Here is a 57,671-nt window from a genome sequence, read left to right as displayed (position 1 = left end):
TATTACTATATGCGTGGCGAAATCGTCGCTGCAAAAACTGACTTTTAACAAATCCTCGCTAAGGTGAGGGATTCTACTGACGATAATCTATTGATAAAAGTAATCAGCAGTTGTTTACTATACTTGATTAAAACACTAGGGTATTAGATAATCGCGCCATTAGAGTAATTGAGGGGTTGGGTATGTCAGAAGAATTACCGATTAAATTTAGCGATGCTGCGGCTGTTCGTGTTAAACAATTAATTGATGAAGAAGAAAATCCTGAGCTTAAGCTGCGTGTATACGTTACAGGTGGTGGGTGTTCTGGATTTCAATATGGTTTTACTTTTGACGAAAAAGCTAACCCGGGCGATTTAGAAATCGTAAAAAATGGCGTAACACTCGTAGTTGATCCTATGAGTATTCAATATTTAGTCGATGGTGTTGTTGACTACACTGAAGGCTTAGAAGGTGCTCGGTTCTTTGTCTCAAACCCTAACGCAACCACTACCTGCGGGTGTGGCGCTAGTTTTAGCGTTTAACAAATCATAAGAAAGCCGCTGTAGAGCGGCTTTTTTGTATCTGCATTATTTTATATTGCTCTAAGACTCCCCCTTACCTATTATTAAACCAGTTTGCGCATCGATAAATTAAGATCTAATAAGGAAGCACTGCGTTGAAAAAGCTCGCCAAGCAACTCGAACAAAAACCCTACATTTTAGCTTTATCTATTATCGTTTTTATTGTTATCTGGATGAGCTCAGGAAGCTCTCAGGCAAATGACGAAGAAACAATTAAAGCTGTGGAAAAGGTTGCCAAAGTACAAGTTGTTAAACTTGTTGCGCAGGATATTAAAAAAACATTGTCGTTTTATGGTAAATCACAACCGGATAAATTAGCCAAAGTGAGCGCCCGCCAAGCAGGTGAAGTTGAGAAAATCTATGTTGAAGAAGGTCAGTTTGTCGAGCAAGGTCAGCTAATCTTAGAATTGGATAAATCAGATTTGGCAGCGCAAATAAGCTCTGCAACAGCACTTTTAAAGCAATATACCGCAGAGTACGAAGGGGCGCTGTCACTTCGTGATCAAGGGCTGCAAGATCGCGTGCAAACTATGCGCAGCGAAGCGATACTTGCACAAGGAAAGGCGCGCTTAGCTGGGCTCAAATTACAACTTCAGCGGACAGAAATTCGTGCCCCATTTAGTGGCATAATTAATAAACGCGTTGTGCAAATAGGTGACTATGTTGGCATTGGTGATCCAATTTTAGAATTAGCGGATCTCGACCCATTAGTTGTTAGAGCAAACGCAACACAAAAAGAAATGCTCGGTTTAGAAGTTGGCCAAGTTGTGCATGCCCATGTGTTAAATGATAAAACTTACCCTGGCAAAATTCGCTATATTGCTTCAGTCGCTGACGAAAGTACCAATACGTTTAGAGTTGAAGCTGCATTTTCAAACCCCAATATGAGCTTCAAAGCCGGCTTTTCAACTCAGCTTGATATTGAATTGCAATCAGCACCGGCCATGTTACTTAGTCCTGCTTATATGGCGCTCGATGATGAGGGAAACATTGGCGTAAAAATCATTGATGATAAAAAGAAAGTGGTATTTAAAAGTGTTGAACTCGCCAAATCGACCGCAGAAGGGGTTTGGCTTTGGGGGTTAGGTGAAACAGCGAATGTGATAACCCTTGGTCAAGGCTTTGTTCGAGAGGGTGATATTGTTGAGCCTGTATATATGAACGTAGACGATAAAGCTGGCGAGTAACCGATGAAGAACTTAATCGAAGCATCGCTCAATCATACTCGCACAGTACTATCTATATTCATACTGTTATTAATTTCAGGCTGGGTAACGTATCAAAATATTCCTAAAGAAGCGAACCCTGATGTAACCATTCCGTTTATCTATGTCTCTATTATTCATGATGGAATCTCCCCCGAAGATGCTGAGCGTTTACTTGTTAGGCCAATGGAAATTGAATTACGCTCAATTGAAGGCGTAAAAGAAATGACGGCCGTGGCCAGTGAAGGGCATGCCTCTGTCACATTGGAATTTATAGCCGGTATGGACCCCAAAGAGGCGCTCGCCGATGTGCGTGATAAAGTAAGCTTAGCCAAAGCTAAATTGCCTTCTGAATCAGAAGAACCTGAAGTTCATGAAATTCTGATGGAAGATGAGCAGCCGACAATTACTCTGACACTCTCTGGCGATTCACCTGAACGAGGTTTATTGACGCTTGCGCGAAACTTAAAAGATGAACTTGAAAGTATCTCGAGTGTATTAGAGGTTGATGTGGGAGGCGATCGTGAAGATATGGTCGAAATTGAAGTTGATCCACTTGCGATGATCTCCTATGGACTAGAACCAAACGATATTATTCAGTTGTTATCTAATAATAATCGTTTGGTTGCTGCGGGAACATTGGATACAGGTAAAGGGCGTTTTGCAGTAAAAATACCCTCAGTATTTGAGACTATTCAAGATGTAATGGAGCAACCAGTTAAAGTTGTTGGCGATAGAGTTGTTCGCTTTATGGATGTCGCGAAAATTCGTCGCGCATATAAAGATCCTAGCTCCATGGCACGCATCAATGGCCGCCAAGCTGTGTCGTTAGAAGTGAAAAAGCGTGCTGGTGAAAACATTATCGACACAGTCGCAAAAGTCAAACAGGTCGTTACTCAAGCTCAAAAAATATGGCCAGATCATATCCGTGTGGATTACACCGGTGATATGTCAAAAGATGTTGAAATGATGCTTTCTGATTTACAAAACAATGTGTTATCAGCAGTTCTGTTGGTGGTTATTGTGATTGTGGCTGTACTGGGGGCGCGTACTGCATTCTTAGTTGGAATTGCGATACCTGGCTCTTTTTTAACGGGCATTTTAGTCATATCCCTATTTGGTTTAACTGTTAACATCGTCGTATTATTCGCACTTATTATGGCGGTTGGTATGTTGGTTGATGGTGCCATCGTTGTTACTGAATTCGCTGATCGAGCTATGAGTGAAGGAAAGTCCCGCAAGCAAGCTTATAAAATAGCCGCAGAGCGTATGGCATGGCCTATTATCGCTTCAACGGCAACCACCTTAGCTGCCTTTGCACCGCTGATATTCTGGCCTGGCATGATGGGTGAGTTTATGAAGTACTTGCCAATTACATTAATCGCGACATTAACTGCCTCACTATTAATGGCTTTAGTGTTTGTGCCTACCATTGGTGGCTTAATAGGTAAAACACGACCATTAACGGCGCAGCAAAAAAGGGATTTAACATTAGCTGAATCAGGCGACTTAACTCAATTATCAGGGTTTTCTGGGCGCTATGTCCGATTACTTAATCGAGCGATAAATAGCCCTTGGTGGACATTGTTGGCAGCTATTGCGTTCTCTATTGTAGTGTTTTTTGCCTTTGGTGCTTCTAAGTTAGGTGTTGAGTTTTTCCCTGATGTTGAACCAAATGGCGTGAACATAAAAGTGCGCTCTTACAGTGATTTGTCTATTTATGAAAAAGACGTGATTATGAAAGAGATCGAAACGCGTATTTTGGATGTGCAAGGAATTAAAACGCTCTATGCCCGTACTGGTGGTAAAGACCAGATTGGTACATTCAGAATGAACCTAAAAGATTGGGATGAGCGTGCTCCTGCCGAAGACATTATTAGTCAGGTAAATGAGATCACCGCAAGCTTTGCTGGCGTTGAGATTGAACTGCGCAAAGATGAAAATGGCCCCGGTGGTGGTAAGGCGCTGAGTATTGAGTTAAGTTCGAAATTTCCTGAAGTGTTAAATCAACAAGCTAAAGTTATCCGTCAAGCAATTGAAAATGATGGGGCTTTTAGAAATGTTGACGACACCGCATCAAAGCCAGGCATTGAGTGGCAACTAAAGCTTAATCGTGCTGATGCTGCACGCTTTGGTGCCGATGCGGCGATGCTCGGGGCAAATGTACAATTGATCACAAATGGCTTAAAACTTGGTGAGTACCGCCCAGATGATGTAGATGATGAAATTGATATTCGAGTGCGTTTTCCTCATGATAAACGTGATTTAGGGCGTTTAGAAACATTACGTGTTAAAACAATGCACGGGCAAGTACCCATAACTCATTTTGTTGAGCGTAATGCTGCGCCAAAAGTTGATACTATTCGTCGGGTAGATGCCCATCGCGTAGTCACTATTAACGCTGATATGAAGGTTGGTGAGCAGTTAGCAAAGGCATTACCAAGATTACAAACACAGTTAAAAGAGCAGGGATTAGATCCAAGAGTTAAAATAAAGGTACGCGGCGAAACTGAAGATCAAGATGAGTCTGAAGCTTTCTTAAAAAATGCATTCTTAGTGGCACTGTTTGTAATGGGGATTATCCTAGTCACGCAATTTAATAGCTTTTATCAAGCATTTTTAATCCTCAGTGCTGTGTTATTTTCAACAGTAGGGGTATTTCTTGGTTTATTAGTATTGCAGCAGCCATTTGGTATTGTTATGTCAGGCATTGGGGTGATTTCATTAGCGGGTATTGTTGTTAATAATAATATTGTATTAATAGATACTTATAATGTTTTACGTAAGCAGGGGCTGGCAATAGAAGATGCAATTTTAAGAACTGGAGCACAACGTTTAAGACCTGTATTGCTGACGACAGTTACAACGATTTTAGGATTAATGCCGATGGTGTTACAAATCAATATCGATTTATTTAATCGCACTATCGATTTTGGTGCACCGTCGACTCAATGGTGGGTGCAGCTTGCTACGGCTGTTGCAGGAGGACTCACCTTTGCAACGGTACTGACTCTTGTTTTAACCCCATGTTTATTAATGTTACGTGAGCGAAAAAACAACAATTAGTTAAATTCAAGTCATTTATGACTGATGAGTGACTTGAATCATTAGAACAAAAAAACCTAACACTAGGGCTGAAAAGCTTAAAATGTATATAAAGCCTTTTTTACCTTGTTTAATTGGGACTCTATTTTTCTTAAGAAAAAAGTACCAAATTAAACAAAGTATAATGGGTAATAAAAAAAGTAATCGGAACATATTTCTTTATCCTCGCTTTATTTCTGCATATTTATATCATAACCTACTAATTTTTAAAGTAAAAATAATTTATTGTAAAACAGGTTTATTTAGATAAATTATTTGATACATTAAAGAGGAACGAATAATTGAGTGTTTACTTTATTGTTGGTTTAACAATAACCAAAGTTAGAAAACTTGGAGCCTTCAAAAGGTAAGGTTTTAAGTTTTTACTCTATAACTGTTATTATAGTATATAATGTATCCAAGAGTGAGACGGGCAAATTTCACTCTTATATTAGTTTAATTTTAAATCATCTAGTAGGAGATGTTTTTTATGATGGGTAAAACTGTTTCTTCGGAAGAGAATTCGAAGTTGACCAAATGGCTTAAAGTTAAGCGCCATGAAAAGGGTCACACAATGCGCAGCCTTGCACAAGTTCTTGGTACGCCGCACTCTTTTATCGGTAAAATTGAAAATCAAGAACGTCGTTTAGACGTAATTGAGTTTTTACGTTATTGCGATGCGTTAGAAGTTGACCCATATGAAGGGTTAGGATTATTAAAAGAAGATTGATTTTTAGTCTCTTTTATTAGTTTTTCATGTAAGTGCAAGGAAGCGCTTTCACACACTACTTATTTAATATTGTTGTGATAATTATTTTCAAGCTCGTACAATTTATGCCGAATTAAATATAAAAAGACTAACGACGGCAACACCATTAATGCTGTTAAAATAAAGAATAACGACCAGTTCCCACCCAACCAATCATCAATTACTACGCCACTGTAACTCGAAAGCAAAGTTCTCCCTAAGTTGCCTAAAGACGCTAAAAGCGCATAGTGTGTCGCACTAAAAGCTCGGTCGCAGAGCATAGATATAAATGCCACCATCGCCACGAGTGACCATGCTTGAGTAAAACCATCAACAACAATAGCCATAGCATATAAATGCTCTTGCGGACCTGCAACGGCTATCCAGGAAAACATTAGATTTGATGCAGCCATAGCCACACCACTTATAAATAGGCCCTTAACTATGCCGTATTTATGGTTAAAAATACTGCCTAAAAAGGCAAACACAATGGTAATTAATCCTGTGCCAAGTTTTGAGTAATTCGCTATTTGGGTGTTGCTAAAACCGACCTCTTTATAAAATACGATCGACATACGGGCTAAAAATGCTTCACCAATTTTAAATAAGAATATAAAGGCAAGTAGCGCCAAAGCTGTTTTAACCCCGTTACGGGCAAAAAAAGTTCTAAATGGATCTAGCACCGTCACGGCTAACCATGCCACAATTTTGGTCGACTGCGAATGTTGGCTGTTACTTACAAGCTTTGCTTGGTAAATACGCTCAAGTTCTGCATGGACTGCTTCACGATTTGATTTAGGCTCTTTTGCCCAAAATACACAACTCATCAGTAGAAGCATTAAAGTAGCTAAAAAATAATATACTTGCGGCCAACCAATACTGGGAATATCCGCCATATAAAAAGGGATTGCGCCCAGTAATGCATAACCGCTCCACCAACCTGAAGTTGCCATTGCAGCAGCGGCTGTGGCTTTATGGCTTTCGTTTTCCTCGAGAGTATCAATTCTGAAGGCATCAATAGCGATATCTTGGGTGGCCGATGCGATTGCTATGAGCAAGCATAATGCAGCTGCGACTGCTAAGTGGTCGGTTATATTTAGCCCTGCTAATAACAGTACACCAATTAAAATAAAGCTTTGGCAAAAGAGGATCCAGCTACGGCGCTGACCGAGCCAATTATATAATAGAGGGAGTTTGATGCGATCAACCAAGGGTGACCATAAAAAGTTAATACTATAAGCGCCAAAGACGATACCGAATAAGCCTATCATACTGCGACTCAAACCTTCATCTTTTAGCCATGCAGACATTACAGAGCCAATTAATACCCATGGAAAACCGCTACTCATACCAAATATGAAAACGTTAATTAATCGCTTGTCTTTAAAGTAAGAAAAATATTCAGTAATAGATAAGTTGTTTTTCATAGCGCCTTCATGGCAAAGAGGGATACAAGGGGCTTGAATTTGTCAGCCCCATTAATTTTATAAAGGAGTTGGTTCTAATACAGCCATATTTAAAATCACCACCGGGGTTTTTGGCACAAAATCATAACCAATTTTATCGTTGAAACCGGTTTCAACCTGCATTATTTTATCAAGTGTTTCATAGCCATCCATCACAGTGCCAAATACTGCGAAGCCCCATTCACGGCCAGGGTTTAAATGGTCGTTATCATCCATGTTAAAAAAGAACTGGCGGGTGCCTGAGTGAGGTTGTCTATCTTGGTAAGCCATTGCAATACTATACATATCGTTTTTAGAGCCATTACCACTTTCGTTAAAAATAGGGTCACCTTCGTAAACACCTTCATAGTCTTTATCGTAGCCACCGCCTTGAATTACAAAGTCACGATCGTTTTCCATATCACGTTCAACGCGATGAAATACAGTGCCTTTGTAGCTGCCATCCATCACATAGGTCAAAAAGTTATTAACCGTGATAGGGGCTTTAGAGCGGTCCATTTCAATGACGATTTTTCCCATTGTCGTTGTTATTTCAACGCGTGGAAACATATTGTTCTTTTGTACAAAGCGGCCTTCTGTGGCTGCCATTAAGTTTTGGCTAATTAATAAAAATGCGCAGAATATAAAAAGACGTTTCATGTTTAACCTTCTAAAAATGCCAGTAATTCAGGGTCTGATACCATGCGGGTAATTAATTGTTCAGTCAACTTATTCAGCTGACCTTCTATTTTTGCTCTATCGTGACCAAGCGGGCCTTCAAGATTAGCATTACCACGGTAAATTTTACTAAAGTTGCTTGAGCTTCGAATGACTCGCACTCCTAGCTCTATTTTGGCATTACTAGTATGAGTCAGCATTTGTTCGCTAACAACGGCTTGTAAAGTATGTATGTCTACTTCAAAACGTGTGGTCGCTAAATTAGAAATACTGGCACCATTACGACTTAAAGCGCTATCTAAAATGCTTTTAATGGATTCAGTTATACCTTGGCTGGCAATGGTTTTTGTTTTATCTGAAGTAATTAATTTGAGTGTTGCAGGATCACCACGTAAATCAATAACACTGGTACTAAGGCTTTGGCTAATAGCACTGATCTTACCGCCTTGGTATACAGGATTTAAGATCATTTGATTTGGTTGGTGACTACTGCAGCCACCAAGGGCTAATAAAATACAACAAGGTAAAATGTAGTTTTTCATTTCTATAGCATTCCATTATTTTTAGTTGCACTTAAAACGACGAACTTCTTATTTGAGCCAAGTAGTTGGCAATTGCCAAACATGCGCTTTAGCTTGTCATGATAATCGAGATGACGGTTGCCAATAATACGTAATTCGCCGCCATTTTTTAAGGTATCTTTTGCTTGTTTAAACATTTGCCATGCAATATGGTCTGTGACAGCTTGTGCCTGATGAAAAGGCGGGTTGCATAACACAATGTCAACACTCTCTCGTTCAAAACCAGTTAAACAGTCGTTTTCGATAAATGAACATTGTTCGAACTTATCTTCCATATTGAGTTCAACGTTTAGTCGTGCTGACTCAACCGCCATGTAAGACTCATCAACAAAGCTCACTTCAGCATTAGGGCAGCGTGACAATGTCATTAACCCAACTACACCATTACCACAGCCTAGATCAATAATGCGCTTTGTTTTGCTGGTTTGTGGTAAATAATTAAAAAAGAACCGCGCACCGATGTCTAGTGAGTCACGTGAAAAAACATTCGCATGGTTGCTGATGCTAAAGTCAGTGCCTTCAAGTTGCCAGTTTACAGGGAAGTCAGCTGCTTTATAGCCTCCGGTAGCTTGGCTTATAATTAAGCGTGATTTTTTAACCGCTAAACTTGTTTTGGTCTCACCAATATAATGCTCAAACGCTTTGATGGTCGAATTGTGAATATCTTTTGTTTTACCTGCGCCAATAACGGGAGTGCTCGGTGCAAGCACTTCGCTGAGTTCTGATAACTGATATTGCATAAATCCGAGCGTGCGTGGCACTTTCATAAGCACTAAATCTACGTTTTCGGGTAGTGCAGATAAACTGTCCAACTGGCTAAAGTTTGATGTGGCAATTTTGTTTTCAGCTAAGTTATAAGCGGCTGCTTGATGGCTAATATAAGAATCATTGACTGAACAAACTGTTAATCCTTGTTTACTAAAGTAACAAGATAAAGCACCGAAGCTGTCATTAAAAATCAGCAATGAGCGACAATCAGGGTAATGTTCAGTAACATAGTCAACAAGGTACTGATCAGCAGAGTCCCAAGCTTGTAAGCTACGGTTTTTTTGATCTAGCGGAAAACGTTCAAGAGTAAAGGATGTATCGCCGAGCTGTGCTTGCGTGGTCATAATAGTTTAGTGATCAGTAATCAAATGATAGGTAAATTCTAACATGCAACGGCCAAACGCCAACCCCCAACAGTTACCAAATGGCTTTTCTTATCAAAGAAGGGCGCTTAGTGCGCAAAAAAGCCTCGATTTATTTTATCATTTACAGCAAAACTTACCTTGGCAACAACCCATCACAACTGTGTATGGTCGAACAGGACCTATTCCACGACTGCAATGTTTTATCAGTGATAATGACATTGAGTATGGGTATTCGCAGAGTAAATTAATTGTTGAACCTTGGCCGACTGTATTATTGGCGATGCGAAAACGGTTAGAGCGCCATTTACAACAGCCTTTTAACTCTTTGTTGGTTAATTATTACCGAGATGGGAACGATACCATGGGCTGGCACAGCGATGATGAAATAGAGCTTGGCTCTGAGCCCACCATAGTGTGTGTATCACTTGGCGCAGAGCGCGCATTAAAGTTAAAGCATAAAACCAGCCATAAAGTGAGTGAGCTAAAATTACACAGTGGTAGTTGTTTAGTCATGCATGGTCACAGCCAGCGTGATTACCAGCATGCAATAGCTAAGCAAACTACCTTGGCTCACCCGCGTATTAGTTTAACCTATAGATATATAAAGCAAACTCACTAATTTTGTTAGCCAAGGCGCTTGGCAACTTGTTATAGTAGATTAATAAATTAGATATGAATCGGCCTTTTTATGTCAATGCAACAACAAATACAAAATAAAATTGCAGATGCAATTGCGTGTAAACACCTTAACGTAGTTAACGAAAGCCATATGCACAGCCGTGGTGAAGATTCTCACTTTAAAGTTATTGTCGTTAGTGAAGAGTTTAGCGGTAAACGTTTATTGCAACGTCACCGTCAAATTAACGAAGTATTAAAAGATGAGTTGGCGAATCATATTCATGCGTTGGCCATTCATACTTTTACCCCCGATGAGTTTAGTGAGCAAGAAGGCAATGTTGCAGATTCGCCAACGTGTTTGGGTGGTTCTAAATTAGATTAACGGCCAGGTCTGAGAGTAGAGAATACTGATCAGACCTGTATTTTTACAATTAGCCTTTAAACTAGCGCTAATTTTTATTGAGATAGATATAGGATGATCAATGGTCATTAAGCCTAAAATTCGCGGATTTATCTGTACTAACGCCCACCCAGTAGGCTGTGCAGAGCACGTACAAGAACAAATTAACTATGTAAAACAACAAGGCGAGCTAAAAGATGCGCCTAAAAATGTACTAGTTATTGGTGCGTCTACAGGCTATGGCCTTGCATCGCGTATTACTGCCGCATTTGGTGGAGGTGCTAAAACCTTAGGTATTTTCTTTGAAAAAGAAGGTACTGAGCGTAAAACAGGATCTGCGGGTTGGTATAATACTGCGGCATTTCAAAATGCGGCTGATGAAGCAGGCCTTTGGTCTAAAAATATCAACGGTGATGCGTTCTCAAACGAAATCAAACAAAAAGCGATTGAGACAATTAAGGCAGATTTAGGTAAGGTTGATTTAGTTATCTACAGCCTTGCATCTCCTCGTCGTACTGATCCAAACACCGGTGAAACGTACTCTTCTACTCTTAAGCCAATTGGCGATGCGGTGACGACTAAAAACCTTAATACGTCAAAGCGTGAAATTGATGAAATAACAGTAGAAGCAGCAAGCCAAGAAGATATCGATAACACCATTAAAGTAATGGGTGGTGAAGATTGGGAAATGTGGATTGATGCACTTAAAGAAGCCGACGTTCTGGCTGACAACTTCAAAACCAGTGCTTATACATACATTGGTAAAGAGTTAACTTGGCCAATATACGGCCACGCAACGATCGGTAAAGCAAAAGAAGACTTAGATCGCGCCACGGTTGCTATTAAAGAGTCGACTAAATCATTAAATGGTGAAGCGTATGTTTCATCACTTAATGCAGTAGTAACACAAGCAAGTTCTGCAATTCCGATTATGCCGCTTTATATTTCTGCACTATTTAAAGTAATGAAAGCAGATGGCACCTATGAAGGCACGATTGAGCAAATTCATAGTTTATTTACCGAGAATCTATATGGCGATTCACCACGCTTTGATGACGGTGGCCATTTATTCCAAAACTACAAAGAGTTGGAAGATGATGTGCAAGCACGTATTCAAACGGTGTGGGATAGCGTAACGACAGAAACAATTGATGAGCTAACCGATTATGTGGGTTATCACAATGAGTTTTTACGCTTGTTTGGTTTTGGTATCGACAGCGTTGATTACGAGCAAGACGTAGAACCTGTCGCACACATTGCAAACATGATTGACTAATTCTGTTCGTGAATTAAAAAAAGTCGCTTCGGCGACTTTTTTATTGCCTGGAATATATTGTTAGAGTTATTTACGGATATTTTCTGTTTAATTTTCATCCTTACTCGCGGGCAATTACACTTTGGTCTATATTGAATTTTATTCAAATGTAGCTATTGAGCTAAATTACTGCTCCTGTCGTATAAATTTCATATTTACACTCGCATAGTGACCCTGATTGGTGTTAAAATTCGGGCAATATATGTGAGGAGTTTTACTGCGTTGCTTGTTTTGTATCTTAAACAGGCAGTTCTTTGATATCTTGAATTTGCTTGAATAGTCAAAAAGCGACGTGGTTGGTACGATTTTTCAGTTTCTTTCCGTTAATGTAGTGCAAGTGCGTATGATCAACATAAAAAAAGGTCTGGACTTACCCATAGAGGGCGCACCTCAGCAAGTTATTCATGATGGCTCAGCCGTCAAACGTGTAGCTGTGCTAGGTGAAGAGTTTATTGGTATGCGTCCAACCATGCATGTTCGTGTGGATGACCAAGTTAAAAAAGGCCAGGTACTTTTTGAAGACAAAAAGAACCCAGGTGTATTATTTACTGCCCCAGCTGCTGGTACAGTAAAAGAAATTAATCGTGGTGCAAAACGTGTGCTGCAATCTGTCGTTATTGAAGTAAATGGCAGTGAGCAAATCACCTTTGACTCTTTCAAGGCCGATGAGCTTTCAAGCTTAGACCGTGAAAAAGCCAAAGAAGTACTAATTCAGTCAGGTCAATGGACAGCACTTCGTGTTCGCCCATTCAGCAAAGTAGCAGCAGTGGATGCAAATCCTAGCTCTATTTTTGTGACGGCTATCGACACTAACCCATTAGCTGCAGATCCTGCGGTTATTATTGCCGAAAATGCGCAAGCATTCGAAGCGGGTTTAGCTGTGGTATCTCGTTTAACTGACGGTAAAGTATTTGTTTGTAAACAAGCTGGTAGCCAAGTACCTAGTTCATCAATCCCTCAAGTAGAAGTACATGAGTTTGGTGGCGTACATCCGGCTGGCCTTGTTGGCACACATATCCATCACTTAGACCCAGTATCTGCAAGTAAGCAAGTTTGGCATATTGGTTACCAAGACGTTATTGCGTTTGGTCACTTATTCCTTACTGGTGAAATCAACACAGATCGTGTTATTTCTCTTGCCGGTCCACGTGTTAAAAATCCTCGTTTAGTGAAAACTCAACTAGGCGCTGCACTGGATGATTTAGTTGCGGGCGAATTAGAAGACGGTGATAACCGTGTCATTTCTGGTTCTGTTCTAGCAGGTGCTATTTCTGCAGGTCCTCAAGCTTTCTTAGGTCGTTACCATGTTCAAGTATCAGTATTACTTGAAGGTCGCGAAAAAGAATTGTTTGGTTGGATCCGTCCAGGTAGCGATAAATTCTCAGTGACACGTACTTTCTTATCTCACCTTGCGCCAAGTCGTTTATTTAAAATGACAACGTCAACAGGTGGTTCAAAACGTGCGATGGTTCCAATTGGTAACTATGAGCGTGTTATGCCGTTAGATATCTTACCAACGCTTTTATTACGTGACTTAATCTCACGTGATTTAGATGGTGCTATCTCATTAGGCGCACTTGAACTTGATGAAGAAGATTTAGCGTTATGTACCTTCGTTTGTCCAGGTAAATACGAGTATGGTTCAATCCTACGCGATTGCTTGACTACGATCGAGAAGGAAGGCTAGAGAGATGGGTTTAAAGAAATTTCTAGAAGATATCGAGCCGCATTTTGAAGCCGGTGGTAAACATGAAAAGTGGTATGCCCTGTATGAAGCAGCAGCAACTATTTTTTATACACCAGGCTATGTAAATAAAGGCGCGACACACGTTCGTGACAACATCGACCTAAAACGTATGATGATTTTAGTGTGGATGGCGACGTTCCCAGCCATGTTTTTTGGTATGTTCAATATTGGTCATCAGGCCGCCGGTGCATTAGCACAAGGTTTTGAACTAGCAAACTCTTGGCAAGTTGGTTTGTTCCAGTTATTTGGTGGTGAATTAACCGCTAACTCAGGCTGGGGCGCTAAAATGTTTTACGGGGCATGCTTCTTCTTGCCAATCTACGCAGTAACCTTTGCTGTGGGTGGTTTTTGGGAAGTATTATTTGCTTCAGTGCGTAAGCATGAAGTTAACGAAGGTTTCTTCGTAACGTCAGTGTTATTCGCTTTGATCCTTCCTGCAACGATTCCTTTATGGCAAGTAGCGTTAGGTATCACGTTTGGTGTAGTAATCGCTAAAGAAATCTTTGGTGGTACTGGCCGTAACTTCTTAAACCCTGCATTAGCGGGCCGTGCATTTTTATTCTTTGCATACCCCGCGCAAATTTCAGGTGACACAGTATGGACAGCAGTAGATTCATTCTCTGGTGCAACTATGCTAGGTCAAGCGTTTGTTGGTTCACTAGACTTTAGCAACATGGAGCTATGGTGGAATGCGTTTTACGGTTTCATTCAAGGTTCAGTAGGTGAAACATCTACACTTGCATTGTTAGTGGGTGGTTTATTCCTTATCTATGTTCGTATCGCTTCTTGGCGTATCGTGCTAGGTGTGTTCTTGGGTATGGTTGCAACTGCATTCTTATTAAATGCAATTGGTTCTGATACTAACCCAGTATTTGCAATGCCTTGGCATTGGCACTTAGTATTAGGTGGTTTTGCTTTTGGTATGTTCTTTATGGCGACAGACCCAGTGTCTGCTGCATTTACCGATAAAGCAAAATTCGCATACGGCGCACTTATTGGTGTGATGGTAGTAATGATCCGTGTAATCAACCCTGCATTCCCTGAGGGTATGATGCTAGCAATCTTATTTGCTAACTTATTTGCACCATTATTCGATCACTTTGTAGTGCAGGCTAATATCAAGCGGAGGTTGGCACGTAATGTCTAGTAATAACGAATCAATCGGCAAAACGCTAACCGTTGTTGTTGCACTATGTTTAGTGTGTGCAATCATCGTATCGTTTGCTTCAGTTCAGCTTCGCCCATTACAGCAAGCTAACAAAACGCAAGATATTCAAAAAAATATCTTAGCCGCAGCGGGTATCGATGCAGTTGAAAATATCTCTGATACATTTAACTCAAAAATCGAAGCACGTGTTGTTAATATGGAAACTGGTGAGTTTGTGGATGTTGATCCTAACTCATTTGATTTCGAAAAAAGCAAGTTCGACCAGAACATCAGTAAGTCTTTAAAAGAGAAAGGTGTTAAAGATATAGCTGGTATCCAGCGTATGACTGATAACTCACCTGTATATATCTCGAAGAAAGCAGACGGTTCTACAGATGCAATTATTTTGCCAATCCAAGGTTACGGCCTTTGGGGTGTAATGTATGGCTTCTTAGCACTTGAAAGCGATGGCGAAACTGTTAAAGATATTAACTTTTATAAGCACAACGAAACACCAGGCTTGGGTGGCGAAATCCAAAACCCACAGTGGACTGCAAGTTGGAATGGTAAAGAGTTACCAATCAACATTGTAAAAAGTGGCGCTAAAAATGAGCATCAAATCGATGGCTTATCTGGTGCAACTTTAACGTCTAACGGTGTTGATCACGCAGTTGATTTTTGGACTGGCGAAAACGGCTTTGGTCCTTTCCTTGCGAGAGTACGTGAAGGAGCGTTGAAATAATGGCTGATACTAAAGAAATGAAGTCGGTTCTATTTGGACCGGTATTCGCAAATAACCCAATCGCATTACAAGTACTTGGTGTTTGTTCTGCGCTTGCGGTAACGTCAAGCTTAAAAAATGCGTTAATCATGTCAATCGCATTGACATTGGTAACGGCGTTTTCAAGTTTGTTTATCTCTATGATCCGTAACCAGATCCCGTCATCTGTTCGTATCATCGTGCAAATGACTATCATTGCATCACTAGTAATCGTGGTTGACCAAGTGCTACAGGCCTTCTCTTATGCTACGGCAAAAGAGCTGTCGGTATTCGTTGGTCTAATTATTACTAACTGTATCGTAATGGGTCGTGCAGAAGCATACGCAATGAAATCACCACCTATCATGTCATTCCTTGATGGCATCGGTAATGGTCTTGGTTACTCTGTAGTGTTACTGACTGTTGGCTTTATTCGTGAGCTATTTGGTAAAGGTACTTTGTTTGGCGCTGACATCATCCCTCTTGTACAAGATGGTGGTTGGTACCAACCTATGGGTCTATTGATTTTACCACCTAGTGCTTTCTTCATCATTGGTTTATTCATTTGGGTACTTCGTACTTATAAGAAAGACCAAGTAGAAGCGAAAGGGTAAGGGGCAGACAATGGAACATTATATTAGTTTATTCGTAAAAGCGGTTTTCATTGAAAACTTAGCGCTAGCCTTCTTCCTAGGTATGTGTACTTTCCTTGCAGTATCAAAGAAAGTAACCACGTCTATCGGCCTAGGTGTGGCAGTTATCGTGGTATTGGGTATCTCAGTACCAGTTAACAACTTGGTTTATCATGCGGTTCTTGCACCTGGTGCACTTGAGTGGCTTGGCTACCCTGAAGCAGACCTTAGCTTCTTACGTTTCTTGACTTTCATCGGTGTTATTGCAGCACTGGTACAAATTCTTGAAATGGCATTAGATAAGTTCTTCCCTGCACTATATAACGCGTTAGGTATCTTCCTACCATTGATCACAGTTAACTGTGCAATCTTTGGTGCGGTATCTTTCATGGTAGAGCGTAACTATAACTTCGGCGAGTCTGTGGTTTATGGTATCGGTTCTGGTGTAGGTTGGGCGCTAGCAATTACATTACTTGCTGGTATTCGTGAAAAAATGAAATATTCAGACGTGCCAGACGGCCTACGTGGTTTAGGTATTACCTTCATCACAGTTGGTTTGATGGGTCTTGGCTTTATGTCATTCTCTGGTATTTCACTTTAATAGGTAGCGAGGATAAATCATGAGTTATGAGATTTTCTTAGGCGTTGGTGTTTTCATCGCTATCGTTGTACTACTAGTTTTAGTCATCATTGGTGCTAAATCTAAGTTAGTTGCAAGCGGTGACATCATCATCGGCGTAAATGGCGATCCAGATAAAGCCATTAAAACATCAGCAGGTAGTAAGCTATTAGGTGCGCTATCTGAGTCAGGTATTTTCGTATCATCTGCATGTGGTGGCGGTGGCTCTTGTGGTCAGTGTCGTGTTCACATCAAAGAAGGTGGCGGCGATATCTTACCAACAGAACTTGATCACATCTCTAAAGGTGAAGCCCGTGAAGGCTGTCGTTTAGCGTGTCAGGTAAATGTTAAAAACGACATGGAAATTGAACTTGAAGAGTCAATTTTCGGTGTTAAAAAGTGGGATTGTGAAGTTATTTCTAACGATAACAAAGCAACCTTCATCAAAGAGCTTAAGCTACAAATTCCTGATGGCGAGTCAGTACCGTTCCGTGCCGGTGGTTATATTCAAATTGAAGCCCCAGCGCACCACGTTAAATACGCTGATTTCGATGTACCAGAGGAATACCGTGGCGACTGGAACCATTTTGGTTTCTTCAAACTGGAGTCAAAAGTAGACGAAGAAACAATTCGTGCTTACTCAATGGCTAACTACCCAGAAGAAGAAGGCATCATCATGCTTAACGTGCGTATTGCTACGCCGCCGCCAAGAGATTTAAGCTTGCCTTGTGGTAAAATGTCATCGTACATTTGGTCACTTAAAGAAGGTGATAAAGTAACTATCTCTGGTCCATTTGGTGAATTCTTCGCGAAAGAAACTGACGCTGAAATGGTATTCGTAGGTGGTGGTGCTGGTATGGCGCCAATGCGTTCACATATCTTTGACCAACTTAAACGCTTAAACTCTAAGCGTAAGATGAGTTTCTGGTATGGTGCACGTTCTAAACGTGAAATGTTCTACGTAGAAGATTTTGACGGCTTAGCGGCTGAAAATGATAACTTCGTATGGCATACAGCACTTTCAGATCCACAACCTGAAGATAACTGGGAAGGCTACACTGGCTTTATCCATAACGTGTTATTTGAGAACTATCTTAAAGATCACGAAGCGCCAGAAGATTGTGAGTTCTACATGTGTGGTCCTCCAATGATGAACGCAGCTGTTATCACAATGTTGAAAGACTTAGGTGTTGAAGACGAAAATATCTTACTAGATGATTTCGGTGGCTAACACTGATACCAAAACAGTTTAGTTTTGGTTAGAATATCAGCCTCGTAGCAATACTTGTTACGAGGCTTTTTTATTTCAAAATTTAAAGTAGGCTGCCATGATTAGAGTTTTTCACCCGCAGGCATTAATTGCCTTATTTTTTCTTACCTTCACTTTACTTATATCTGGCTGTGGCCAAAGTGATGAACCTAAAGAGCTTTACCTTGAAGGTAAAACCATGGGCACTACTTATCACATTAAAGTATTTGCTAAGCAAGAAAAGCTCGATACATTGAATTTACTACCTGAAATTACCGAGCTGTTAAAAGATATTAACCTATCAATGTCGACTTATATTAAAGAGTCAGAAATCAACCAATTTAACCGTTTAGCTGCCGGTGAAGTCATGCCAATTAGCAGTGACTTTAGAGCGGTGGTGAGCGAATCAATTCGCTTAGGGGAGTCAACTAAAACGCTTGATGTGACAATGGGACCCTTGATTGACTTATGGGGATTTGGTCCAGATAAAAAACCAACTAAACGCCCAACGGACGAAGCATTAGCTAGCATGATTGCTAAAATTGGCGTTGATAAATTAAAACTAACTGAGCAGGGGTTAGCGAAAACGATTGACGGCTTAGAGCTTTCGTTTTCATCAACTGCAAAAGGCTATGGTATTGATAAAGTTGCCGAGCTACTAGAAAGCCATGGTTTAACTAACTATATGGTAGAAATTGGTGGTGAGCTGCGCATTGCAGGTAAAAAGCCTAACGAACAGGATTGGCGCATAGCGATTGAACAACCAGACGCGGAGCCTGGCACACGCAAGGTGCACCATATTTTAGCGCCAGGTAATAATGGTATGGCGACATCGGGTGATTATCGTATATTTTATGAAATGGATGGTGTGACTTACAGCCACTTAATTGATCCAGTTACCGGTATGCCAAGTCGTCATGATCTAGTATCAGTTACCGTATTGCACCCTTCAGCAATGACAGCTGATGGCCTTGCTACTGCATTAACTATTATGGGGATGGATAAAGCTCAAGCCTATGCAGAAAAAAATGACTTAGCGGTCTATCTAATAGCTAAATCGAAGGATGGTTTAGTGACTTATTCAAGCCCAGCATTTAAACCCTATTTGTAGCATGGTTTAAATACGTTTATAATGCACTCAACTTGATGGTTAGCATCAAGCACTTTTTAATTGCTGAACAATAGGGGCTAAGCAATGTCACTTTTTCTTCTTACTTTTGGTTTACTTATTTTAATTGTCGCAGCAATGGCCATTGGCATGATAATGCAGAAAAAATCTATGGCTAGTAGCTGTGGTGGCCTAGGTTCAGTAGGCATTGATAAAGCCTGCGATTGTGATGACCCATGTGACAAACGTAAAAAGCGCATGGCAAAAGAGCAAGTTTGGAAAGAAAACCAAATTTTATAAGCTCGATAGACGTGAGTAAAAAGCGCCCTTCACCTTGGCGCTTTTTTTGTGGCTTTAAAAGATTAACTATTCACCATGTAGGTCAGCTATGCAGCCATTTTCAACTAAAGTGTACTTTTTACGTCACGGTGAGCTTGAGCAGCAAAATGTATTAGCTGGGCGTAGCGACTTTGAGTTGAGCAAAAAAGGTGTTCAGCAGTTAGAAGATGCAGTTGCTGGGCTTTGTGATATCACCTCTGTAACAAGCTCTCCTTTAAAGCGTTGTAAATTATTTGCTCAACAGCTTGCCAATACTCGCCAACTCCCGCTCAACATTGACAGTGCAATCGCAGAGTATGATTTTGGCGATTGGGATGGGCAAAGTTATGAAGTGCTTTGGCAACAAAGTAGCTCACCGACAATCGGAGACTTTTGGCAAAACCCTTGGCAAATTACGCCCCCCAATGGCGAATCCATGAACGCGTTTTATAGCCGAGTTGAAACTTGGTGGCAGGGGTTATTGGCGATGATCAGCACACCCAATACAGGAGCGCATTTAGTCATAACGCATGCTGGTGTTATTAAGCAGTTGTTGGCGATAGTATGTCAGCTCCCTCGTGAGTCACTCATTAGCCAAAATGTATTTTCAATCCCTTATGCCGGACTTATTTGTGTTGATGTTTACATTGATGAACAAGGTGAAGCTTGGCCTAAAATTGTTTTCTAGGCTGTTTTTAGCCATCTAGAAAGATATTAATTGAAATATAAACTCACCTGCTCATAATAGAGGGGTATTTAGGAATGAGGTGCAAGTCCTCAGCTGTTCCCGCAACTGTAAGTCACATTAGTGATAAGTCAGATACTAAATACGTTAAATCAACTTAAATAACTGAGCGGGTAAACTCATCTTTTTCATAAGCATTTGCTTGTGTTTACTGCATTGGGTTTTCGCGTGCTAGCAGAGATAAACATTGCAGACACCAACAGCGCTTCTTACCGTCGACGATTTATCGTGGACTGTTGCTAATACAGCTATTCTAAAAAAAATAAACATCAGCATTGAGCAAGGCCAGTTTATTGGCTTGCTTGGGCCTAATGGTGCGGGTAAGTCGAGTTTATTGCGTTGTCTTTATCGGTTTAATAAACCTACATGTGGTCAAGTACTGCTTGGTTCACATGATATTTGGCAATTAAGCGCGGATAATTTTGCTAAGCAAGTTGCCGTGGTTCTGCAAGAAACACCCTCACAATTTAATCTATCTTTGTATGATGTGGTCAGTCTTGGGCTTACTCCGCATAAGCGTCTTTTTAGTGGCACCACACAAAGTGATAAGCAGCTAATTCACCAAGCGATAAAACAAGTAGGCTTAATAGAGCATGCTAACCAAGCGTTTGATTCGCTCTCCGGTGGTGAAAAGCAACGTGCTTTAATTGCCCGTGCCATAGTGCAAAAGCCACAGCTTTTGATTATGGATGAGCCTACCAGCCACCTTGACGTAAAATATCAAATTCAATTAATGGAATTAGCCAAATCACTCGGTGTAACAGTGTTGGCATCGTTTCATGATTTAAATTTAGCAGCCAGCCTGTGTGATGAGTTATTCGTTATCGACCATGGTGAAATCGTTTCATCGGGCACACCAGAGCAGGTTATAACAGAGAAAATGCTAAGCGATGTATTTGGCGTGTGTGCTCAAGTATCCAGCCACCCGCAAAGTACAGCGCAATCCATTCCGCATATAACGTATTTTTATGGTTATCAATCAGGAGCGCTTCATGCAACTGAAAAATAACCTATTACTACCGCTAACTATGGTATTAAGTGTACTGAGCATCTTCGTCGCATTGAGCTTTGGTGCTGCCCCTAGTAAGTTTATTGATGTTTACCACAGCGTAATTGGACAGTGGTTTGGCCAAGGTAGTGATTCGTTTATTGAGCGGATAATTTGGCAGCTACGTTTGCCGCGTACGTTATTGGCATTTTTAGCAGGCTCAGGACTTGCAATTGCAGGGCTAATTTTGCAAACCGTGACCCGTAATCCACTGGCTGACCCCTATTTATTTGGTATTTCATCTGGTGCTTCATTTGGTGTGGTGTGTTTTATTACCTTCACTGGTATCAGTGCTGGGTTTTCAATGTCGCTGGCTGCATTTGTAGGCAGTATGCTGACCATGTGCCTATTGGTATTTATTGCAGGGCGTAGAGCGTCAGCTCAGGTTGAAACAATGCTACTGGCAGGGGTTGCACTGTCGTTTTTATTCAGCGCATTTACCAGCTTACTGCTTTATTTTAGTGACCCTCAAGCGATTACCGCAATATTATTTTGGACCTTAGGTAGCTTTGCAAGAGCGCAGTGGCAAGCACTTTGGTTACCCGCTTTAGCCATCTTCAGTTGTATCATTTTATTAATGAGTTTTAGACGTCAACTCAATGCCATGTTATTGGGTGATGAGAGTGCCGCGACCTTAGGTATTCCTGTGCAACGCTTTCGTTTGCTAATGCTGGTGTTAAGTTCGTTAATTACAGCGCTCTTGGTGGCGTTATGTGGCGGGATTGGTTTTGTGGGTTTGATGATACCCCATATAGTGCGTTTTTTCGTATCCCAGGGAACCTTAACAGGTCTTACTATGACAGCACTCGTTGGTGGTACATTTATGGTCTGGGTGGATGTGCTCTCGCGTATTGTGATGAGCAACCAAGAGCTACCAATTGGGGTGATCACCTCGGCCATTGGTAGTGTGTTCTTTTTATCTTTGCTGTGTTTTCGTAAAAAGGCGTATCAATAATGCATTCTGTTAAACCGTTGAACACGCAATTTGATACGCTGATAAGCGATAAAATTAATCACAAAACTAAGCCGCTTGGTGCACTGGGTCTACTTGAACCACTAGCACTGCAATTGGTGACTATTTTCAGTCAATATATTGATACTCAAAGTGCATTTTTAGATTTTCAGCCAGCTATAAAACAGCCTACATTAATCGTGTTTGCTGGCGATCATGGTGTTGCAGCGCAAGGAGTGTCAATTGCCCCCAGCGACGTTACAGCGCAAATGGTGGCTAATTTTGCTGCTGGCGGCGCGGCAATTAATGTGTTTTGCAATCAGCTAGGCTGGCAGCTTGAAATAGCAGATTGCGGTACTTTAACGAAAGTACCTAACACGGACATTCGTGATTGTCGTTTAGGGGATATCACCGAGCCGTTGAATCAACACATGGCTATGAGTACCGAGCAGGTACAACAAGGGTTTAGCAATGCAAAAAAACTTGTATTAGAGCTTAAAAAGAGTGGCTGTAATACTCTAGCCTTGGGGGAGATGGGCATAGGTAATACCACCAGTGCAGCCGCTATTATGGCGGCAATGCTTAAACTCCCTGCCAGTGAATGCGTGGGTAAAGGTACTGGGGTAAGTGATGAGGTGGTTGCGCGTAAAGTAAAGGTTGTGGAGCAAGCACTGTTGTTACATAAAACTCACCTAGATGATCCAATCAGCTTGCTTGCAGCGCTTGGTGGCTTTGAAGTTGTGCATATTGTGGGCGCTATGCTTAGCGCTGCTGAACAGCAAATGGTGGTACTGGTTGATGGTTTTATTTGTACCGCCGCAGCTTTAGTCGCGATTGCAATTAATCCCAATGTAAAAGCGTATTTTATTTTTACGCACAACTCAAATGAGCAAGGCCATAGTAAAATGTTAGCCCATTTAGAGGTTAAACCATTATTGCAATTAGCTTTGCGCTTGGGCGAAGGGACTGGCGCTGCATTAAGTTTGCCTTTACTGCAAAGTGCGATCGGTTTTTATAATCAAATGGCAAGTTTTGCCGACGCCGCTGTAGATGATGTGGTGTAAGTGATGACCCAAGCACGTATCACGCAATGGCAGTTGCTACAATTGGCTGTTAGTTTTTTAACCCGCATCCCGGTAACACTTCGTTTTGAGGTAACATCGCAGCACTTAAATCAAGCCAGCCGCTACTTTGCGTTAGTAGGATTAGGGCTTGGTTTAGTACATGCTTTGGTGTTTTACTGCCTGCAATTTATATTACCTGTTTCAATGTGTGTGTTGTTAGTGTTAGCGCTGAGCCTACTAATGACGGGTGCTTTTCATGAAGATGGCTGGGCCGATGTATGGGATGGCTTTGGTGGTGGCTGGCAGGTATCACAAAAGTTAAACATCATGAAAGACAGCCGCTTAGGTACATACGGCGCTGCGTCACTCATTATTATATTGATGCTGAAATATCAAAGTTTAGTGATATTAAGTGAACACAGTGGTGTGTTGTTATTTGCTATCATTGCAGGGCAATGCTTGAGCCGTGTTGTTGCGACCAGTCTCATTTTTAGTATGGATTATGTGAGCGAAGATGCCAGCGCAAAAGTAAAGCCACTGGCTATGCACTTATCTAAAACCGGATTAGTCACTTTATTATTAACAGCTGCGCTTTTATTTGCCGCTACGTTGATTTTACAGCTTGTCACTTGGCAGGCATTAGTAATCATAACCCTGACTTTAGTATTCGTACGTTTGATGGTTATGCATTGGTTTAAACGCCAATTAGGCGGTTATACAGGGGATTGCTTAGGGGCCGCGCAGCAACTTAGTGAGGTGAGTATTTATATAACTCTCATCGTTATAATGACGAGTAGCGCACAATGAAACCACAACATACTTTAATTCTTGGTGGTGCCCGTAGTGGCAAAAGCCGCTTTGCAGAGCAATTAGCAGCAAGCACTGAAAAACCCGTAATATACATCGCTACCGCACAAGGCCATGATGATGAAATGCAAGCACGTATTCATCGTCATCAACAGCAGCGCCCAGCACATTGGCAGCTAATTGAAGAGCCAATAGCGCTTGCAAACACGCTACTTAAACATAGCAAAGCTGGTAACTGCATTTTAGTTGATTGCCTCACACTGTGGTTAAGTAACTGCTTATGTCATGATGATAACTGCTGGGCGCAGCAAAAACAGGCATTGCTTAGGGTGCTAAGTGAGCTCCCTGGTCCCGTTATTTTTGTCAGTAACGAAGTTGGACATGGGATTGTGCCACTTGGACAATTAAGCCGAGACTTTGTTGATGAGTCTGGCTGGCTACATCAAGCTATTGCTGCAGAGGTTGCTCGGGTTGAATTTATAATGGCAGGCTTGCCGCTCACTTTAAAAAGTAGTGAATGATGAAAACAATAATGATCCAAGGCACCACATCCGATGCCGGTAAAAGTACATTGGTTGCAGCTTTATGCCGGGTGTTTGCAGAGCAAGGCGTAAGCGTTGCGCCTTTTAAGCCACAAAACATGGCACTTAATAGCGCAGTAACTGAAGATGGCGGCGAAATAGGCCGAGCTCAGGCGTTACAAGCAATCGCGGCAAAGGTTGCCCCAAGAATAGACTTTAATCCGGTATTACTTAAGCCTAATAGTGATACTGGCGCCCAAGTGATCATTCACGGAAAAGCGATAAGCAATATGGAAGCGGGCGCTTACCACGACTATAAAAAAGTCGCGATGGATGCTGTGCTCACCTCACAAGAAAGATTAAGTAAAGAATTTGAGTTATTGGTTGTAGAAGGCGCTGGGAGCCCCGCAGAAATCAATCTGCGTGCCGGCGATATTGCCAATATGGGTTACGCTGAAGCGGTGGATTGCCCTGTCATTATTATTGCTGATATTGATAAAGGTGGGGTATTTGCGCACTTAGTGGGCACCTTGGCATTGCTGAGCGAGTCAGAGCAAGCGCGAGTAAAAGGTTTTGTGATCAATCGCTTTCGTGGTGATATTGCATTACTTCAAGGTGGCCTTGATTGGCTCGAAGAGTATACTGGCAAACCAGTACTTGGCGTATTACCTTATTTGCATGATCTAGCCTTAGATGCCGAAGACGCCGTTGCAATTGATAACACATTAAAGCAGGCCAGAGTGAGGATTGCGGTGTTATTGTTGCCGCATATTAGTAATCATACAGATTTTGATGCGCTGCGGTTAAACCCACAAATAGATATAAACTACGTGCGTTACACCCAGTCTATTCCCAATGTTGATCTAATTATTATTCCTGGCAGTAAAAATGTGACCAGTGATTTAGTCTTTTTAAAAAATGAAGGGTGGGAGGATCAAATTAAGCGCCACCTTCGCTATGGCGGTAAAGTGCTAGGCATTTGCGGCGGCTTGCAAATGTTAGGTACTGATATTTACGACCAGGTAGGGGTTGAGTCAAGCACTCAGCATTGTAAAGGATTAGCACTTGGTGACTTTACTACTCAATTAGGCGTTGAAAAAGTACTGACGCAAGCATCGGCTATTATTCATTTAAATGGCAGCGAGGCCCAAGTAACGGGGTATGAAATTCACGCAGGTCAAAGCCGTGGCCCTGCACTTGAACAACCCTTGTTAAAATTTACTACACATCCACAAAATGTGACTCATGATGGTTTTATATCAGATGATAATAATGTAGCGGGTACTTACTTACATGGCCTGTTTGATAGCAGTGCAGCAAGCCAACTGATACTCGACTGGGTGTTACCAAGCAGCGGTATTGAACAGCATATAGATATAAACACACATCGCGAACAGCAACTAACGCGTTTGGCCCAGATGTGTAAACAGCATTTAGATATTCCACAAATTACTAAAATTTACCAAAACTGGTAAGGAGCACGTAGATGAGCGACACAAATAACGACAAACACCAACAGCGCCAACAAAAAGTAAAAGACAAAGTGGATGAGCGCATTGCTGCAGCGCAAACAGAAAAGGGTATTTTTCAGGTGATCACCGGCAACGGCAAAGGTAAATCTACCTCAGGATTTGGCACAGTAACTCGCTGTGTCGGCCACGGTATGAAAGCCGCTGTGTGTCAATTTATAAAAGGCACATGGCCTTGTGGTGAGCGTAACTTATTACAAGGTGCGGGCGTTGAATTTGCTATTATGAATACAGGTTTTACGTGGGAAACACAAAATAAAGAGTCAGATACCGCCGCCGCGCAAGCGACATGGCAAGATGCAAAGCGTATGTTAAATGACGAATCAATTAACCTTGTATTACTTGATGAAATTACTTACATGATCACTTATGGCTATATTGATTTAGAAGAAGCGTTAGAAGTCATTGCTAATCGTCCGCCGATGCAGTCAGTAATTGTAACAGGGCGTGGCGCGCACCGTAAGTTAACAGACCTTGCTGATACAGTAAGCGAAGTGCGTAATGTTAAACACGCATTTGATGCGGGTGTAAAAGCGCAAATAGGGTTTGATTACTAATGTGGGTATTAAGGCTCGCATTATTTGTTTGTTTCGCCTTGGGCAGTGCTAATCTACTGGCTGACGCTAATAAGCAACAACTGAGAATTGTAGCCCTTGCTCCGCATATAGTCGAAAACCTTTACACCATTGGTGCCGGCGAGCAAATAGTGGGGACCGTTGAGTACGCTGACTTTCCAAAGGCAGCAAATAAGATCCCGCGTTTAGGTGGTCATCAAGGTATTCAAATAGAAAAGCTGTTAGCGCTTAAACCTGACTTGGTACTGGCGTGGAAAACAGGCAGTAAATCAGACGACTTAGCCTTGATAGAGCGTATGGGCGTTAAGGTTTTATACAGTGAGGCAAATGAAGTCGAAAAAGTGTCACAGGAGCTGCGTCGTTTAGGTAAGTTGACTGGGCGAGAAGATGCGGCAAAGCTTGCAGCGACTGAGTTTCAGCAAAAACTAGACGCTATAAAAGCCAAACAACAGGGTAAAGCCAGTGTTGCTGTGTTTTATCAATTATGGCCAGAGCCGATGATGACGGTCAGTAAAAATACCTGGATCAATCAACTTATTGAGATTTGCCATGGTAGCAATGTGTTTGCCAATAGCCGAACCGACTATCCGCTTATAAGTATTGAAAACGTGATCGTTGCTAAGCCTGAGGTGATTATTCTTCCAGAAGAAAAATCAAAAACCAAACAACCGATTATCGATTGGCAGCAATGGCCTGAAGTCCCCGCAGTTAAGCATAATCAGTTTATCCAAGTTAATGCCGACTTACTGCACAGGTTCACTACCCGTATGCTTGATGGGCTAGATGAACTATGTGATAAAATAGACCAAACAAGAGCCGTTTTGAAGGATGTACAATGAGTCAGTGGCAAACATTTTTACAAGCCGAATGTGCCAAACCCTATATGCAAGATACGCTTGCTTATGTTGCCCAAAGGCGCAGTGAAGGGGTTGCGGTTTACCCACCAGAGCAGCAGGTATTTAGTGCTTTTGAGGCTACAGAGCTTAGCAGTATTAAAGTGGTTATTTTAGGGCAAGACCCATACCACGGCGAAGGGCAGGCTCATGGTTTGTGTTTTTCAGTACTGCCTGAAGTGACTAAATTGCCGCCATCACTTAAAAATATGTATAAAGAACTCGCCACTGATATTTCAGGGTTCGTAGTACCGCAACATGGTCACTTGCAAAGCTGGGCTGAGCAGGGGATATTTTTATTAAATACAGTATTGACCGTTGAGCAAGGGCAACCGCACTCTCATAAGCACTTAGGATGGGAGCAATTTACCGATAAAGTGATTAATCATATTAATGATCACACAACTGGCGTGGTGTTCATTTTATGGGGCGCACATGCGCAAAAGAAAGGTAAAGGTATCGATGCTACTAAGCACTTTGTTTTAAATGGCCCGCATCCATCACCGCTTTCAGCGCACCGTGGCTTTTTCGGCTGTCGACACTTTTCTAAAGCAAATGAGATACTTCAGCAACAAGGCAAGGCCGCTATAAATTGGCAGGTGTAAGTAACCTGAGGTTAAAAATTAAAAAGGCCGTTAGCTGTTAAGCATGCGGCCTTTTTAATTACTTGTTAAGTTAAAAATCTAACTCATCAATTGCAATGTTGTCTGCAAAATAGTCTAACTCCTGTAGTTCTTTGCGTAAACGTTGCTTATCTTTTAAAGCTTCGATTTCGCGCCATTTTCTCTTTTTATTCTTCTGAGAGGTCTTTTTTATTGTGCTAGGACCTTCTAATATTTCTAAAATATCGTCTAGGCTATCCATGAACTTCTCCTATTGAATTTTGAACCTCGGAAATACCTATATCACAGGCCAAACTAAAATAGAATAAAAAAGTGACACTAATGTTACATAAATGTGATGGCTAGATTAAATTATATACGCGGAAAAAATAAAAAACGCCACATGAGTGGCGTTTTATAGAGTAAGTGTTTATTTACTTATCTTAAATTTATCTTTAAATAGTTACATCGCTTTAAAGCGTGCCTCTAATTGCTCCTGGGCATCGGCAAATGAGCGAATACCTTCAGCCAGTTTTTCGGTCGCCATAGCATCTTGGTTATGTAACCAACGGAACTGAGACTCTGTAAGTGGCTCTGGTTTTGGCTCTTTAGGAATATCACTTTCTAGTAAATATTCTTGCGCGCCTTCAAGGTTGCCTAAGTCTTCTAAAAGGTTAGGGCTAATAGTTAGCTTATCACAGCCTGTTAGCGCGATAATTTCGCCAGTGTTACGGAAGCTTGCGCCCATAACCACGGTTTTATAATCATGGCGTTTGTAAAACTCAAAAATGCTACGTACAGATTGAACACCTGGATCTTGTAGCGGATCAGTTGGTTTTTCCATACCGTTTGCAACGTGCCAATCTAAAATACGGCCCACGAAAGGCGAGATTAAAAATACGTTTGCATCGGCACAGGCACGTGCTTGGGCATCGCTAAACAATAAAGTAAGATTACATTTAGTACCTTCTTTTTCTAGTTGCTCAGCGGCTTTAATACCTTCCCATGTAGAAGCTATTTTAATTAAGATTTTATCTTTGCTCACGCCTTCTTTTTCATACAGACTAAGTAAAGTATGGGCTTTATCGATAGTTGCTTGGGTGTCAAATGATAAGCGCGCATCGACTTCGGTAGAGATGTAACCCGGTACAATCTCGCTGATTTCTTTACCTAGTAATACGGCAAAGTAATCGCAAGCGAGTTCAAGTTGTTTGGCGGCATCTTGCTCGGTTTCTTTAGCATAGCTAAATGCTTTATCTAAATAAGGCTTATACGCTTCGATTTCGCTGGCTTTAAGAAGTAAAGATGGGTTTGTCGTCGCATCTTCTGGTTGGTGTTTTTTAATCGCCTCAATATCGCCGGTGTCGGCTACGATAGAAGAATGTTGTTTGAGCCTTTGTAGAGCTGAAGTCATTTGCTTTCCTCATTCCAAGCAAGTTAAAAGAAAATCCACTGTAACTACCTTATACTGCAACACTGTGACAGCGCTTGATAGGTCATATGTCCGTATCAGTAAAGAACGAAGGCGCAATGCAAATTTTGCCGCGCAAAAGTAAGGTAGGACTAAACAAAACGTGCATTTCGTTTCATTTAATGTTGAAATTGACATTAAATAATTTACAAGTCAATAGCTAACTATGATCACTGTTATTTCACCTGCAAAAAATTTAGATTTTGAAAGCAAATCAACCACAGATAAATTCAGCCAACCTGAGCTACTAGAGCACAGCGAAGAGTTGATGAGCGTGTGCCGTGAGCTTACACCTGCACAAATTAGTAGCTTAATGAAAATCAGCGATAAGCTAGCGGGGCTCAATGCTGCCCGTTTTAGTGAATGGGCGCAGCCGTTTACTGAAGAAAATGCTAAACAAGCAGTACTCGCTTTTAACGGTGATGTATACGGCGGTTTAGCGGCAGACACACTAACAGCTGAGCAACTTGACTACGCACAAAACCACTTACGTATTTTGTCGGGCCTTTATGGGCTGTTAAAGCCGCTAGATTTAATGCAAGCATACCGTCTTGAAATGGGTACTAAGCTTGATAATAGCCGTGGTAAAAACTTATATGAATTTTGGGGCTGTATTATTGCCAAGAAGTTAAATACAGTTTTAGCTCAGCAAGATAGTCAATACTTAGTCAACCTTGCATCTAATGAGTATTTTAAAGCGGTTGATAAAAAAACCTTATCTGCGCAAATCATCACACCACATTTCAAAGACTGTAAAAATGGTCAATATAAAATTATTAGCTTTTACGCCAAAAAAGCACGCGGCTTAATGGCTCGTTATATAATTGAAAATAAAGTAACCCAATTAAGTCAGCTCAAAGAGTTTACTGTTGATGGTTATTACTTTAGTGAAGAAGCCACAACTAAAGAACTTGAGCCTGTATTTTTACGCGACGAGCAAAATTAGTTTTAATTACGAAATATATTAAAACCACGCAAATGCGTGGTTTTTTATTTTTGGCGTTTATTTTGCAATGACCTGATTATTAAATAATAGTTTTCAGGATCAATCATGATAAATATCCCTTCAATTAGTGAGGCCGAAAAGCTTATCGAAGAAAAGCTCGGAGGCTGGTTTGATATTGTTATAAGCCATATCCCTAACTTTATCGTTGCAGTGCTAATTGCTATTGTATTTTCAATTCTCGCACGCTTTTTAGGTTCCATGGTGCGTAAGGTTTTACGCAGATCATTAGATTCCAAGCAAATAGCCGATTTAATGGCTTCTATCTTCAAGATGGTGGTCTTGTGTGTTGGGGTCTTTATTGCCTTGGATTTTATGGGGCTCAAAGGCACTGTCACTTCATTACTAGCAGGTGCTGGTATCGTAGGTTTAGCAATTGGTTTTGCATTTCAAGATATGACTGAAAACCTCATTGCAGGTATCGCAATGGGTATTCGAAAACCCTTTAAAACTGGTGATGTGATTAAAACTGATGATGCCTTTGGTACGGTTAAGTCTATAAACTTACGTAATACATTGATTGAAAATTTTTATGGTCAACTAATCTTAGTACCTAACAAGATCCTATTTCGTAATGTTTTACGTAATTACAGTACCTTAGGTATTCGCCGTATTGAAGTACCGGTAGGTATTTCGTATGGCGACGACCCAGAACTAGCAGCTGAAGTGATTGTGAAGAGAATCAATGAGTTTGATTTTGTTATTAAGCAGGACGAAACAGCCGTATACGCTGAAGGGTTTGGTGATAGCAGCGTGAATTTATTGGTTTGGTTTTGGATAAAGTACCCTGGCGAAGCGGATTTTATGACTGTAAGGCATAAAGCGATTGTTGCAGTTAAACAAGCATTAGCTGAAGCTGATATCAGTATTCCATTCCCAATTCGCACGCTTGATTTTGGTATAAAAGGGGGTGAAAAACTCGATGCCATGATCAGTGAAAAACGAAATGATGAAGATTAAATAATACCATGTACATAAAGTGCACTTGTATGCGCTTTATGTACTTTTTACTCAGCGGCCATACATATTTACATACCACGGCAATCAATTTGTCGCTGATAGAGTGAATTTCTTAGTAAAATAGACTAGGTTTATTGCAGCTATTAAACGTTAGAAGTTTAATTATGGATAACCTTCAAAACCTACCGCCTGACAATCCATGTATAAGATGCTGCTGTTTAGATGATAAAGACACGTGTATAGGATGTTTTAGAACGCTTGATGAAATACTGAACTGGCATAACGCATCAACAGAGCAGAAAATACAAATAATAGCGGCATGTAAAGTGCGTAAAACGCGCTGTAAAAATAAAGGTTTGAGCTAAGTTTAAACCTTTATTTATGCTTTTTAGAATAACGAACTGTTTTTCCTCGGGGAGCGCCTGCAAGTTATAAACTGCATTTTTTAACTCTTCTAATTAAATTTTATCGCTTTGTATTATAAACCTGATTTTTCTATCGTTTATTTATCAAGCTGAAAAATGATAGCGCTGTCATTTTTGTTGGTGTATGATTAATTTTATGTAATAAATATGGTTTTAGTATTGCTATACCTTAGGTTTACAAAGTTTTTAAGGTGTACGGCTAAAATAATTAATTAAAATAAACTGGTGAGATAAAACTATGGAAGCAACCGTCGAGTGTGAAGCAAATACGAAGCATAGTATTTGGCTACCAATGACATTGGCAGGATCAATGTTCTTTATATTAGGGTGTATAACCTGGCTTAATGGTGCAATTACTCCATTTTTACAACAAATGTTGGTGTTATCTCCGCTGCAAGCATCGTTTATTATCTCTTCATTTTACATTGCAGTAACGGTTGCGGGCATCCCGTCAGCGATGCTTATTAAGCGAGTGGGTTATAAAAGTGGGATGGCGATAGGTTGTGCGGTAATGGCAGCCTCTGCTTTGATGTATATACCTGCTGCGAAGCTGCAAATGATTGAAATATTCTTATTTGCTCAGCTAATGATCGGTGTTGGGCAGACCATTTTACAAACAGCGATAAATCCATATGTGGTAAAAATGGGTTCGGAAAAATCAGCGGCAGTACGCGTATGTATTATGGGCCTATTAAACAAATTTGCAGGGGTTATTGTACCTGTTATTTTTGCAGCTGTAGTCGTGAGTGGTGTTGTGGCTGATGGCGAACAATTATCGCAAGCGCAAAAAGATGCTATGGCTAACAGTTTAATTTTACCTTATTTAGCTATTGCCGGGTTTATCTTATTGTTTGCTTTATTTGCTAAGTTTGCGCCATTACCTGATTTAGTATTCGAAGAGTCAGAAGGTTCAGGTAAAGGTGAAGTAAAACAAGCTCTGCAACATCCTCACTTAGTATTTGGTGTGATTGGTATTGCTCTTTATGTTGCGGTAGAAGTTATCGCTGCTGATACAATAGGCTCATACGCACTGCAAATAGGTATTGCTGATTACTCAGTGATGACTTCTTATACTATGGCTTGCATGTTAATTGGTTATGGCATTGGTATAGCCCTTATTCCACGTTTTATGTCGCAGCAAAATGCACTTGTTATGTCAGGAATTGCAGGTATCGTTACCGTGCTTGCTGTTGTATTTGGTAGTAATGATTCATTTATTATTGCTAACTTATTATTAGTCCCATTCGGCGGACCTGAATTACCAGACCCACTTTTATGTATTGCATTACTTGGCTTTGCTAATGCTATGGTATGGCCAGCAATTTGGCCTTTAGCACTGGCAGGACTTGGGCGCTTAACGGGCACTGCTTCTGGTTTACTTATTATGGGTATTGCTGGTGGTGCATTAGGACCATTACTAATTGGTTTAGGTAATGTTGCAGGTCTGGGCCCACAAGGCGCATACGTGGTAATGATCCCCAGTTATTTGTTTATTTTATTTTATGCGTTTAAAGGTCATAAAATGAAGAGTTGGAAGTAGAGTTAAGTTAGCGAGAATATAGCTAGCTAAGAAAGTGTTAGCTTCCAAGAGCGCGGTTTTAACCGCGCTTTTTCTTGGTCTCGCAAATTAAACCATAGATCGAGAGCGTCTGTTTAATACCCGAAGAGCTAAAATTAATAGCGCAATTAAGCAAATGATTACTCCTGTAATAGTTACCCCTTGATGTGGCACCCAACGTATTATCAATAAACCAAATGTGAGTAATATAAAAGGTTTGAATTCATAGTAGTAATAGTGTTTTTTAACTCTGATTCGATTTACTTTATGGTCAACACGGCGCGCGTTTGAGCGTAAACGCCAGATATTAGCACCATAAAAAAACATCATAATGCCCAATAAGGTGCTAATCAAAGAGTTACCGATTAGTAAACAACCTGCACCAAAGAGAAAACTTAAATAGGGAATTGATTCATATATAGGTTTAGCGATCATAATACTTCGTACCATCATCCTTGACTGTAACTTAATTATTTATTGTACCTTAAGTAGAAGCCAAAGCAATTTATTAACATATTTAAATTATAAATGTCTGAATGTTTCGTTAATTAGTAATTTTTATGTTTCTATAAAAAAATATCATTACAAAAACACTGTGAATTAATTTCAATCCCTGTTTAAATATGTTCAAGATAAGAGCATAGGCAAATTGACGTTTTCAGCGTATAATTCAGCCTTTAAAAAATACCATACACGTTGCCCTAGGAGCCCCCATGTTAGAACGTAGCATGAATATTTCGGATTTTGATCCAGAGTTATTTGCAGCAATCAATAAAGAAACTGCACGTCAAGAAGAGCACATTGAATTAATTGCCTCTGAAAACTACTGTAGCCCACGCGTACTAGAAGCGCAGGGATCACAGCTTACAAATAAATATGCAGAAGGCTACCCGGGCAAGCGTTACTACGGTGGTTGTGAGCACGTTGACGTGGTTGAGCAATTGGCTATTGACCGTGCAAACGAATTATTTGGTTCTGATTACGCAAACGTACAACCACATGCGGGTTCACAAGCAAACGCAGCTGTTTTTTTAGCGCTTTTAGAAGCTGGCGATACAGTACTAGGTATGAGCTTAGCTCATGGTGGTCACTTAACGCATGGTTCACATGTAAGTTTCTCAGGTAAACTTTACAATGCAATCCAATACGGACTAGATGAAGCGACTGGCGAAATCGATTACGCTCAAGTTGAAGCGTTAGCACTTGAACACAAACCAAAAATGATTATCGGTGGCTTCTCAGCATACTCTGGTATCGTTGATTGGGCTAAATTCCGTGAGATCGCAGATAAAGTAGGTGCTTACTTATTTGTAGATATGGCTCACGTTGCAGGTTTAATCGCTGCAGGTGTTTACCCAAGCCCAGTTCCTCATGCTCACGTTGTAACAACAACGACGCACAAAACATTAGCAGGCCCACGTGGTGGTTTGATCATCTCTGCATGTGGTGACGAAGCTATCTACAAAAAGCTTAATAGCGCTGTGTTCCCTGGTGGCCAAGGTGGTCCTTTATGCCATATCATTGCTGCAAAAGCAGTGGCATTTAAAGAAGCACTACAACCTGAGTTTAAAGTTTACCAAACACAAGTTGTTAAAAATGCCCAAGCTATGGTTGCAGTAATGCAAGAGCGCGGCTATAAAATCGTTTCTGATAAAACAGAGAACCACTTGTTCTTACTTGATTTAATCGATAAAGACATCACTGGTAAAGATGCAGACGCTGCCCTTGGTAATGCTAACATCACCGTAAATAAAAACTCGGTACCAAACGATCCGCGTTCACCATTTGTTACTTCAGGCCTACGTATTGGTTCACCTGCAATCACTCGTCGTGGCTTTAAAGAAGCTGAGTCAAAAGAACTTGCTGGTTGGATTTGTGACGTACTAGACAACATCAACGATGAGTCAGTACAAGCGCAAGTAAAAGAGAAAGTTCAAGCTATCTGTAAAAAATTACCTGTTTACGCTTAATCTAATTAGTTTAAGTATATAAACAGTAATTTAGATAACAAGAGCGATGTTTTTTGTTATTATAAAGGCCGCCCTTAAGCGGCCTTTTTAGTTTTTTGAATCGGAAGCAGACACCTATGCATTGTCCATTTTGCACCGCAAAAGATACCAAAGTGATAGATTCACGTTTAGTTGGCGGTGGTCACCAAGTACGACGTCGTCGCGAATGTAACGAATGTCATGAGCGCTTTACGACCTTTGAAGGGGCTGAGCTGGTGATGCCAAGAGTAATTAAGCAAGATGGTAGCCGTGAGCCTTTCAATGAAGATAAACTGCTCAATGGCTTACACCGAGCACTAGAAAAACGCCCTGTTAGTACTGAGCAAGTGGATGAAGTTGTCAATATTATTAAATCACAGCTACGTGCCACCGGAGAGCGTGAAATCTCAAGTCATTTAATCGGTGAATGCATTATGGAGTCATTAAAAAAACTCGATAAAGTAGCTTATGTTCGCTTTGCTTCTGTGTATCGCTCGTTTGAAGATATACGTGAGTTTGGTGAAGAAATAGCACGTTTGGGCGATTAATATGCAATTTACAGAGCAAGATCACTCTTATATGAGCCGCGCTATTGAACTGGCAAAGCGTGGTCGCTTCACTACAACCCCGAACCCGAATGTTGGCTGTGTTTTAGTCAAAGACGGCAATGTTGTTGGTGAAGGCTTTCATCAATTAGCAGGGCAAGGCCATGCTGAAGTGAATGCTTTAGCAATGGCAGGGAGGGAGGCAAAAGGCGCTACCGCCTATGTTACCCTTGAGCCATGTAGCCACTTTGGCCGTACGCCACCGTGTGCAGAAGCTTTAAAAAACGCTGGAGTGAGTAAAGTAATCGCAGCCATGGTCGATCCTAACCCGCAAGTAGCAGGAAAGGGGTTAGCAATTTTAGCTGATGCAGGAATTGAGGTGGCATCAGGGTTACTTGAACAACAAGCGCGGCTATTAAACCGCGGTTTTTTAAAGCGTATGGAGCATAAGCTTCCATTTGTAACCTGTAAAATTGCAGCCAGCCTTGATGGTAAAACGGCATTACAAAATGGTCAAAGCAAATGGATTACCTCAACTAAAGCTCGTCACGATGTGCAATTATACCGCGCCCAAAGCTGCGCGATTTTAACTGGCGCAGATACAGTGTTGGTTGATGATGCTAAATTAAATGTACGTCAAAATGAGTTGCCACAGAACCTGCCCACAGAGCTTCCACTGCGCCAACCTATTCGAATTATTGTTGATTCACAAAATCGATTAACACCAGAGCTTGCTCTATTTAGCATTGAAAGTGACATAATAATTCTAACCACACAGCTTGATAAATCCAAGCAGTGGCCGCATTACGTAAAGCATATTGTCGTGCCAGAGAAAGAACAAAAAGTTGATTTATTAGCTGCTTTAAAGTTACTGGCACAACAACAAATTAACTCTATTTGGTTAGAAGCTGGTGCGACTCTGGCAGGCGCAATGACTGAGCAAAATTTAATAGATGAGTTTGTAGTTTATCTTGCCCCTAAATTATTAGGAAATGACGCGAAAAGTTTACTAAACTTTGCAACGCTGACTAGTATGCAAGATACTATTAACCTCGCTATTACAGATTGCACACTGGTGGGAGATGATATTCGTATCACCGCAGGTGTTAATGCAATGAAATCGTCTTAACTTATTATTGAGAGTAATCATTATGTTTACTGGTATTATTGAAGCAACTGGGGTCATTAGCGATTTGCGAAAAACCCAAGGCGATTTAGCTATTCGTATTCAAAGCAACGACTTAGATATGTCGGACGTTAAACTTGGTGACAGTATTGCCACTAATGGTGTTTGTTTGACCGTTGTTGCTAAGCACGATAATGGTTTTAGTGCTGATTTATCAAATGAAACAATCAGCCTTACTGGGTTTGCACATTATCAACAAGGGCAAAAAGTTAATCTTGAAAAAGCCATGCAGCCAGTATCTCGTTTGGGCGGCCATCTAGTTTCTGGGCATGTTGATGGTATAGCGACGATTACCAGCATCACAACGAATGCTCGTGCAACAGAGTATTGGCTTACCACAGATACCGAGTTAATGAAGTATATACCTTACAAAGGCTCGGTGTGTGTAGACGGTATTAGCTTAACTGTTAACGCAGTTGAAGGTAATAAATTTAAGCTCACTATCGTTCCGCATACAGCAGAACAAACAACGATTGCTGATTTTAAAGTGGGCACTCAAGTAAACTTAGAAGTAGATCAAATAGCCCGTTATTTAGAGCGCTTGATCAAAGGTGCAGAACAGCCAGCAGGTTCAGATATTTCAATGAGCTTATTAGCTCAAGCTGGTTTTATAAAGTAAGAATAAAAAGCCCAATACACTCCACAACTTAATTATGAGTAGATTATGAATTTACACAGCGCACAAGAAATTATTGATGACATTAAAGCCGGTAAAATGGTTATTTTAATGGATGACGAAGACAGAGAAAATGAAGGTGATTTAATTATTGCAGCTGAGCATATTAGTGCTGAAGCAATTAACTTTATGGCGACCCATGGTCGCGGTCTTATCTGTTTGACGATGACGCAAGAGCGCTGTGAGCAACTTGATTTACCCTTGATGGTAAAAAATAACGGTGCTGCATTTTCTACTAACTTCACTATGTCGATTGAAGCATCGAAAGGTGTGACAACAGGAATTTCTGCCGCTGATCGTGCGCGTACAGTACAAGCTGCCATTGCAAAAGGTGCAGTTCCATCAGATATCGTACAACCTGGGCATATTTTCCCAATAATGGCTCAGCCTGGCGGCGTCCTAACGCGTGCTGGTCATACAGAAGCTGGTTGTGATTTAGCGCGTTTAGCAGGTCTAGAGGCATCATCGGTGATTGTTGAAATTCTCAATGCAGATGGCACCATGGCGCGTCGCCCAGATTTAGAAATATTCGCTAAAGAACATAACATTAAAATTGGTACTATCGCTGATTTAATTGAATACCGTAACATCAACGAAACCACGATTGAGCAAGTTGCTAAATGCAAACTACCTACTCAACATGGTGAGTTTGACTTAGTAACGTATAAAGACACCATTGATGGTCAACTCCATTACGCTTTATTAAGTGGTGAAATTAAAGCCGATGAGCCAACGCTTGTGCGCGTTCACTTGCAAAGTACCTTTAATGATATTTTGTTATCAGATCGCAGTGCTGACCGAAGCTGGGGTTTATCAGAGGCCATGGCTTATATTGCAAAGCACCAAGGTGCATTGGTTATACTTGGTAAACAAGAATGCACAGAAGAATTAGAAGCGACAGTAAAAGCATTTGCCGCAGAAGATGTGGGTGAAAGTGTTAGTCATCGTAAATTCCAAGGTACATCGCGTACTGTTGGCGTGGGCTCACAAATATTGGCTGACTTAGGTATTAAACAAATGCGTTTGATGAGCCGACCGAAAAAGTACCATGCACTTTCTGGCTTCCACCTTGAAGTAGTTGACTATGTAGAGCCGCAATAAGCTAGGCTATTTTTTTATTTTTATGCTATGATGCGCTGCAATTTTTGCGCAATCGCTTGAACTTATTTTTAGGGTTATCGAATGAAAATTATCGAAGGTAATAAATACGCTCCGGGCAAGAAATTTGCCATTGTCATTTCACGCTTCAATGACTTTATTGGTAGCAGCCTATTAGCAGGCGCTGTTGATGAATTAAAGCGCACTGGTGGTGTATCAGAAGACGATATCACAGTGGTATATGTACCTGGTGCGGTTGAGTTACCTTTAGCAGCGAAACGCGTTGCAGCAAAAAAAGAGTATGATGCAATCATCGCCTTAGGCGTTGTGATCAGAGGTGGTACACCACACTTTGATCTCGTTGCTGGCGAATCAAATAAAGGCTTGGCGCAAGTGTCGCTTGAGTATGATATCCCGGTTGCATTTGGCGTATTAACCACAGAAAGCATTGAGCAAGCGATTGAACGCGCTGGCACCAAGATGGGCAACAAAGGTGGCGAAGCTGCTTTAGGTGCGCTTGAAATGGTTAATGTGTTAGATAAAATTTAAGTTTAAGGAATTTTTGTGAAACCAGCAGCAAGACGTAAAGCACGTATCTTAGCACTTCAAGCCGTTTATTCTTGGCAACTAAGTGGCAATGCAATTGCCGATATCGAACAACAAATGTTGATCGAAAACGACGTGACTAAAATCGACGTTGAATATTTTAAAGATCTCGCTCGTGGCGTTGCTGTAAATAAAACGCAACTAGACGAAGCTGTCTCTCCACATCTTACTCGTCCATTTGATGAGTTAGATATGGTTGAAAAGGCGATCTTACGTCTGAGCGCTTATGAGCTAAAATTCCGCGAAGATGTACCATACAAAGTAGCAATCAATGAAGGTATTGAGCTTGCTAAAATCTTTGGCGCAGAAGACAGCCATAAGTTTGTCAATGGTGTATTAGATAAAGCAGTTAAGCAATTACGTAAGTAATCTTACTGCTAAAAGGAGAGCCGGCATAGGCCGGCTTTTTTGTGTATGAAGGAATTTGAATTAATTAACCGCTACTTTAAAGGTCGTGGCATTACACGTCGTGATGTAAACCTTGGAATTGGCGATGACTGCGCTTTAGTAACTGTACCTGAGAACTGCCAGCTGGCAGTAACCACTGATACCTTAGTGAGTGGCGTACACTTTTTTGATGATATCTCTCCTCGCGCTTTAGGGCATCGCGTTTTAGCGGTTAACTTAAGTGATTTAGCTGCAATGGGCGCAGAGCCTACTTGGGTATCTGTTGCACTAACATTACCTAATATTGATGTTGAATGGCTCGAAGAGTTCACCGAAGGCATGCATGAAATTGCCGAATATTTTAATGTACAAATAATTGGTGGTGATACTACTCAAGGTCCACTATCAATTACTATATGTGCAAAAGGCACCATTCCACAAGGTACTGCATTAAGACGCAGTGGCGCAAAGGTCGGTGATTGGATTTATGTTACCGGTCCCTTGGGGGATGCGGGGCTAGCCATTGAGGCGCGTAAGCAAGGCTTCGATGTTGCACCAGAGCACCTTCGTTATATTAATCAACGCTTTGACTACCCTACGCCACGAGTGGCTGCAGGGCAAGTGCTAAGAGGAGCGGCTTCAGCTGCTATTGATATCTCAGATGGCTTAATGGCTGATCTAGGCCATATCTTAGCAATGTCTCAAGTAAGCGCGCATATCAACGTGGATAAAGTGCCGACCTCAGATGCAATGCGTGATACGCTAAATAAAACACAGCAACTGCCTTTTATCTTAAATTATGGCGATGATTATGAACTTTTGTTCACGGTCCCAGATGATAATAAAAGTATGTTGGAATTAAAACTGCGCCAATATGGAGTTGAAGCAAGCTGTATTGGCCAAATAAAAAGTGGTGAAGGGCAGATCGAGTTGATGCTTGATGGTGAAAAGCTTGAATATCAAGAAACAGGCTTTGAACACTTCTCCAAGGAGCCGGTTTGAGTAACCCTTCAAAGTTTAATTTAAAGCGCCCACACCAATTTTTTGGTTTGGGTTTTGGTTTAGGGCTCGCACCTAAAGCACCCGGTACATTTGGTACCTTTGCAGCATTGCCGTTTATTTTTATCACTATGCACTATCCACTGTGGCTACAAATAGTTTTTGCTGTTGTTATTAGTGTATTTGGTGTTTGGGCATGTGGTAAAACAGCTGACGATTTGGGAGTGCATGATCACCCTGCGATCGTTTGGGACGAAGTCGCCGGTTTTTATATTACTATGTTAGGTGCGGCACTGAGTTGGCAATCCTTACTTGTTGGTTTTTTATTGTTCCGCTTTTTTGATATTGCCAAGCCAGGCCCTATTCGCATCCTAGATAAACGAATGCATGGTGGTGTTGGTATAATGGCCGATGATGTTTTAGCGGGGATATTTTCATTAATTTGCGTGCAAGCACTTTTAAAAATAGGCTACTTACCCCTTTAACCCTAGTTTTTGCAACGAGGTATTGACGTTATGATGCGATTTTTTTTGGTTGTTATATTACTGCTTTGCAGTATGCCAAGCAGTGCGTCAATTACCGACTATGTAGTAAAGCAATGGAATATTCAAAACGGCTTACCTTCGCAGTCCTTAAAAAGTGTTGTGCAAGATGAGCAAGGTTATATGTGGCTGGGTACGCAGTTCGGCTTGAGTCGATTTGATGGGAATACCTTTACTAATTACAATACGTTAAACAGTCCTTTCTTACCTAGTAATGGAATCAATAAGCTACTCATTGATAGTGATGGTAATTTATGGGTCGGTACTAAAAATGGCGTTGTAGTATTAGATCCGCAAACAATGGCTGCGCAAGAGTTTACTGTTAAAGGACCCGTTCGTGATGTGCTAGAAGACTCTCGCGGTGGGATTTGGATTGCGGCAAATGGTTTGTACTTTGTTCCCCGTAATCAAGTCAACCTAAGCAGCAATAACAATCAGCTCAAAGCTAGTGTTAATGCGATTGCGGTTAAACAAATAGCGGGCTCTGTCAGCCAATTAGCCTTATCACCCGAAGGCATCTGGCTCGTTAATGAGCGCCAACTGCTTCGTTTAACTAACTCTTCATCTGACTTTGCAAAACTGCGTTTAGAGCTCACCGCTAAAGTGTCATTACCTGAGCGTGTAGCGCAAACCATTATCCATGATTTAGCTTGGCTTGAGGGAAACCTCTATTTGGCGTCAGAGCTTGGCGCTTATTTCCTTGATTTAGATGATGAGCTAAGACCGTTTCCTTTACCGAATGCTAATAGCACTGCTGTATACAAATTCATGAGTGACTCAGATGGCGCATTGTGGATTTCGACTTATGGCAGGCTATTGTTTAGAGATAATTCAGGTGAGTGGCAGTGGGTAGAGCCGAGTCAGTTAGATCAAAGTATCTGGTTTGCAGATTTATATAGAGATAGTGACAACAATATTTGGCTTGCTAGTTTTAGTGAGGGGCTTTGGCTTGCTCACGAAGGTCGTATAGAGCGTCACTCTGCAATTTCCCAAATGACAGAAGCGGTTATGGCTATTACTCAAGCGCCAGATGGACAGCTATGGGTTGCTAACCGCAGCGGTGTAGGTTACTTCGATTTAGATAAAAACTTCATAAATAAAATCCCAAGTAATCAATATGGTAGAGCTGCCGTACATGATTTACATTTTGATGGTGGCCGCTTATATATAGCCACTGGGAGAGGGGTGTTCTTTTATGAAAACAATAGTTTATTTGCAGTCCCAGGCCGCGCTTTAAGAGATAATCCGGTGTTTGCTATTAGCGATTCAAGCAAAGGAGGGCTGTGGGTCGGTACGGGTCGCGGCATGTATCGGTTAAGTTATGGTGGCATAACGCCATTCGCCTATAATGCTTTTTTAGATAGTAAATTTATTACTTATGTTCTTGATAAAGCAAATTTTGGTTTGATAGGAACGAGTAAAGGCGCTTATTACTTTACTGATCGAGGGATTGAAAAAATAGGCGACCAAACATCATTAGATAGTGCCTATGTTACTAGTATTTTGCATATTGATGGTGTGGGTATTTTGATAGGTTCTTTAAACGATGGCTTATTTTATCGTAGTACAACAGGACATTGGCGTCAGCTTGATGCTACCGATGGCTTACCTTATGGATCTATTTTTAGTTTACGTTATGATGAAAAGTTAAAACGCATTTGGGTAAGCACCATGAAAGGGGTTTATCGCATGCCAGTAGAGCAGTTTAGTGCTGATATTGAAAGTTTGAAAGTCGAGCAAGTGATTTCATCATTTGATCGTCAGTTAGATGGTAAAGCAAGTCAATGTTGTACAGGTTTAGGTCATGATGCTGTGGCTGAGCAAAGTAATTCTATGTGGTACCCAAGTCTGCAAGGTGTAGTTGAAATTCCAAAAGATATTGAACTTTTTGGCATTAAACCGTTGCAGCCTAAAGTAGAGAGCATGACGACTAATTTACGTAAATTGGCAACGGCTGCATTAGGGCGTAACCCTACCCTAGATACCGATGAACGTGATGTTACATTAAAATATACCGCCATTGATTATTATGCTCCAACGAGTATTGAGTTCCGTTATCGTCTTAGTGGCTTGGACAGTGATTGGCGCTATGCAAATACCCGTAGAGAAGCTATTTATACTAACTTACCTCCTGGCGCATTTTTATTTCAACTTGAAGCAAAACGCCAAGGGGAAGGGTGGCAAAAAGCTCAGCGAACAGAGTACTCTTTTGTTGTTCCTCGACGTTTTGATGAAACAGTTTATTTTAGACTATTGATAACGAGCACCTTTGTCTTGTTATTTTATTTAGTGTTTTGGGTGTTTAAAAAACAAGAGCGTCGTAAACAGGCTGTACTTGAAAGTTTAGTGACAGAGCGTACAGGTGAACTACGTCAAGCAAATGATAAGTTAAACCAGGTTAACTCACAGCTTAAGCTTGTAAGTCACTCAGATGAGCTTACAGGTCTTAGGAGCCGCCGCTTCTTGTTTGATCAATTGCCAAAAGATATTGAACACTTTCAACGTAATTCACAATCGTTACAAGCTCAAGGTAAATCACTGGTTTTACTTGTAATTAATTTTGATAACTTTAGCCGAATAAATGATGCATATGGTCCGATAGGTGGCGATAGCTGCTTGCAACAAATGGCTGCATTATTAAACTCACGCACGCAGGGATCTGATTACGTAGCGCGTTGGAGTGGCGATGAATTTTTACTTTTACTACGTGATTTTAAACGAAGTGCTATAGATAAGTATGTTTCAGAGCTTTGCAAAGCAATCGCAGAACACTCATTTAAATTGCCTAATGGTGAGAGTATTAATTTAACGGCTTCCATTGGTTTTTCATTTTATCCACTACCGTTGTTGGGTGGCCAAGTGATAGGCTGGGAAACCTCGGTTAACTTGGCTGATATGGCTCTGCATCAAGTTAAAAAACGCGGTGGTGATGGAGTAGCAAATATTACCTTTGATGCACAATTAGATGCATTTGAATTTGAGCAATCAAGTAATGTTGAGCAGCAACTTAGTGTACTACAAGCCAATGGCTTGGCAGATATAAAAGTGTGGATGCGATAGTCAATTTTCCCTATGTACATTACATGTAGTAAAAAGAAATGCCCTAACGTATGACGTTAAGGCATTGGGAGGCCAACTAAAGTCAGTTTATTTAACTGCTTTTGAAGGTTAGTGGTTTAGCCAAGTTGGTAAAATAGCAACAGATTCAGGTGCTGTGAATGAATAGCTTAAACTCGCAGCTATATCACCACTAGGACTAGTTAAAATATTGTCATATCGCATGACTAAACCATTTGATTTCTCAGCGACATATAGGTGATTACCAGTAAACATAATATCAACTGGATTACCAAGCATGGTGGCAGGTCCTGCAATATTGACGCTGACATTATTCAAGCCAGAGCTCATACCTGCGTTACTTAGCACGTACAATTTTCCATCCGTTGCGTCTGTAGCACTGCCAACATCGGAGACGATTAGCGAATCACTGAGTGGATCATAATCGATTCCATGGATGTTGCTTGGTGCAAGAAATGCAGCGCCGCCGGTTGCTGGAGTGATAAGGCGGTCTTCACCTGTAATTACACTCATACCAGCCATCAATTTACTTTTTACTTCATCAAAAACGGCAATTGTACCATTGGTTAATGCAACAAATGCTCTGTCTGTAGCAACATCGTAGTCGACATCCCAAGGGCGGGCGCTATTACTTGGTGTGAGCGTAATTAGTGGTGATGCGTCCCCTGTCGTACAGTTTGAAAACACCAGAATTCCTGGTGTTGTTGCATTATTTTCGGCAACAAAGACTAAGCCACTGTCTGATGCTACATCCAAGCCTTTTGGTGAGATAAGGCCTGTATTATTACCACTAATCACCGAATCTTGACTTTGAGAGTAAACCTCACCATCACGATACATAGCAACTTTATTAGAGATCACTATTCCACCAGAAGAAGTGGTGCTGTTATCAAAGGTTGTATAGCTATTACCTGCTTTATCAAAAGCAACACTTTCGATTGATTGGCTGGCGTTGTAGTTGCCAAGCTCACTCGTAAGGGGCGCGTTTAACCGAGATATTTGCCCTGTTGTTGGGCCAGCGGCTCCAGGATTGCTACTTACAGCAACACCAATCAGTGGCACATTAATCATATAGCTGTCTGATATATCCGCCATGTCACTATGCATGACAGTTTCGCTAATAGATTCAGGTTTAATAGTAGCAGTCACACTGTCGGGGCTTATATCACCGCTGGCACCGGAAAAGATATTGCTAAAGATCAGTACTGCATCGTTTGATTTTTCTGCAACACGTAAATCACTACCCGTTAAGCTGATATCAACAGGGTTACCTAGCATACTTGCCGGGCCTGCAATACTGCGTGCAACGCTAGTATTACCATCTGCAACAGAAGCATTATTGATCACAAATAAGGCACCATCCGTTGCATCACTGGCACTACCTACATCTGAAAGTACTAATTTATTGGTTTTGGCATCATACGCGATACCATGAATATTGACTGAAACCTTCTCACCCGCATCATTACTTGGTGTGATTGTACGGGTCGGCATTGCCATAAAACCGCCTTCGACATAATAGTCATATACAGCAACATCACCATTTGTTAGTGCTACGTATAAGCGGTCGTTGTTGTCGTCATATGTTACATCCCATGGCTTTGCATCGGTTACCGTGTTTGCCAATGGAGCTGCATCACCCGATGCAGCTGCACCAAAAACAGTGATCTGCATTGCATTAAAGTCAGCTGCAAATATAAGCCCGCGTTTATTTGATACATGAATACCTTTAGGGTTTACCAAGGTGGTATTTGTGCCAGTAATTGTACGGTCACGATCAGTATTAAACATGCCACCATCAGTACGGCTTAGCACTTGGCAAATAGTACTGATAGCACCATTGCCGGAGTCACTTGCTTGAATTAGGTTACCTAATTTATCAACAGTAACCCCTTCATTTGCACCACTACTGAATGTTTTTAATTTTGCTGCATTTTGGTTTATTAGATCTATGGTACCAGCATTATCAGTGCCGTTATTCGCTAAAATAAATGTTGCGGCATTAAAGCCTGGTGTGCCATCAGCACCATCTACACCGTCATTACCATTATCACCTGGGACGCCCATTTCACCTTGCATGCCAGCAGGGCCTGCATTGCCATCATCTCCATCACAACCAGTTAAACCTATTAAAATTGCTAGACTAAGCGCAGATAAGCAAATTTTGCTTGTCATTGAATGAGACTGAATAGATTGAGAAATTTTGCTTGAGTTGAACGTTTTCATAGTTTGTACCTTCTTAAATATTCCATCAAATGTGAACATACAAAGAGTTTTACTTAAAACCACTTAAATATAAGTATGGACGCTTTGCTCACGAGTTAACCTCGGTGTGTAAACGTGTAAGAACGGTGATTGGATGCAAAGAATGAAAAATAATTTTAAATTTATATCAGGTTGTCGAAAACGAAAAAGGAGCCGTAGCTCCTTTTGTTGGTTAACCTAGATGTTGCATTAATAATGGATGTACTGAAAGAACAGACTATTTAGCAATAAAGTTTTTTATACTGTTGAGTATACCCTGTGGACCTAATCCCATTTCATCATGCATTTGCTCTTGCGTGCCATGCTTAATGAACTCATCCGGAATACCCAAATTAAGAATATTAACACCGGCTTTTATAGCAGCTAAATATTCGTTAACAGCAGAGCCAGCGCCACCGACAATAGCATTGTCTTCAAGGGTTACGATGGTATCGTGATCGCTAAGTAGTGAATCAATTAAATCGGTATCTAAAGGCTTAACAAAACGCATATCAATTAAGCTTGCACCTAACTCGTCGGTGGCTAAGAATGCGTTTTCAAGTAACGTACCAAAAGACAAAATAGCAATTTTGCTGCCAGGGTTTATAGTTCTACCTTTACCGATTTCAAGGGCGGTCATTTGCTCATTAATTTCGCTATTACCAGCACTGCCTCGAGGGTAGCGTACAGCAACAGTCTGATTGCATTGATACCCTGTATAAAGCATCTGGCGACATTCATTGGTATCGCTTGGGGCCATGATCACCATATTTGGAATACAACGCATAAAGCTTAAATCATAAGCGCCTTGGTGTGTTTCACCATCAGCACCAACTATTCCTGCACGGTCAATGGCAAATAATACTGGTAAGTTTTGCAGCGCAACATCGTGAATAAGTTGATCATACGCGCGCTGTAAAAAGCTAGAGTAAATAGCGACTACAGGTTTTAAGCCTTCACAAGCAAAACCGGCTGCTAATGTAACAGCATGTTGTTCAGCAATCGCGACATCAAAGTACTGCTCAGGGTGCTCTTTTGAAAAGCGCACCATGCCGGAGCCTTCACGCATGGCAGGGGTAATTGCCATTAGCTTGTTGTCTTCGCTTGCCATATCACAAAGCCAGTCACCAAACACTTTTGAAAACGTTGCTGCACCTGGTTTTGATTTTGGTAAGCTTGAAATGGCAGGATCAAATTTTGGTACGCCGTGGTAACCAATAGGATCGGCTTCAGCTGGTTTATAGCCTTTACCTTTTTGCGTTTTAATATGCAGTAACTGTGGCCCTTTTAAATTACGCATATTACGTAATGTATCAACCAACATAGTGACATCGTGGCCGTCAATTGGGCCAATATAGTTTAACCCAAGCTCTTCAAAGAAAGTACCCGGGATCACCATCCCCTTTAAGTGCTCTTCCATGCGACTGGCCAATTCTTTTACCGGCGGGACCCCAGAGAGTAACTTTTTGCCGCCTTCACGGATGTTAGTATAAAAGCTGCCAGATAAAATGCGCGCAAAGTGATTAGTTAAAGCACCCACATTTTCAGAAATAGACATTTCGTTGTCATTTAGAATGATCAACATATCTGATTTAACATCACCGAGGTGATTCATCGCTTCAAATGCCATACCTGCAGTGATAGCACCATCACCAATTATCGCTACTGTTTTGCGCCCTTTACCTTCTTTTTGCGCAGCAATAGACATACCAAGAGCGGCTGAAATAGAAGTGCTTGAATGACCAACACTGAAGGTGTCGTATGCACTTTCATCGCGATATGGGAAAGGGTGCAAACCATCTTTTTGGCGAATAGTATGCATCTGGTCACGACGACCTGTAAGAATTTTATGTGGGTAGGCTTGATGGCCCACATCCCAAACTAAGCGATCTTCTGGCGTATTATAGACATAATGTAAAGCTACAGTGAGTTCGACAGTACCTAGACCTGAGGCTAAATGGCCACTACTTTGCGAAACTGAATTAAGTAAATAATCACGTAGCTCATCGCTAAACGCAGGTAGTTTGTCTTGCGCTAAATCACGCAGCTGGGTTGGTTCGTCAACCAAACCTAATAATGGATACTTGCTACTATCAAGTGTCATGATTTTTAATACATCCTTCGCTAACCAGAGACTATTATAGCGTATTATTACTCTGGTTTATTAGTTATTTTGTACGTCTTTAGTTGCTTGTTATTGAGCTATGTTTAATAATTGCGTTCAACTATATATTTGGCTAAATTTTCTAGTTGCTCAGTATCGGCATCTATTTTTGCTAAAGCTTCGAGTGCTTGATTTAATAGCTGTTGTGCTTTTTGTTTAGCCCCATCAAGGCCTAGCAGAGCAGGGTAGGTTGCTTTATTTGCTGCAATATCAGAGCCTTGTGGTTTCCCTAGGGTGATGGTGTCACCTTCGACATCAAGAATATCGTCTTGTACCTGAAAAGCCAAGCCAATTGCATTGCCAAATATTGTCAATTGCTTTTGGGTTTGCTCATTAACACTCGGTGCACTTAATGCCCCAAGCGTTATTGCACAATTTAATAATGCACCAGTTTTAAGTTTATGGATTCTCTCAAGCGCTGCTAAATTAATTACTTGATCAGTGGCTGCTATATCCAATGCTTGTCCGCCTACCATACCTTCAATACCTGAAGCTTTACTTAATGCGGCAATCATTTTTACTTGTTGGTTCGCAGGGATTTTAAAGTCATGGTTTGCGATTAAATCAAACGCTAATGTTTGTAGCGCATCACCAGCTAAAATAGCATGTGCTTCACCATAAACAATATGGCAAGTAGGCCTACCTCGGCGAAGTTCATCGTCATCCATTGCTGGTAAGTCATCATGAACCAATGAGTAGCTATGAATGCACTCAATTGCAGCCGCAAGAACATCTAAATCTTGCTTATCTGCGCCAAGCATTTGCCCAGTCGCGTAAACAAGAAAAGGGCGAATACGTTTACCGCCGTTTAAAATACCATAGTGAGTGGCTTCTTTAATGCTATCTTCGGTATCAAGAGGCTGTGAAAAATATTGATTTAGTGTTGCTTCAACATCTTGTTGAGCAGATTTTATTTGTTGTTTTATTAACACCGACTATTCCACATTATCATTAAAATTGCTTAGCGCTGCCTGTGGGTCATTACCCATTAAAATAGCCACTTTTTGTTCTGCTTGTTGGAGCTTATTAGACGATGCATTTGCTAAAGCTATTCCACGTTCAAACTGTTTTAATGATTGTTCAAGCGATAAATCACCTTGCTCCATGTCTGTGACGATTACGGTTAATTCTTCAAGTGCTTGCTCGAAGCTTAAGTTTTCAGGTTTTTTGGTCGCCATAGTGGATTTTACTTAGATGATATAAATGTGAGGCCAATTTTAGGGGGAATGCTAAACTAGGTCAAAGACTGATGCATTTTTTTTATGTATTTTGGCTTTACCGTGACATTTTAATTACCTGAACCTAGGCTTAAACCTTGCGGGATGGAGTAGTTTGATTAGAATGACACTATAATAGGCGATAAAGTTAAATCATTTATTTAACGAAATGATTTAAGTAATTCAATGTTTTGCCGATAAGCAGTTAATAATAAAAGTTTGTTACCTTAAGTAGCAAAATAGCAATTCCTCTGGAGGGGTAAGTGGATTTAGCAACCATTATAGGTATTCTCGGAGCAATTGGCTTAATCGTGATGTCGATGGTGCAAAGTAGTAACGGTGAAGTTGCTATGTTTTATAATACGCCATCAGTTGTCATTGTATTTGGTGGCTCGATTTTTATCGTATTGTCAAACTACACTATGGGCCAATTTTTAGGCATTGGTAAAGTGTGCGCTAAAGCATTCATGTTTAAAATTGAATCCCCTGAAGAGTTAATTGAAAAAGCCGTCGAGCTTGCCGATTCAGCACGAAAAGGCGGTTTTTTAGCCCTAGAAGAAGCTGAAATACCCAATGCATTTATGCGCAAAGGGGTTGATATGTTAGTTGATGGCCATGATGCTGATGTAGTGCGGGCGACTTTACAAAAAGATATTTCACTTACTACCACACGCCATGAATCCGGCGCGGGGTTGTTTAAAGCATTGGCAGATATTGCGCCTGCTATGGGTATGATTGGTACATTAATTGGTTTGGTGGCAATGCTTTCAAACATGGATGATCCTAAAGCGATTGGTCCTGCGATGGCTGTTGCGTTATTGACCACTTTATATGGTGCATTCTTAGCAAATGTTATCGCTATTCCTATTCAGGTCAAATTAGAGCTACGCAAAGAAGAAGAAGCAATGAACCAGCGCCTTATTCTAGATGCTGTACTGGGAATTCAAGATGGCCAAAATCCAAAAGTAATTGAGGGTATCTTGAAAAACTACCTTGCCGAATCTAAGCGCAATGTGGATACCGAGGAGTAAACATGTCTGAGCAAGAGTGTAAATGTCCACCTCCGGGTTTACCTGCTTGGATGGGCACATTTGCAGATTTGATGTCCTTATTAATGTGCTTCTTTGTACTCTTGCTCGCATTTTCAGAAATGGATGTACTTAAGTTCAAACAAATAGCAGGTTCGATGAAGTTTGCTTTTGGTGTGCAAAACAAAATAGAAGTTAAAGATATTCCTAAAGGGACCTCCGTAATTGCAATGGAGTTTACCCCTGGTAAACCAGAGCCTACACCGATTGAAACTATTCAGCAGCAAACAGTTGAGATGACACAACAAATGCTTGAGTTTCAGGCGGGAGATGAAAGTTCAGCAGGTGGTCGTCAAGAGCAACGAGGTAATAAGCGTGGTGGTGAGTCACAAAGTACCGCTCAACAGCAAGCATTAGATCAGGCCACAGCCTCTGCGGATCAAGAGCAAGTCAATGAATTAGTGAAAAAGATAGCTCAGCAGTTAGAACAACAAATCATGGATGGTGCTATTGAGCTAGAATCGTTAGGTCAGCAAATCATTATTCGTATTCGTGAAAATGGCTCATTTCCATCAGGGAGTGCTTTTTTACAGCCTCGGTTTAAGCCTATCATTCAAGATATAGCGACTCTATTAAAAGATGTCCCCGGTGAAATTACGGTGTCAGGCCATACCGATGATTTTCAAGTATCTAATGAGCTATACACTAATAATTGGGATCTTTCTTCAAAACGAGCGGTCGCGGTTGCATCTGAAATGCAAAAAGCTCAGGGGTTTGATAAGAGCAGAATGGTCGTTGTAGGGCATGCTGAAACGCGCCCTCTGGTACCAAATGAGTCAGATGCCGACAGACGACGTAATCGCCGCGTTGAAATTTCGATTATGCAGGGTAAAGCGAAGGAGTCCGACCCAATCGAAGTTAGGTGATGATGCTTGGCAAAGTACCGATTTTAGCATAAAGTAAATGCTCCTTAACAAGTGTAACGGAGTGACTTATGAAAAAGATTGATAAATATAGCTATATGCCGGGTAATGGTGATGGTGGTGATGACGATAAAACAGATTAAGGTAATTTGATTTTGCCTGATTGGTTTGTTGAAATTCGAATTTTTTTAAGTAACAGCTGGGTTTTTATTCTTAGCCCGGCGATCCTAATTTTTTACTTTCGTAAAGATTGGCCAGCATTTCGTTTTACGCTGATTACTGCTGCCTTCTTTTTGTATGGCACTTTAATATATTCAACGCTAAGAGAGTTGGATGAACCCTATATCTGGCGTTATGTTATCTGGGCATTTAATGATTTGGCGTGGATGGCTTTAATTGCATACCTAGGAATAAAAGATAAAGTTTATCTTTGGCAAAGTGTTCTTGGTCAGCTTGTTGTTTTGGGGGCGCCAATCTTACAGTTATTTCGTTTAGTTGACCGCCACCTTTGGGATTTATCCTATAGCACCATGATGTACAAAACTCTTCTACCAGTCATTAACATTGCTACAGTAGTCGTGTGCTATTTACCACTGATTTATATCTTACTGCGCAAACCTCAGGTTAATATTTCCCAGTAAATTTTCTTGTGCTAATATACTGTTTATATAAACAGTTGTTATGGTGCAAGTGTGAAATTATACATTGCTGAAAAACCTTCCCTTGGTCGTGCTATTGCCGACGCTTTACCTAAACCACAGAAAAAGCATGATGGTTATATTGAAGTTGCTAATGGTGATTGCGTTTCTTGGTGCATTGGCCACTTGCTTGAACAAGCTGAACCTGACGATTATAACGAGCAATATAAAAAATGGCGCTTTGATGATTTACCTATCGTCCCTGAGCAATGGCAATTAAAAGCTAAACCTAAAACTCGTAAGCAACTCACTGTTTTAAAAAAGCTAATTAAACAAGCAGATCAATTGGTGCACGCAGGTGATCCAGATCGTGAAGGACAGCTGTTGGTTGATGAGGTTATCGACCAAGTCAAACTATCTCAATCAAAAAAACAGCAAATTCAACGTTTACTAATCAGCGATTTAAATATTAGTGCGGTAAAGAAAGCGTTGACAAGTATGCGCAGCAATCGTGATTTTATTCCACTCAGTGTTTCCGCATTGGCGCGCTCCCGTGCAGATTGGTTGTTTGGTATGAACTTAACCCGTGCATATACCTTGGCTGGTCAAAAAGCGGGGTTTGGTAATGTGCTTTCTGTTGGGCGTGTACAAACACCTATTTTAGGGTTAGTGGTTAACCGCGATAATGAAATTGCTAATTTTGTAGCAAAACCATTTTATGAGGTGTTTGCTCATTTAAATACGGGGGAGCAACATAGTTTCACTGCTAAGTGGCAACCAAGCAAAGCATGTGAACCTTATCAAGATGAAGAGGGACGAGTACTACACCGAGGCCTTGCACAAAATGTTGTATCAAGAATAACAGGGAAAGAGGGGGAGGTTACAGCACTTGAGCAAAAGCAGAAAAAACAACAAGCTCCTTTACCGTATAATTTATCAGCTCTGCAAATAGATGCAGCGAAAGCGTTCACGATGCCAGCACAAAAAGTGTTGGATATTTGCCAAACGTTATATGAACGCCATAAGCTCATTACTTATCCTCGCTCAGATAACCGTTACCTACCAAAAGATCACCACCGTGAAGCTGCAAGTATTGTAAAAGCGATTGCCAGTAACGGTGGGCAAAATGAAGCGCATTGTAGTCAGGCTGATACCAGTAAACGTAGTAAATGTTTTAATGATGCAAAGGTAGCTGCGCATCACGCCATTATCCCGACCGCTAAACAATTAAAATCGGCAAGCTTAAGTTCAGATGAAGCAAAGGTTTATAGCTTAGTCTGTCGGCATTACCTCATCCAGTTTTACCCTGACTACATATTTAATGAAACTAAGGTTGAGGTAACTATTGCTGGTGGTTTATTTAAAGTGAATGCAAAGCAAGAGGTCAGCTTAGGTTTTAAAGTGCTAATGGGTAAATCAGAGCTTAAAGATCAGCAAACTTTACCGCCATTAGTGAAAGGGCAAATACTTGACTGTAGCCATGGCGAAGTGGTTGATAAAATGACGACTCCGCCTGCACATTTTACCGATGCAACCTTGTTAAGTGCTATGACCGGAATAAGCCGTTATGTAAAAAACCCAGATATCAAAAGAATTCTCAAAGATACTGATGGCTTAGGAACAGAAGCAACGCGGGCAGGTATTTTAGAATTATTATTCAGACGCCGATTTTTACAACGCCAAGGTAAAACTATTTTAGCTACAGAAACAGGAAAAGCACTCATAGGTGTATTACCTGAAGGCTTAGCGAGTCCAGATTTAACGGCAAAATGGGAAGCCTCATTAGGTGACATTGCAGATCAACGTATGAGCTACCAACAGTTTTTAACTCCGTTATTAAACGATTTAGCACACTTTATCGGCGAAGCAGGGCAATGTAATAGTCAAGCCTTTGCACAATTACCAAAAACGCCGCAAAAGCGACGTTTTAAAAGAAAGGCTAAACCAAAAGCAAAATCGGCCTAGTTACAAAGTCGATTTAGTTATTAAAAAGCGCAACGGCTGCGTTACTCATCGCTTTAATGCCTGTTGGTAAGGCAACTTTGTAATCAGGAGCGAACTTACTCGAATGTAATGACGGTAGAGTTTCACCTGATTTTTGTGCCGCAGCATATTGTGCTTGTTCAACACCACCTAGCCAAAATAAAGTAATAGGAATGTTTTGTTCTGTGCGACCATATAAACCAAAGTCCTCACCAGCCATAACCGCTTCTGTTTCTAACACGTTCCCTTTACCAATAGCCGAGCTAATAGCATTGCGTACAATATTTGTTTGCTCTGGGTTATTATATGTTGATGGAATTGACTCATCTTCATGAACATATACTTGTGGTATGAGCGACTTGTCTAAGCCTGCACTTAATGCAATGCCTTGGGAAATTCGCTTTATCGCTGCAATTTGTTGTAAACGTACTTCTGGGTTATAGCTGCGCAGCGTAAGTTGTAGCTTTACTTGATCAGAGATCACATTGTGTTTTGAGCCCCCATGAATAGATCCCACAGTTATTACAGATGGCTCTAATGGCGAAAGTTCACGACTAGTAATGGTTTGTAATGCTAAGACTATACGTGAGGCAATAACCACAGGGTCGATAGTCGTGTGTGGGTAAGCGCCATGGCCACCTTTACCTTTTACTGTAATATCAACAGAATCAACACTTGCCATAGTGTACTCGTTTTTCATACTCACTTTTCCAGCAGGAACGCTAGCACTGACATGTAAGGCAATTACATGATCAGGAGTAGGGAATTTAGAGAATAGGCCTTCTTTTAGCATCGCTTTTGCACCACCACCGACTTCTTCAGCAGGTTGCGCGACCATCATTAATGTTCCCTGCCATGATTCTTTATGCATAACGAGTTGTTGCGCCGTGCCAATAAACGAACTCATATGAATATCATGACCACAACCATGCATAACACCCACATTAGCACCACCGTCATTTACTACCGTGATTTTTGAAGCATATGATTTGCCTGTTTGCTCAGTAATAGGCAGGCCATCAGTATCCGTGCGGATCATCACTGTTGGACCATTTCCGTTTTCGTAAACACCCACAACACCAAAGCCACCCACATTGTTAGTTACCTTAAAACCAAGCTGTTTTAATTTGTTAGTAATTTTTAGACCTGTTTGTTTCTCGTGATATGAAAGCTCGGGAGACTGATGCAAATCTAAATACAACTTTTCGATAGCGGGCATGGTTTTATCTAGGTCCAGCTCTAACGTTGTGGCACCTGTTAACGGGCTAATAAAAAGTAATACGGCATATACTTTGTGAAATTTCATAAAAGACCTTTTAGCTCGTGGCTTGTAATTATTGTTATCGACACCATATAAAACCCTAAATAGTCTGATATGGCAATCAATCGCAATGAATAATATGGTAAATGTTAATCCACAAAACCTTCAGCAAGTATTAGGTGAAACTTCTCAAGAAAAACTTGTTCTGCTTAGTTTCTATTCGGCACAAAGCCCTGAGTGTCAGTCGCAAGCTGCTATTTTAGATAAAATAGCTAGTGAATATGGCGAGCATTTACTTGTTGCGACACTTGATTGCGATGTAGAGCAACAGTTAGCAGCTCAATTAGCTCAGCAAATAGGCTTGCAAACACTACCAACACTTGTGTTTTTAAAAGACTCCGCTCCGGTAGATATGTTGCCTGGTGCGCAAACAGAGCAACAAGTTAGAGACGTTTTATCAAAGCACTTACCGGCACAACATGAGTTATTATTAGAACAAGCAAAGCAAGCTCTCGTTGCGCAAGATTTAAATAGTGCATTTAATTTTGCAAAGCAGGCTTACGAACTAGATACGACTAATGCACGTATTAAATTAGTGCTAGCAGATATTTGTATTCAAATTCATAAACTAGATGATGCTCAAGCTTTACTTGATACAGTTGGTGAAAGTGAGCGTGATGCGTATTACACAAATATTCGTGCTAAGTACGAACAAGCGCTTGAAGCGACCGATTCGCCAGAGATAAAAGCATTGCAATTAAAAGCAGAGCAGCATCCGAATGATTTAGAGATTAAAGTTGAGCTAGCTACTGCACTTGACATAGCAGGGCGTAAAGAAGAGGCATTAGAAACATTGTTTAGTATTTTAAAGAAAGACTTAAACTTTGCAGATGCCAAAGCAACCTATCTTGCAGTTATAGCATCATTACCTGATGGTGATAGCTTAGCAGCTAAATACAGAAGAAAGCTCTACAGTATCCTGTATTAATCAATTTTAAGTATCATAAACCCAAGCGCTGTTAATTAATGGCGCTTTTTTATATCTAAAACTTGATAAATACAAAAATTAGATAATACTTAAATTCCTCTCGAGAAATACTTGCTGATATTTTAATCAGTTAATGACGCCTTTTAGGTGTTTTAGTTTGTTTTTCAAACGAACAGATTCTTTTTTTAAGTTTCTGACTAAAAACGCTTGCGTAAAAATCTGTTCTCCCTATAATGCGACCCCACTGAGACGGCAGAGCAGGCAACGCTTAGCGAGGCAAGCAAGTCACTTAGTAAGTCGAGTAAAACTTGAGTTTAGATTTTTTAAAAGTTTAAATTAAGTGTTGACAAAAAAATAGGGAAGCGTAACATGCGCAGCCCTAGCGAGATAAAGCAAAGCGCTTTAATCGCAACGTTCTTTAACAATATAAAGCAATCATCTGTGTGGGCACTCGTACAGATTGAGTTCTAACAGCCAAGCTTAGTTCGCTAAGTAAGGCAAAAAATTTAGAGTCTCAATTGAAACTGAGTGACCAACAGAATAATTACTTTTAGTAATTATTCAGCACAGTCAATTCAATATCGAAAGATATTAAATAAATTCAGAATTCATTGAGCTGT

56 protein-coding genes and 1 riboswitch (1 of these 57 running past the window's edge) are annotated in these 57,671 nt (G+C 40.9%); of the genes, 45 read left to right on the top strand and 11 right to left on the bottom strand.

Annotated features, from left to right (window positions below; genetic code table 11):
- The 5 genes from AAEU30_RS18425 to AAEU30_RS18405 form a co-directional block, all read left to right on the top strand.
- On the top strand, nucleotides 1-48 hold the 3' portion of the coding sequence (locus AAEU30_RS18425; protein WP_421961793.1) for a DKNYY domain-containing protein. The gene continues 1,065 nt to the left of window position 1, outside the view; the window shows 48 of its 1,113 coding nt (coding positions 1,066-1,113); its start codon lies beyond the left edge, outside the window; the stop codon is at nucleotides 46-48.
- A gap of 134 nt (nucleotides 49-182) precedes the next feature.
- The gene (gene erpA, locus AAEU30_RS18420) at nucleotides 183-521 is read left to right on the top strand and encodes an iron-sulfur cluster insertion protein ErpA (protein WP_054205543.1); all 339 of its coding nucleotides are present in this window, start codon (nucleotides 183-185) and stop codon (nucleotides 519-521) included.
- A 134-nt stretch (nucleotides 522-655) separates the two neighbouring features.
- Nucleotides 656-1,747, top strand: coding sequence for an efflux RND transporter periplasmic adaptor subunit (locus AAEU30_RS18415; protein WP_421961791.1), 1,092 nt, complete (start codon nucleotides 656-658; stop codon nucleotides 1,745-1,747).
- A gap of 3 nt (nucleotides 1,748-1,750) precedes the next feature.
- The gene (locus AAEU30_RS18410) at nucleotides 1,751-4,831 is read left to right on the top strand and encodes an efflux RND transporter permease subunit (RefSeq protein WP_421961790.1); all 3,081 of its coding nucleotides are present in this window, start codon (nucleotides 1,751-1,753) and stop codon (nucleotides 4,829-4,831) included.
- Between the two features lie 508 nt (nucleotides 4,832-5,339).
- Nucleotides 5,340-5,579, top strand: coding sequence for a helix-turn-helix domain-containing protein (locus AAEU30_RS18405; RefSeq protein ID WP_058560149.1), 240 nt, complete (start codon nucleotides 5,340-5,342; stop codon nucleotides 5,577-5,579).
- 59 nt (nucleotides 5,580-5,638) lie between these two features.
- Here AAEU30_RS18405 and AAEU30_RS18400 read toward each other — a convergent pair whose 3' ends face one another.
- Genes AAEU30_RS18400 through AAEU30_RS18385 form a run of 4 tightly spaced genes read right to left on the bottom strand, consistent with a single transcriptional unit; the run spans nucleotide 5,639 to nucleotide 9,413 of the window.
- Nucleotides 5,639-7,024 carry an AmpG family muropeptide MFS transporter gene (locus AAEU30_RS18400; protein ID WP_421961789.1) on the bottom strand — a complete coding sequence of 462 codons (1,386 nt, stop codon included), beginning with the start codon at nucleotides 7,022-7,024 and terminating at the stop codon, nucleotides 5,639-5,641.
- A gap of 57 nt (nucleotides 7,025-7,081) precedes the next feature.
- Entirely contained in the window at nucleotides 7,082-7,702 is a 621-nt protein-coding gene (locus AAEU30_RS18395; RefSeq protein ID WP_087530992.1) for a peptidylprolyl isomerase, read from the bottom strand.
- Nucleotides 7,703-7,704: 2 nt separating this feature from the next.
- Nucleotides 7,705-8,262: a YajG family lipoprotein gene (locus AAEU30_RS18390; RefSeq protein ID WP_421961788.1), complete on the bottom strand. Its 558-nt coding sequence runs from the start codon at nucleotides 8,260-8,262 to the stop codon at nucleotides 7,705-7,707.
- A gap of 2 nt (nucleotides 8,263-8,264) precedes the next feature.
- Complete coding sequence (locus AAEU30_RS18385; protein WP_421961787.1) at nucleotides 8,265-9,413, bottom strand: methyltransferase; 1,149 nt, start codon at nucleotides 9,411-9,413, stop codon at nucleotides 8,265-8,267.
- Nucleotides 9,414-9,456: 43 nt separating this feature from the next.
- Here AAEU30_RS18385 and AAEU30_RS18380 point away from each other — a divergent pair, with 43 nt between their 5' ends.
- The 21 genes from AAEU30_RS18380 to ung all read left to right on the top strand — a co-directional run bounded on the left by AAEU30_RS18380 (nucleotide 9,457) and on the right by ung (nucleotide 28,086).
- Nucleotides 9,457-10,053: an alpha-ketoglutarate-dependent dioxygenase AlkB family protein gene (locus AAEU30_RS18380; RefSeq protein ID WP_421961786.1), complete on the top strand. Its 597-nt coding sequence runs from the start codon at nucleotides 9,457-9,459 to the stop codon at nucleotides 10,051-10,053.
- A 69-nt stretch (nucleotides 10,054-10,122) separates the two neighbouring features.
- On the top strand, nucleotides 10,123-10,434 hold the full coding sequence (locus AAEU30_RS18375) for a BolA family protein (RefSeq protein ID WP_421961785.1): 312 nt from the start codon (nucleotides 10,123-10,125) through the stop codon (nucleotides 10,432-10,434).
- 100 nt (nucleotides 10,435-10,534) lie between these two features.
- Nucleotides 10,535-11,728, top strand: coding sequence for an enoyl-ACP reductase FabV (gene fabV / locus AAEU30_RS18370; RefSeq protein WP_421961784.1), 1,194 nt, complete (start codon nucleotides 10,535-10,537; stop codon nucleotides 11,726-11,728).
- A gap of 382 nt (nucleotides 11,729-12,110) precedes the next feature.
- Nucleotides 12,111-13,454: a Na(+)-translocating NADH-quinone reductase subunit A gene (locus tag AAEU30_RS18365; protein ID WP_421961783.1), complete on the top strand. Its 1,344-nt coding sequence runs from the start codon at nucleotides 12,111-12,113 to the stop codon at nucleotides 13,452-13,454.
- A 4-nt stretch (nucleotides 13,455-13,458) separates the two neighbouring features.
- Nucleotides 13,459-14,661, top strand: a complete 1,203-nt coding sequence (locus AAEU30_RS18360; protein ID WP_421961782.1) for an NADH:ubiquinone reductase (Na(+)-transporting) subunit B — start codon at nucleotides 13,459-13,461, stop codon at nucleotides 14,659-14,661.
- On the top strand, nucleotides 14,654-15,403 hold the full coding sequence (locus tag AAEU30_RS18355; RefSeq protein WP_290210199.1) for a Na(+)-translocating NADH-quinone reductase subunit C: 750 nt from the start codon (nucleotides 14,654-14,656) through the stop codon (nucleotides 15,401-15,403). Before AAEU30_RS18360 ends, AAEU30_RS18355 begins: the two co-directional genes overlap by 8 nt.
- On the top strand, nucleotides 15,403-16,035 hold the full coding sequence (locus tag AAEU30_RS18350) for an NADH:ubiquinone reductase (Na(+)-transporting) subunit D (RefSeq protein ID WP_099294880.1): 633 nt from the start codon (nucleotides 15,403-15,405) through the stop codon (nucleotides 16,033-16,035). The genes AAEU30_RS18355 and AAEU30_RS18350 overlap by 1 nt, the downstream gene beginning before the upstream one ends.
- Nucleotides 16,036-16,045: 10 nt before the next feature.
- A complete protein-coding gene (nqrE, locus tag AAEU30_RS18345; RefSeq protein ID WP_016708692.1) occupies nucleotides 16,046-16,654 on the top strand; it encodes an NADH:ubiquinone reductase (Na(+)-transporting) subunit E in 609 nt (202 codons plus the stop codon).
- Nucleotides 16,655-16,673: 19 nt separating this feature from the next.
- On the top strand, nucleotides 16,674-17,903 hold the full coding sequence (gene nqrF, locus AAEU30_RS18340; protein ID WP_421961781.1) for an NADH:ubiquinone reductase (Na(+)-transporting) subunit F: 1,230 nt from the start codon (nucleotides 16,674-16,676) through the stop codon (nucleotides 17,901-17,903).
- A gap of 97 nt (nucleotides 17,904-18,000) precedes the next feature.
- Entirely contained in the window at nucleotides 18,001-19,032 is a 1,032-nt protein-coding gene (locus AAEU30_RS18335) for an FAD:protein FMN transferase (RefSeq protein WP_421961780.1), read from the top strand.
- A gap of 84 nt (nucleotides 19,033-19,116) precedes the next feature.
- On the top strand, nucleotides 19,117-19,329 hold the full coding sequence (gene nqrM, locus AAEU30_RS18330; RefSeq protein WP_135473143.1) for a (Na+)-NQR maturation NqrM: 213 nt from the start codon (nucleotides 19,117-19,119) through the stop codon (nucleotides 19,327-19,329).
- Nucleotides 19,330-19,417: 88 nt separating this feature from the next.
- The gene (locus AAEU30_RS18325) at nucleotides 19,418-20,035 is read left to right on the top strand and encodes a histidine phosphatase family protein (RefSeq protein ID WP_421961779.1); all 618 of its coding nucleotides are present in this window, start codon (nucleotides 19,418-19,420) and stop codon (nucleotides 20,033-20,035) included.
- A gap of 32 nt (nucleotides 20,036-20,067) precedes the next feature.
- Nucleotides 20,068-20,188: riboswitch (cobalamin riboswitch) on the top strand.
- Nucleotides 20,189-20,279: 91 nt separating this feature from the next.
- Nucleotides 20,280-21,101 carry an ABC transporter ATP-binding protein gene (locus tag AAEU30_RS18320; RefSeq protein ID WP_421961778.1) on the top strand — a complete coding sequence of 274 codons (822 nt, stop codon included), beginning with the start codon at nucleotides 20,280-20,282 and terminating at the stop codon, nucleotides 21,099-21,101.
- Nucleotides 21,085-22,095, top strand: a complete 1,011-nt coding sequence (locus AAEU30_RS18315) for a FecCD family ABC transporter permease (protein WP_421961777.1) — start codon at nucleotides 21,085-21,087, stop codon at nucleotides 22,093-22,095. The genes AAEU30_RS18320 and AAEU30_RS18315 overlap by 17 nt, the downstream gene beginning before the upstream one ends.
- Complete coding sequence (gene cobT, locus AAEU30_RS18310; protein WP_421961776.1) at nucleotides 22,095-23,156, top strand: nicotinate-nucleotide--dimethylbenzimidazole phosphoribosyltransferase; 1,062 nt, start codon at nucleotides 22,095-22,097, stop codon at nucleotides 23,154-23,156. The genes AAEU30_RS18315 and cobT overlap by 1 nt, the downstream gene beginning before the upstream one ends.
- 3 nt (nucleotides 23,157-23,159) lie before the next feature.
- Complete coding sequence (locus AAEU30_RS18305) at nucleotides 23,160-23,963, top strand: adenosylcobinamide-GDP ribazoletransferase (RefSeq protein WP_421961775.1); 804 nt, start codon at nucleotides 23,160-23,162, stop codon at nucleotides 23,961-23,963.
- A complete protein-coding gene (cobU, locus tag AAEU30_RS18300; RefSeq protein ID WP_421961774.1) occupies nucleotides 23,960-24,484 on the top strand; it encodes a bifunctional adenosylcobinamide kinase/adenosylcobinamide-phosphate guanylyltransferase in 525 nt (174 codons plus the stop codon). The genes AAEU30_RS18305 and cobU overlap by 4 nt, the downstream gene beginning before the upstream one ends.
- The gene (locus AAEU30_RS18295) at nucleotides 24,484-25,959 is read left to right on the top strand and encodes a cobyric acid synthase (protein WP_421961830.1); all 1,476 of its coding nucleotides are present in this window, start codon (nucleotides 24,484-24,486) and stop codon (nucleotides 25,957-25,959) included. The genes cobU and AAEU30_RS18295 overlap by 1 nt, the downstream gene beginning before the upstream one ends.
- Before the next feature lie 11 nt (nucleotides 25,960-25,970).
- The gene (gene cobO / locus AAEU30_RS18290) at nucleotides 25,971-26,570 is read left to right on the top strand and encodes a cob(I)yrinic acid a,c-diamide adenosyltransferase (protein ID WP_421961773.1); all 600 of its coding nucleotides are present in this window, start codon (nucleotides 25,971-25,973) and stop codon (nucleotides 26,568-26,570) included.
- Complete coding sequence (locus AAEU30_RS18285; RefSeq protein WP_421961772.1) at nucleotides 26,570-27,427, top strand: cobalamin-binding protein; 858 nt, start codon at nucleotides 26,570-26,572, stop codon at nucleotides 27,425-27,427. Before cobO ends, AAEU30_RS18285 begins: the two co-directional genes overlap by 1 nt.
- Entirely contained in the window at nucleotides 27,424-28,086 is a 663-nt protein-coding gene (gene ung, locus AAEU30_RS18280; protein WP_421961771.1) for a uracil-DNA glycosylase, read from the top strand. The genes AAEU30_RS18285 and ung overlap by 4 nt, the downstream gene beginning before the upstream one ends.
- A gap of 70 nt (nucleotides 28,087-28,156) precedes the next feature.
- Here the strand turns inward: ung and AAEU30_RS18275 are convergent, their stop codons facing one another.
- On the bottom strand, nucleotides 28,157-28,345 hold the full coding sequence (locus AAEU30_RS18275; RefSeq protein ID WP_421961770.1) for a DUF3545 family protein: 189 nt from the start codon (nucleotides 28,343-28,345) through the stop codon (nucleotides 28,157-28,159).
- A 201-nt stretch (nucleotides 28,346-28,546) separates the two neighbouring features.
- Nucleotides 28,547-29,497, bottom strand: a complete 951-nt coding sequence (gene tal, locus AAEU30_RS18270; protein WP_421961769.1) for a transaldolase — start codon at nucleotides 29,495-29,497, stop codon at nucleotides 28,547-28,549.
- 223 nt (nucleotides 29,498-29,720) lie between these two features.
- Between tal and yaaA the strand changes: the two genes are divergently transcribed.
- The 14 genes from yaaA to AAEU30_RS18200 all read left to right on the top strand — a co-directional run bounded on the left by yaaA (nucleotide 29,721) and on the right by AAEU30_RS18200 (nucleotide 44,587).
- On the top strand, nucleotides 29,721-30,500 hold the full coding sequence (yaaA, locus tag AAEU30_RS18265; protein ID WP_421961768.1) for a peroxide stress protein YaaA: 780 nt from the start codon (nucleotides 29,721-29,723) through the stop codon (nucleotides 30,498-30,500).
- A 105-nt stretch (nucleotides 30,501-30,605) separates the two neighbouring features.
- Entirely contained in the window at nucleotides 30,606-31,517 is a 912-nt protein-coding gene (locus tag AAEU30_RS18260; protein WP_421961767.1) for a mechanosensitive ion channel family protein, read from the top strand.
- A gap of 164 nt (nucleotides 31,518-31,681) precedes the next feature.
- On the top strand, nucleotides 31,682-31,882 hold the full coding sequence (locus AAEU30_RS18255; protein ID WP_421961766.1) for a DUF1289 domain-containing protein: 201 nt from the start codon (nucleotides 31,682-31,684) through the stop codon (nucleotides 31,880-31,882).
- 298 nt (nucleotides 31,883-32,180) lie between these two features.
- The gene (gene nagP, locus AAEU30_RS18250) at nucleotides 32,181-33,482 is read left to right on the top strand and encodes an N-acetylglucosamine MFS transporter NagP (RefSeq protein WP_421961765.1); all 1,302 of its coding nucleotides are present in this window, start codon (nucleotides 32,181-32,183) and stop codon (nucleotides 33,480-33,482) included.
- A 731-nt stretch (nucleotides 33,483-34,213) separates the two neighbouring features.
- Nucleotides 34,214-35,470 carry a serine hydroxymethyltransferase gene (glyA, locus tag AAEU30_RS18245; protein WP_421961764.1) on the top strand — a complete coding sequence of 419 codons (1,257 nt, stop codon included), beginning with the start codon at nucleotides 34,214-34,216 and terminating at the stop codon, nucleotides 35,468-35,470.
- A 116-nt stretch (nucleotides 35,471-35,586) separates the two neighbouring features.
- Entirely contained in the window at nucleotides 35,587-36,036 is a 450-nt protein-coding gene (gene nrdR / locus AAEU30_RS18240) for a transcriptional regulator NrdR (protein WP_054552576.1), read from the top strand.
- A 1-nt stretch (nucleotide 36,037) separates the two neighbouring features.
- Nucleotides 36,038-37,162 carry a bifunctional diaminohydroxyphosphoribosylaminopyrimidine deaminase/5-amino-6-(5-phosphoribosylamino)uracil reductase RibD gene (ribD, locus tag AAEU30_RS18235; protein WP_421961763.1) on the top strand — a complete coding sequence of 375 codons (1,125 nt, stop codon included), beginning with the start codon at nucleotides 36,038-36,040 and terminating at the stop codon, nucleotides 37,160-37,162.
- Between the two features lie 22 nt (nucleotides 37,163-37,184).
- Entirely contained in the window at nucleotides 37,185-37,838 is a 654-nt protein-coding gene (locus AAEU30_RS18230) for a riboflavin synthase (RefSeq protein ID WP_421961762.1), read from the top strand.
- A gap of 45 nt (nucleotides 37,839-37,883) precedes the next feature.
- On the top strand, nucleotides 37,884-38,996 hold the full coding sequence (ribBA, locus tag AAEU30_RS18225) for a bifunctional 3,4-dihydroxy-2-butanone-4-phosphate synthase/GTP cyclohydrolase II (protein ID WP_421961761.1): 1,113 nt from the start codon (nucleotides 37,884-37,886) through the stop codon (nucleotides 38,994-38,996).
- Between the two features lie 81 nt (nucleotides 38,997-39,077).
- Entirely contained in the window at nucleotides 39,078-39,542 is a 465-nt protein-coding gene (gene ribH / locus AAEU30_RS18220; protein ID WP_087530959.1) for a 6,7-dimethyl-8-ribityllumazine synthase, read from the top strand.
- Between the two features lie 15 nt (nucleotides 39,543-39,557).
- Complete coding sequence (gene nusB, locus AAEU30_RS18215; protein ID WP_087530958.1) at nucleotides 39,558-39,968, top strand: transcription antitermination factor NusB; 411 nt, start codon at nucleotides 39,558-39,560, stop codon at nucleotides 39,966-39,968.
- 45 nt (nucleotides 39,969-40,013) lie between these two features.
- Nucleotides 40,014-40,988: a thiamine-phosphate kinase gene (gene thiL, locus AAEU30_RS18210; RefSeq protein ID WP_421961760.1), complete on the top strand. Its 975-nt coding sequence runs from the start codon at nucleotides 40,014-40,016 to the stop codon at nucleotides 40,986-40,988.
- Entirely contained in the window at nucleotides 40,985-41,470 is a 486-nt protein-coding gene (locus tag AAEU30_RS18205) for a phosphatidylglycerophosphatase A family protein (RefSeq protein ID WP_421961759.1), read from the top strand. The genes thiL and AAEU30_RS18205 overlap by 4 nt, the downstream gene beginning before the upstream one ends.
- A gap of 30 nt (nucleotides 41,471-41,500) precedes the next feature.
- Entirely contained in the window at nucleotides 41,501-44,587 is a 3,087-nt protein-coding gene (locus AAEU30_RS18200; RefSeq protein ID WP_421961758.1) for a two-component regulator propeller domain-containing protein, read from the top strand.
- Between the two features lie 108 nt (nucleotides 44,588-44,695).
- Here the strand turns inward: AAEU30_RS18200 and AAEU30_RS18195 are convergent, their stop codons facing one another.
- The 4 genes from AAEU30_RS18195 to AAEU30_RS18180 all read right to left on the bottom strand — a co-directional run bounded on the left by AAEU30_RS18195 (nucleotide 44,696) and on the right by AAEU30_RS18180 (nucleotide 50,191).
- Entirely contained in the window at nucleotides 44,696-46,831 is a 2,136-nt protein-coding gene (locus AAEU30_RS18195; RefSeq protein ID WP_421961757.1) for a hypothetical protein, read from the bottom strand.
- A gap of 256 nt (nucleotides 46,832-47,087) precedes the next feature.
- Nucleotides 47,088-48,953: a 1-deoxy-D-xylulose-5-phosphate synthase gene (gene dxs, locus AAEU30_RS18190; RefSeq protein ID WP_421961756.1), complete on the bottom strand. Its 1,866-nt coding sequence runs from the start codon at nucleotides 48,951-48,953 to the stop codon at nucleotides 47,088-47,090.
- Nucleotides 48,954-49,057: 104 nt separating this feature from the next.
- Nucleotides 49,058-49,945 carry a (2E,6E)-farnesyl diphosphate synthase gene (ispA, locus tag AAEU30_RS18185; RefSeq protein ID WP_421961755.1) on the bottom strand — a complete coding sequence of 296 codons (888 nt, stop codon included), beginning with the start codon at nucleotides 49,943-49,945 and terminating at the stop codon, nucleotides 49,058-49,060.
- A gap of 3 nt (nucleotides 49,946-49,948) precedes the next feature.
- Nucleotides 49,949-50,191: an exodeoxyribonuclease VII small subunit gene (locus AAEU30_RS18180; RefSeq protein ID WP_421961754.1), complete on the bottom strand. Its 243-nt coding sequence runs from the start codon at nucleotides 50,189-50,191 to the stop codon at nucleotides 49,949-49,951.
- 302 nt (nucleotides 50,192-50,493) lie between these two features.
- Between AAEU30_RS18180 and pomA the strand changes: the two genes are divergently transcribed.
- From pomA to AAEU30_RS18160, 4 genes are all read left to right on the top strand, one after another.
- Nucleotides 50,494-51,261, top strand: coding sequence for a flagellar motor protein PomA (pomA, locus tag AAEU30_RS18175; RefSeq protein WP_087530951.1), 768 nt, complete (start codon nucleotides 50,494-50,496; stop codon nucleotides 51,259-51,261).
- A gap of 2 nt (nucleotides 51,262-51,263) precedes the next feature.
- A complete protein-coding gene (locus tag AAEU30_RS18170) occupies nucleotides 51,264-52,184 on the top strand; it encodes a flagellar motor protein MotB (RefSeq protein ID WP_421961753.1) in 921 nt (306 codons plus the stop codon).
- A 152-nt stretch (nucleotides 52,185-52,336) separates the two neighbouring features.
- Complete coding sequence (locus tag AAEU30_RS18165; RefSeq protein WP_421961752.1) at nucleotides 52,337-52,822, top strand: hypothetical protein; 486 nt, start codon at nucleotides 52,337-52,339, stop codon at nucleotides 52,820-52,822.
- A 51-nt stretch (nucleotides 52,823-52,873) separates the two neighbouring features.
- Entirely contained in the window at nucleotides 52,874-54,784 is a 1,911-nt protein-coding gene (locus tag AAEU30_RS18160; protein ID WP_421961751.1) for a DNA topoisomerase III, read from the top strand.
- A gap of 13 nt (nucleotides 54,785-54,797) precedes the next feature.
- On the opposite strand, the gene AAEU30_RS18155 is transcribed toward AAEU30_RS18160, so the two are convergent.
- On the bottom strand, nucleotides 54,798-56,108 hold the full coding sequence (locus AAEU30_RS18155) for a M20 metallopeptidase family protein (RefSeq protein ID WP_421961750.1): 1,311 nt from the start codon (nucleotides 56,106-56,108) through the stop codon (nucleotides 54,798-54,800).
- An 85-nt stretch (nucleotides 56,109-56,193) separates the two neighbouring features.
- Between AAEU30_RS18155 and AAEU30_RS18150 the strand changes: the two genes are divergently transcribed.
- Entirely contained in the window at nucleotides 56,194-57,051 is an 858-nt protein-coding gene (locus tag AAEU30_RS18150; protein WP_421961749.1) for a tetratricopeptide repeat protein, read from the top strand.
- Nucleotides 57,052-57,671: the final 620 nt, after the last annotated feature.

Source organism: Pseudoalteromonas mucoides, assembly GCF_049257175.1.
Classification (GTDB): domain Bacteria; phylum Pseudomonadota; class Gammaproteobacteria; order Enterobacterales; family Alteromonadaceae; genus Pseudoalteromonas.
The sequence above is the reverse complement of the archived record's forward strand: the minus strand, read 5'-3'. Positions and strand labels throughout refer to the sequence as shown.

Coding starts and splice junctions, on each gene's coding strand:
- erpA (WP_054205543.1), top strand. CDS start 183: ATGTCAGAAGAATTACCGATTAAATTTAGCGATGCTGCGGCTGTTCGT.
- AAEU30_RS18410 (WP_421961790.1), top strand. CDS start 1,751: ATGAAGAACTTAATCGAAGCATCGCTCAATCATACTCGCACAGTACTA.
- AAEU30_RS18405 (WP_058560149.1), top strand. CDS start 5,340: ATGATGGGTAAAACTGTTTCTTCGGAAGAGAATTCGAAGTTGACCAAA.
- AAEU30_RS18400 (WP_421961789.1), bottom strand. CDS start 7,024: ATGAAAAACAACTTATCTATTACTGAATATTTTTCTTACTTTAAAGAC.
- AAEU30_RS18395 (WP_087530992.1), bottom strand. CDS start 7,702: ATGAAACGTCTTTTTATATTCTGCGCATTTTTATTAATTAGCCAAAAC.
- AAEU30_RS18390 (WP_421961788.1), bottom strand. CDS start 8,262: ATGAAAAACTACATTTTACCTTGTTGTATTTTATTAGCCCTTGGTGGC.
- AAEU30_RS18385 (WP_421961787.1), bottom strand. CDS start 9,413: ATGACCACGCAAGCACAGCTCGGCGATACATCCTTTACTCTTGAACGT.
- AAEU30_RS18380 (WP_421961786.1), top strand. CDS start 9,457: ATGCAACGGCCAAACGCCAACCCCCAACAGTTACCAAATGGCTTTTCT.
- AAEU30_RS18375 (WP_421961785.1), top strand. CDS start 10,123: ATGTCAATGCAACAACAAATACAAAATAAAATTGCAGATGCAATTGCG.
- fabV (WP_421961784.1), top strand. CDS start 10,535: ATGGTCATTAAGCCTAAAATTCGCGGATTTATCTGTACTAACGCCCAC.
- AAEU30_RS18365 (WP_421961783.1), top strand. CDS start 12,111: ATGATCAACATAAAAAAAGGTCTGGACTTACCCATAGAGGGCGCACCT.
- AAEU30_RS18360 (WP_421961782.1), top strand. CDS start 13,459: ATGGGTTTAAAGAAATTTCTAGAAGATATCGAGCCGCATTTTGAAGCC.
- AAEU30_RS18355 (WP_290210199.1), top strand. CDS start 14,654: ATGTCTAGTAATAACGAATCAATCGGCAAAACGCTAACCGTTGTTGTT.
- AAEU30_RS18350 (WP_099294880.1), top strand. CDS start 15,403: ATGGCTGATACTAAAGAAATGAAGTCGGTTCTATTTGGACCGGTATTC.
- nqrE (WP_016708692.1), top strand. CDS start 16,046: ATGGAACATTATATTAGTTTATTCGTAAAAGCGGTTTTCATTGAAAAC.
- nqrF (WP_421961781.1), top strand. CDS start 16,674: ATGAGTTATGAGATTTTCTTAGGCGTTGGTGTTTTCATCGCTATCGTT.
- AAEU30_RS18335 (WP_421961780.1), top strand. CDS start 18,001: ATGATTAGAGTTTTTCACCCGCAGGCATTAATTGCCTTATTTTTTCTT.
- nqrM (WP_135473143.1), top strand. CDS start 19,117: ATGTCACTTTTTCTTCTTACTTTTGGTTTACTTATTTTAATTGTCGCA.
- AAEU30_RS18325 (WP_421961779.1), top strand. CDS start 19,418: ATGCAGCCATTTTCAACTAAAGTGTACTTTTTACGTCACGGTGAGCTT.
- AAEU30_RS18315 (WP_421961777.1), top strand. CDS start 21,085: ATGCAACTGAAAAATAACCTATTACTACCGCTAACTATGGTATTAAGT.
- cobT (WP_421961776.1), top strand. CDS start 22,095: ATGCATTCTGTTAAACCGTTGAACACGCAATTTGATACGCTGATAAGC.
- AAEU30_RS18305 (WP_421961775.1), top strand. CDS start 23,160: ATGACCCAAGCACGTATCACGCAATGGCAGTTGCTACAATTGGCTGTT.
- cobU (WP_421961774.1), top strand. CDS start 23,960: ATGAAACCACAACATACTTTAATTCTTGGTGGTGCCCGTAGTGGCAAA.
- AAEU30_RS18295 (WP_421961830.1), top strand. CDS start 24,484: ATGAAAACAATAATGATCCAAGGCACCACATCCGATGCCGGTAAAAGT.
- cobO (WP_421961773.1), top strand. CDS start 25,971: ATGAGCGACACAAATAACGACAAACACCAACAGCGCCAACAAAAAGTA.
- AAEU30_RS18285 (WP_421961772.1), top strand. CDS start 26,570: ATGTGGGTATTAAGGCTCGCATTATTTGTTTGTTTCGCCTTGGGCAGT.
- ung (WP_421961771.1), top strand. CDS start 27,424: ATGAGTCAGTGGCAAACATTTTTACAAGCCGAATGTGCCAAACCCTAT.
- AAEU30_RS18275 (WP_421961770.1), bottom strand. CDS start 28,345: ATGGATAGCCTAGACGATATTTTAGAAATATTAGAAGGTCCTAGCACA.
- tal (WP_421961769.1), bottom strand. CDS start 29,497: ATGACTTCAGCTCTACAAAGGCTCAAACAACATTCTTCTATCGTAGCC.
- yaaA (WP_421961768.1), top strand. CDS start 29,721: ATGATCACTGTTATTTCACCTGCAAAAAATTTAGATTTTGAAAGCAAA.
- AAEU30_RS18260 (WP_421961767.1), top strand. CDS start 30,606: ATGATAAATATCCCTTCAATTAGTGAGGCCGAAAAGCTTATCGAAGAA.
- AAEU30_RS18255 (WP_421961766.1), top strand. CDS start 31,682: ATGGATAACCTTCAAAACCTACCGCCTGACAATCCATGTATAAGATGC.
- nagP (WP_421961765.1), top strand. CDS start 32,181: ATGGAAGCAACCGTCGAGTGTGAAGCAAATACGAAGCATAGTATTTGG.
- glyA (WP_421961764.1), top strand. CDS start 34,214: ATGTTAGAACGTAGCATGAATATTTCGGATTTTGATCCAGAGTTATTT.
- nrdR (WP_054552576.1), top strand. CDS start 35,587: ATGCATTGTCCATTTTGCACCGCAAAAGATACCAAAGTGATAGATTCA.
- ribD (WP_421961763.1), top strand. CDS start 36,038: ATGCAATTTACAGAGCAAGATCACTCTTATATGAGCCGCGCTATTGAA.
- AAEU30_RS18230 (WP_421961762.1), top strand. CDS start 37,185: ATGTTTACTGGTATTATTGAAGCAACTGGGGTCATTAGCGATTTGCGA.
- ribBA (WP_421961761.1), top strand. CDS start 37,884: ATGAATTTACACAGCGCACAAGAAATTATTGATGACATTAAAGCCGGT.
- ribH (WP_087530959.1), top strand. CDS start 39,078: ATGAAAATTATCGAAGGTAATAAATACGCTCCGGGCAAGAAATTTGCC.
- thiL (WP_421961760.1), top strand. CDS start 40,014: ATGAAGGAATTTGAATTAATTAACCGCTACTTTAAAGGTCGTGGCATT.
- AAEU30_RS18200 (WP_421961758.1), top strand. CDS start 41,501: ATGATGCGATTTTTTTTGGTTGTTATATTACTGCTTTGCAGTATGCCA.
- AAEU30_RS18195 (WP_421961757.1), bottom strand. CDS start 46,831: ATGAAAACGTTCAACTCAAGCAAAATTTCTCAATCTATTCAGTCTCAT.
- dxs (WP_421961756.1), bottom strand. CDS start 48,953: ATGACACTTGATAGTAGCAAGTATCCATTATTAGGTTTGGTTGACGAA.
- AAEU30_RS18180 (WP_421961754.1), bottom strand. CDS start 50,191: ATGGCGACCAAAAAACCTGAAAACTTAAGCTTCGAGCAAGCACTTGAA.
- AAEU30_RS18170 (WP_421961753.1), top strand. CDS start 51,264: ATGTCTGAGCAAGAGTGTAAATGTCCACCTCCGGGTTTACCTGCTTGG.
- AAEU30_RS18155 (WP_421961750.1), bottom strand. CDS start 56,108: ATGAAATTTCACAAAGTATATGCCGTATTACTTTTTATTAGCCCGTTA.
- AAEU30_RS18150 (WP_421961749.1), top strand. CDS start 56,194: ATGAATAATATGGTAAATGTTAATCCACAAAACCTTCAGCAAGTATTA.